This window comes from Streptomyces pinistramenti (genome assembly GCF_020564935.1).
GTDB lineage: Bacteria > Actinomycetota > Actinomycetes > Streptomycetales > Streptomycetaceae > Streptomyces > Streptomyces pinistramenti.
Genome location: NZ_JAJCXB010000024.1, coordinates 57,672 through 103,631, shown reverse-complemented (window position 1 = coordinate 103,631; position 45,960 = coordinate 57,672). Strand labels below are relative to the sequence as shown.

The following is a 45,960-nucleotide window of genomic DNA, read 5'->3' as shown; positions in this document are numbered from 1 at the left end:
CCTCCCGCCCCCGTCTTCCTCATTCCCCTCCACCGTTGCCGCTTGCCGCAAGGGGCGCGCAGGGCGCCGCAAGCCGCGAGCTGGCGTCGTCCCGCGGGTTACGGCTCGCCCCGCCGTATCTGCTTCCGCGTTGCCCCCGACTCCCTCGTCGGCCTGCCCCGTCCCTCCCGAGGGCTCGGTCCCGTCGCCCGGTAACTCAGCCTTCTCGGCGCGGGTTCTGCACGTCTCCTCCCGCCGCCGCTGTGGGTATCTCGCTCCCGAGGGGCGAGGGGTGCTCACCCGTTCCTTCCCCGTGTGGCGTGGCGGCCCGTTGGCCCGCGGGAGCTATGCGAGGGAGGTTCGGCACGTACCGGCGCAAGGTTTTTCGGTGTTGTGGGGCGGCGGGCGAGTTGGGTGGGCCGCGGTACCTGGGGGAACGCCGACCGTGGGGCAGGCGGCCGGTTGCCCACAGGGTGGCGAGGGTGAGGGCCAGGGCCAAGGCCAGGGAAAGCGTCGTTGTGGTTGGTGTGGAGGAGGCCGTACGGCTTGTGCGGGGCGGTGAGATGGGGGCGACGGCGGTGCTGTGCGAGGGCGGTGGAATCGGGATACCGAAGACCGGCAGGAGGCGTGACGGGCCGCTGTGCAGTATCGAAGGGGGGAACAGCGACAGGGGATCGAGATAGGTCTTTCCTCTGAGCAGGCCCCAGTGCAGGCAGGGCTCGTGGCAGTGGAACGGGCCGGGTTGGAGGACGGCGACCGGATGGCCCGCGGTCACTTCGTCGCCTTTCCGGACCGTGGCGCGTACGGGTTCGTACGTGGTGTGTAGTGGCGGTCGTCCCGAGTCGGACAGTTCGATGGTCAGCACGCCTCGGCCGGCGACGTTCCCGGCGAAGGTCACCCGGCCTGCGGCGGCGGCCCGCACCGTTGCTCCGGCCGGTGCTGCCAGGTCGACGCCCCGGTGCCCCGCAGCCCAGGGGGACGGCGGCGGCTCCCAGCCGCGTAACACCGTGGGATGCAGGCCGTGTTGACCGTCCACCGGCCAGGAGCGATCGGTCGGCAGAGGGTGCTGAAGTGGTGATCGGGGCCGGACGTGCGGGGCCCCAGCTCCCTTGGCTGACGCTGCGGCCGGTGGTGGTGGACCGGCCATCGCGTCGGCGGCAGGGAGGATGCAGAGCAGGGCAGTCAGCGCGACGGTCCAAGCGGCCGTGGCAGGTGGGGAGGGCCGTCGCGGCGGAGGCGGACGGTGGCCTGGTGGGCGGGGGAGTTGTGCGGATCTGCGGAGGAACCCGCGTTCCGTGGCCGTTGCGGCAGGAGTTGTCGGCGGGTGACTTGCGGTGGCCCGTTGGCACATGGCCGAGCGCTCTTTCCTGGGCAGCGGAGCGGGAACCACGTCATTCCTCCTCCCCTCGTAGGGCCCGGCGGCATCTCCGAACCGCGGGAAGCGCCGTGCGAGCCGCCACCCCCAAGTCGTTCCCCGAACCGACCGGCACCCCTCGATAAGCCGCACCTTCATCGCCCACCGCTCCTGCTCTCTGGTCTTGCGCTTCCGGAACTCGTATGGGTCGACGGTGACGTAATCGGCGGGTGCGTGGGGATCTTGGTCTGTGGCTGTGGGTAACCGGCTGGGTGGGGATATCGGTGTCACCCGATCCGGTGAGTGGCAGGCGGGGAGGAGGGATCTGGTGTAGTTGGTGGGTGTGGTGGACGGGTTTCGTGGGGACGGAAGTCGTCGGACGGTGGCCTGCGGGGGTGGCTCATGGAGCGTGTCGCCCGGGGCATCGGCCGTCCCGTACACTTCATGTGGCGATCCGGGTCACCGGGTCGACTTCGCACGCCCCGCCATCAGTGCACCAGTCCCCTTCGGGCAGCACGGTGGCCGCGCTCCTCGGTCCTCGGACGGTTCCGCAAGGTTCCGTCCTCGGCAGGCGCGTCGGGGCGTCAGGCACCGCGGCCGACCGGTCGCAGTGGAACCGAGAACAACGAGGAGTACGGCCATGGCCGTCGTCACGATGCGGGAGCTGCTGGAGAGCGGCGTCCACTTCGGGCACCAGACCCGCCGCTGGAACCCGAAGATGAAGCGTTTCATCTTCACCGAGCGCAACGGCATCTACATCATCGACCTGCTCCAGTCGCTGTCGTACATCGACCGCGCCTACGAGTTCGTCAAGGAGACCGTTGCCCACGGCGGCTCGGTCATGTTCGTCGGCACGAAGAAGCAGGCCCAGGAGGCCATTGCCGAGCAGGCGACCCGCGTGGGCATGCCCTACGTGAACCAGCGCTGGCTCGGCGGCATGCTGACCAACTTCTCGACCGTCTACAAGCGCCTGCAGCGCCTGAAGGAGCTTGAGCAGATCGACTTCGAGGATGTGGCCGCGTCCGGCCTCACCAAGAAGGAGCTGCTCGTCCTCTCCCGCGAGAAGGCCAAGCTGGAGAAGACCCTCGGCGGTATCCGCGAGATGCAGAAGGTGCCCAGCGCCGTCTGGATCGTGGACACCAAGAAGGAGCACATCGCGGTTGGTGAGGCCCGGAAGCTCAACATTCCGGTCGTCGCGATCCTCGACACCAACTGCGACCCCGACGAGGTCGACTACAAGATCCCGGGCAACGACGACGCGATCCGCTCCGTCACCCTGCTCACCCGTGTGATCGCCGACGCCGTCGCCGAGGGCCTCATCGCCCGTTCCGGCGTCGCCACCGGCGACCAGAAGCCCGGCGAGAAGGCTGCCGCCGAGCCGCTGGCCGAGTGGGAGCGCGACCTGCTCGAGGGCGAGAAGAAGGCTGACGAGGCCCCCGCGGCCGAGGACAAGCCCGCCGAGGCCCCCGTGGCCGAGGAGAAGCCGGCCGAGGCTCCGGCCGCCGAGGCCGAGAAGCCGGCCACGGACGCCGAGCAGGGCTGACCTCAGAACCGGTTGATGACGGCGGGGGTCGGTGCCACAAGCGCCGCCCCCGCCGTTCACCCGTAGATCTTTCGACTTTCGAGAAGAGATTCACAGATCATGGCGAACTACACCGCCGCTGACGTCAAGAAGCTCCGCGAGCTCACCGGCGCCGGCATGATGGACTGCAAGAAGGCGCTGGACGAGGCCGACGGCAGCGTCGACAAGGCCGTCGAGATCCTGCGCGTCAAGGGCCAGAAGGGCGTCGCCAAGCGCGAGGGCCGCTCCGCCGAGAACGGCGCAGTCGTCTCCCTCATCGCCGACGACAAGACCTCCGGCGTGCTGCTGGAGCTCAAGTGCGAGACCGACTTCGTCGCCAAGGGCGAGAAGTTCCTGGCCGTCGCCAACGCGCTCGCCGCGCACGTCGCCAAGACCTCCCCGGCCGATATCGAGGCGCTGCTCGCCTCCGAGATCGAGTCCGGCAAGACCGTCCAGGCGTACGTCGACGAGGCCAACGCCACCCTGGGCGAGAAGATCGTCCTGGACCGCTTCGCGCAGTTCTCCGGTGGCTACGTGGCCGCTTACATGCACCGCACCATGCCCGACCTCCCGCCGCAGGTCGGCGTCCTGGTCGAGCTGGACAAGGAGAACGCCGAGGTCGCGAAGGACGTCGCGCAGCACGTCGCCGCCTTCTCGCCGAAGTTCCTCTCCCGTGAGGACATTCCGGCCGACGTCGTCGAGAACGAGCGTCGCGTCGCCGAGGCCACCGCGAAGGAGGAGGGCAAGCCCGAGGCTGCCCTTCCGAAGATCGTCGAGGGTCGCGTCAACGGCTTCTTCAAGGAGAACGCGCTGCTGGACCAGGCGTTCGCCAAGGACAACAAGAAGACCGTCCAGAAGGTTCTGGACGAGGCCGGTGTCTCGCTGAAGCGCTTCGCGCGCATCCGCGTCGGCGCCTGAGCCTGCCGCGAAGGCAGCGAATGACCTACGACCCCGCTAGGGTCGTACGCAGTCGGCCGCTCACCGGCCGGCCGCAGATGTGACGAGGAGGCCATTGCCGTACGGGGATCTGAATCGGACCCACGGCAATGGCCTTCTTCGTATGTGTACGAGGAGAGCTCAATGAATCACGGTGCCGACGGCTCGGATAAAGCCGACAATCCCGACAGTGGTGGGAAGGGGCGCTTCCTGCTGAAGCTGTCAGGCGAAGCGTTCGCCGGCGGCGGCGGCCTGGGTGTCGACCCCGATGTCGTGCACGCCGTGGCACGCGAGATCGCCGCCGTGGTGCGCGACGGCTACGAGATCGCCATCGTGATCGGCGGCGGCAACTTCTTCCGCGGCGCCGAACTCCAGCAGCGCGGCATGGACCGGGCCCGTTCCGACTACATGGGCATGCTCGGCACGGTCATGAACTGCCTCGCCCTCCAGGACTTCCTGGAGAAGGAAGGCATCGAGACCCGCGTGCAGACCGCCATCACCATGGGCCAGGTCGCGGAGCCGTACATTCCGCTGCGCGCGGTCCGCCACCTGGAGAAGGGCCGGGTCGTCATCTTCGGCGCCGGTATGGGCATGCCGTACTTCTCCACGGACACCACCGCGGCCCAGCGCGCCCTGGAGATCGACGCCGAGGCCATGCTGATGGGCAAGAACGGCGTGGACGGTGTCTATGACGCCGACCCCAAGAAGAACCCCGACGCGGTGAAGTTCGACGCGCTCGAATACGGCGAGGTCATCACCCGCGACCTGAAGGTCGCCGATGCCACCGCCATCACACTGTGCCGCGACAACAAGCTCCCGATCCTCGTCTTCGAACTGCTCGCCGAGGGCAACATCGCGCGCGCGGTGAAGGGTGAGAAGATCGGCACGCTCGTCAGCGATCAGGGCACCCGGGCCTGACGGCCCCAACTGCCGCGACGGCGTACGGGCAGCGGCCGGTACCCGCGGCAGCTCCCGTGCCGGGCAGGCCCCGGCACGGGGATGGACAACCGCCTGCCGGTCGGACACCGTGCAGGAGTAGACGCGCGGCAGGGGCGAGGCTCTGCTTCTTACCGAAGAGACCAGGAGCAAGTGGTGATCGAAGAGATCCTCCTCGAGGCCGAGGAGAAGATGGAGAAGGCCGTCGTGGTCGCCAAGGAGGACTTCGCCGCGATCCGCACCGGGCGTGCGCACCCGGCGATGTTCAACAAGATCGTGGCGGACTACTACGGTGCCTTGACGCCGATCAACCAGCTGGCGTCGTTCTCGGTCCCGGAACCGCGGATGGCCGTGGTGACCCCGTTCGACAAGAGCGCGATGCGCAACATCGAGCAGGCGATCCGCGACTCCGACCTCGGCGTCAACCCGAGCAACGACGGCAACATCATCCGAGTGACGTTCCCGGAGCTGACCGAGGAGCGCCGCAGGGACTACATCAAGGTCGCCAAGACCAAGGGCGAGGACGCGAAGATCTCCATTCGCAGCGTCCGCCGCAAGGCGAAGGAAAACCTCGACAAGCTCGTCAAGGACAAGGAGTCCGGCGAGGACGAGGTCCGGCGCGCGGAGAAGGAGCTCGACGACACCACCGCGAAGTACGTCGCGCAGGTGGACGAGCTCCTCAAGCACAAGGAATCCGAGCTCCTAGAGGTCTGATGAACGAGTCATCCTGGGGGGCCCCGCCCGGCGCCGGTCACTGGGGACCGCCCGACCATGGACCGGCCGCCGCGCCGAGCGGGGTGGCGCCGCCCGCTGTGGCGGGATATGCGCGCGACGGGGGAGCGGCGGGGCAGACCCGTCCGCTGCCCGTCGTGCCCGACGCCGGCGGATACCAGGACGACAGCCGGGACCACCGGGACATCAGGGACGACCGGAACCACCGGGACGACCGGGGGGCCACTCGGCTGAGCGGCCCCCTGTTCCGCGACGAAAAGCCGCAGGAGCCCATGGCCACTCCTTTCCCCGGTTCCCCCGGGCCCACGGGCCCGCAGGACCCAGAGAAGCCGAAGAAGAAGAGCGCGGGACGCAATCTGCCCGCCGCGATAGGAGTCGGCGTCGGTCTCGGCGTGGTCATCCTCGCCTCCCTCTTCTTCTACAAGCCCGTCTTCCTCGGCGTGATAGCGGTCGCCGTCGTCGTGGGCCTGTGGGAGTTGACCTCGCGGCTCGCCGAGCGCAAGGACATCCGGGTGCCGCTGGTACCGCTGGCCGTCGGCGGCACCGCCATGGTGATCGCCGGCTACCTGCGCGGGGCCGAGGGTTCCTGGGCGGCGATGGCGCTCACCACGCTCGCCGTCCTCGTGTGGCGGATGACCGGGAAACCCGAGAACTACCTGCGGGACGTCACCGCTGGTGTCTTCGCGGCGTTCTACGTGCCGTTCCTCGCGACGTTCGTCGCCCTGATGCTCGCCGCCGACGCCGACGGGCCGCAGCGGGTGCTGACCTTCCTGCTGCTGACGGTCGTCAGCGACACCGGGGCGTACGCCGTCGGCTGGCGCTTCGGCAAGCACAAGCTGGCGCCCCGCATCAGCCCCGGCAAGACCCGTGAGGGCCTGGTCGGTGCCGTGCTGTTCGCGATGGTCGCCGGTGCGCTGTGCATGGAGTTCCTGATCACGGACGGTTCCTGGTGGCAGGGGCTGCTGCTCGGCTTGGCCGTCGCCGCCAGCGCCACCCTCGGCGACCTCGGCGAATCCATGATCAAGCGGGACCTCGGCATCAAGGACATGGGCACCCTGCTGCCCGGCCACGGCGGCATCATGGACCGGCTGGACTCCCTGCTGCCGACCGCCCCGGTCGTCTGGCTGCTGTTCGTGATCTTCGTCGGCAGCGGCTGAATCGCCCAGGTAGTCTGGAAAGGCCCGCTGTCCGACAGCGGGCCTTTTTCCGTCCTCGCGACCGCGGGGACAGTTCCCGTGAGTCCCCCGGGTTCCGGCACCGTCCCGCCGTTGGCTCCGCACCGTGGAGATCGTCCGGCACCGTCGCATTGAGGAGTTCCGCCCATGGCACCGCCCGAGCCCGGTGAGCTGACATTCGTCGCCCCCCGCGGGGCCAAGAAGCCCCCGCGGCACCTCGCAGACCTCAGCCCCGCCGAGCGCCGTGAAGCCGTGGCCGCGATCGGCGAGAAGCCGTTCCGCGCCAAGCAGCTGTCGCAGCACTACTTCACGCGGTACGCACACGAGCCGGCGCAGTGGACCGACATTCCGGCCGCGGCGCGCGAGAAGCTGGCGGCGGAGCTGCTGCCCGAGCTGATGAGCGTGGTGCGGCACATCTCGTGCGACGACGACACCACCCGCAAGACCCTGTGGAAGCTGCACGACGGCACGCTCGTCGAATCGGTGCTGATGCGCTACCCGGACCGGGTGACGATGTGCATCTCCTCACAGGCCGGCTGCGGCATGAACTGCCCGTTCTGCGCCACCGGCCAGGCGGGCCTGGACCGCAACCTCTCCACCGCCGAGATCGTGCACCAGATCGTCGACGGGATGCGCGCCCTGCGCGACGGCGAGGTGCCCGGCGGCCCGGCGCGGCTGTCGAACATCGTCTTCATGGGCATGGGCGAGCCGCTCGCCAACTACAAGCGGGTGGTCGGCGCCATCCGCCGGCTCACCGACCCCGAGCCGGACGGCCTGGGCCTGTCGCAGCGCGGCATCACGGTCTCCACGGTCGGGCTGGTGCCGGCCATGCTGCGGTTCGCCGACGAGGGCTTCAAATGCCGGCTCGCGGTCTCGCTGCACGCGCCGGACGACGAACTGCGCGACACCCTGGTGCCCGTCAACACCCGCTGGAAGGTGCGCGAGGTCCTGGACGCGGCCTGGGAGTACGCCGAGAAGTCCGGCCGCCGGATCTCCATCGAGTACGCCCTGATCCGTGACATCAACGACCAGGCATGGCGCGGTGACCTGCTGGGACGGCTGCTCAAGGGCAAGCGCGTGCACGTGAACCTCATCCCGCTGAACCCGACACCAGGCTCGAAGTGGACCGCCTCGCGCCCCGAGGACGAGCGGGCGTTCGTCCGGGCCATCGAGGCGCACGGCGTGCCGGTGACCGTCCGCGACACCCGCGGCCAGGAGATTGACGGCGCCTGCGGGCAGCTCGCGGCCTCGGAACGCTGACCACCCGCTGGTAGCGTGTGATCGAACAAATGCACATTCCGACAGGGGAGCGCCACAGCGCTGAGAGTGCGGGGACGTCGTAGGGATACGGCGCCCGCAGACCCTTGAACCTCGCCCGGGTCATTCCGGGTAGGAAGTTCGGTCGTCACTCATGCTGTTGCGCCCCGCCCTGCGCCGCCCGGACCCCACCGGGCGGCGCAGCGCGGGGCCGCGTCTCTTCCTGGCCAGCCAGGAGGAATCAGTGAGCACCATCCGCAGCACCACCACCCGCAGAACCGCGGCGGTGACCGCCGCCGCGCTCGGCATGACCGTGCTCGCCGCCTGCGGCAGCCAGGGCGGCGGCAGCGCGGCGGACGCCAAGACCGTCACGCTCGTCAGCCACGACTCCTTCAACGCCTCGAAGTCGGTGCTCGCCGCGTTCGAGAAGCAGAGCGGCTACAAGGTCAGGGTGCTCAAGGGCGGCGACGCGGGCAAGGCCGTCAACCAGGCGATCCTCTCCAAGGACAATCCACAGGGCGACGTCTTCTTCGGCATCGACAACACCCTGCTCTCCCGGGGCCTGAAGGCCGGCCTCTTCACGCCGTACCGGGCCAAGGGGCTGGACAGCGTCCCGGCCGCCCTGCAACTGGACAAGGCCGGGCACCGCGTCACGCCCCTCGACTACGGCGACACCTGCGTCAACTACGACCGCGCCTACTTCGACCGGCACAAGCTCGCGCCGCCGAAGACCTTCGACGACCTGCTCAAGCCGCAGTACAAGGGGCTGCTCGTCACGGAGAACTCCGCCACCTCGTCGCCGGGGCTCGCCTTCCAGCTGGGCACCATCGCCACCCACGGCGAGAAGGGCTGGCAGGACTACTGGAAGAAGCTCAAGGCCAACGGCGTCGAGGTGGTCGACGGCTGGGAGCAGGCGTACAACGAGCGGTTCTCCGGCTCCGCGGCCGGCCGGGACAAGGGCGACAAGCCGCTGGTCGTCTCGTACGCCTCCAGCCCGCCCGTCGAAGTGCTCGGCAAGAAGCCGGCCCCGAAGCAGGCACCGACCGGTGTCGCCACCGGAACCTGCTTCCGGCAGATCGAGTTCGGCGGCCTCCTCAAGGGTGCCAGGAACGAGAAGGGCGGCAAGGAACTGCTGGACTTCCTGCTGAGCCGGAAGTTCCAGGAGGACATGCCGCTCCAGATGTTCGTCAACCCGGCGCGCAAGGACGCCACGGTGCCTGAGCTGTTCACCAAGTACGGCGCGACGATCGACAAGCCGGCGACCCTCGCGCCGGAGACGATCACCGAGAACCGCGAACAGTGGATCAAGCAGTGGTCCTCGCTCGTTCTGAAGTAGGCCGGGCCCGGCGCGGCAGAACCCGGCGCGCGACGGCGGTAAGGGCGGCGCTGATGGCGCTGCCGACCGCCTTCTTCGCGCTGTTCTTCGCCTACCCGGTCACCGCGATCGTCGGACGCGGACTGAAGGACGGCGGGCAGTGGCAGCTCGGCCGGATCGCCGACGTGCTCGGCGATCCGGACGTCCTGCACGTCCTGTGGTTCACCGTCTGGCAGGCCGCCGCGTCGACCGGCCTCACCCTGCTGATCGCGCTGCCCGGCGCGTACGTCTTCGCCCGGTTCGACTTCCCGGGCAAGCAACTGCTGCGGGCCGTGGTCGCGGTGCCGTTCGTGCTGCCGACCGTCGTCGTCGGCTCCGCCTTCCTGGCCCTGGTCGGCCGCGGCGGACTGCTCGACGACCTGTGGGGCGTGCGTCTTGACACCTCGGTGTGGGCGATCCTGCTCGCCCACGTCTTCTTCAACTACGCCGTGGTGGTACGGACCGTCGGCGGGCTGTGGGGGCAGCTCGACCCGCGGCAGGAGGAGGCGGCGCGGGTGCTCGGCGCCGGCCGCCTCGCGGCCTGGCGCCGGGTGACGCTGCCCGCGCTCGGCCCCGCCGTAGCCGCCGCCGCGCTGATGGTCTTCCTGTTCACCTTCACCTCCTTCGGAGTGGTGCAGATCCTCGGCGGGCCCACCTTCTCCACCCTGGAGGTGGAGATCTACCGGCAGACCGCCGACTTCCTCGACCTGCCGACGGCCGCCGTCCTCACCCTGATCCAGTTCGCGGCCGTCCTCGGCCTGCTGGCCGTGCACGCCTGGACGGTGCGCCGACGCGAGACGGCCCTCCGCCTCGTCGACGCCGCGCGGACCACGCGGCGGCCCCGCGGCCCCGGACAGTGGGCGCTGCTGTGGGGCACCCTCGTGATCATCGTCGTCCTCCTCGTCATGCCGCTCCTCGTGCTCGTCGAACGGTCCTTCGCCGGGCCCGACGGCTACGGCCCGGTCTTCTACGAAACGCTGCGGTCCGCCGCCTCCGCCGACAGCACCTTCGCCGTCGCCCCCCTGGAAGCGCTGTGGAACTCGCTCGCCTACGGGGTGGCAGCCACCGCGATTGCCCTGGTGGTGGGCGGGCTGGCGGCCGCCGCCCTGACCCGGCGCGGCGGCCGGCTCGTCCGCGGCTTCGACGCGCTGCTGATGCTGCCGCTCGGCGTGTCCGCGGTGACCGTCGGCTTCGGATTCCTGATCACCCTCGACCGGCCGCCGCTCGACCTGCGCTCCTCGTGGTGGCTGGTGCCGCTGGCCCAGGCGCTGGTCGGGGTGCCGTTCGTGGTGCGGATCATGCTGCCCGTGCTGCGTGCCGTCGACGGGCGGCTGCGGGAGGCGGCGGCCGTGCTGGGCGCTTCGCCGTGGCGGGTGTGGCGCGAGGTGGACCTGCCGATGGTGCGCCGCGCCCTGCTCATCGCCGCCGGGTTCGCGTTCGCCGTCTCGCTCGGCGAGTTCGGCGCGACGGTCTTCATCGCACGGCCCGACCAGCCGACCCTCCCGGTGGCCGTCGCCCGGCTGCTCGGCCGCGCCGGGGAACTCAACTACGGCCAGGCGATGGCCCTTTCCACCATCTTGATGGTGGTGTGCGCCGGGGCCCTGCTGGTCTTGGAGCGCCTCCGCACCGACCAGTCCGGGGAGTTCTAGATGACGGCTACGGCTCGGGCCGCGCACACCGAAGGACAGCAGCTGCTGCGGCTGAACGGCGTGACCGTACGCTTCGGCCCGTACGGCGAGGCCGCCGCGCTCGACGCGGTCGATCTGGACGTCGCCGCCCACGAGATCGTCTGCGTGCTGGGGCCCAGCGGCAGCGGAAAATCGACCCTGCTGCGGGTGGTGGCCGGGCTGCAACCGGCCGACACCGGGCAGGTCCTGCTGGAGGGACGCGACCAGACGCGGGTGCCCACCCACCGACGGGGCGTCGGCCTGATGTTCCAGGACCACCAGCTCTTCCCGCAGAAGGACGTCGCGGGCAACGTCGCCTTCGGCCTGCGGATGCGCCGGGCGCACCGCGCCGACCAGCGGCGCACCGTCGCCGAACTGCTCGGCCTCGTCGGGCTGCCGGACGCCGGACGCCGCGCCGTCGCCTCCCTCTCCGGAGGGGAGCAGCAGCGGGTCGCGCTGGCCCGCGCCCTCGCGCCGCGCCCCCGGCTGCTGATGCTCGACGAGCCGCTCGGGCAGCTCGACCGCGGGCTGCGGGAACGCCTCGTCGTCGAACTGCGGCGGCTCTTCGGCGAGTTGCGGACGACGGTGCTCGCCGTCACGCACGACCAGGGCGAGGCGTTCGCCCTTGCCGACCGGGTCGTTGTGATGCAGGACGGGCGGATCGCGCAGACCGGCACCCCGCTGGAGGTCTGGCAGCGGCCCGCCACCGAGTTCGTCGCCCGCTTCCTCGGCTTCGACAACGTCGTCGAGGCGACGGTGCAGGGCGCCGCCGCCGTGACGCCCTGGGGCAAGGTGCCGGTCCCCGAAGCGTCACCCGACGGGCCCCGCCGGCTGCTCGTCCGGCCGGCCGGCGTCCGGCTGGTGCCCGTGGCCGACGGCCTGCCGTGCACGGTCGCCGCCCGGACCTTCCGCGGCACCCACGTCGCCCTGCTGCTCCAGCCGTCCGAAGGACCGCAACTGGAGGCGGCCTGCGCGCTGCGGGACGCGCCGGAAACGGGGGAGCGGGTCGGCGTCCGCTTCGCCGCCGAGGACGTCGTGGTACTGGCGGACGCGGACGGTTAGGCGCAGAGGCGGCCCGGCCAGGAGCGGCAGGGCCGCCTTCCGGGACGGCTAACGGCGGCGCTCCGTGTCCCAGCCGTGTCCCACACCCGGTACGTCCGCGCCGGTCGGAGGGTGTTCCGCGTCCCGCGCGCGTCCCACGGGCGGGTTCCCGCCGACGGCAGGGACGTCCCGTGCGGGATCCGTCCCGTCGCCGTCCCCGTGGCCCGCTTCACCCGTCGGCTCGCCCTCATCGGAGCCGAACCAGGCGACGGCGACGGCACCGGCGACCGCCATGACGAAGCCGAGGATGGCAGCCCAGGCGAACCCGGGCCGGGACGCGTCGCCGAGCCACAGCACCCCCAGGATGCCGGGCACCACCGTCTCACCCACCACCAGCGCCGCGGTGGCACCGTTCACCGAACCGATCTGGAGCGCCACGGTGTGCAGGTACATGCCGCCGATGCCCGCGACCAGGATCGCGTAGAGCGCCGGGTCGGCGAGGAGGGCGGACAGGCTGAACGGCGCCACACCGTTCAGTATGCGGACGCCCACGCCGAGTGCGCCGAAGCCGAGACCGGAAAGGAGACCGGCGAGGATCGCGGCCCGTGCGCCCATCAGACGCACGATCAGACTGCCGACGGCGACCAGGAGGACGGACGCGGCGAGCAGCCACCAATGGGCGGCGGTCGGCGTATGACCGCTTCCTTCGTGTCCCGCCGCGGTGGCCAGCAGCACCAGCGCCGAGCAGACCACGGCGATCGACGTCCACTCGGGTTTGCTGAGCCGGATCCCGAGCAGCCTGATGCTCAGCAGCGCGGTGATCACGAGGTTGGCGCTGATCACCGTCTGCGAAAGGAACAGCGGCAGCAGCCTCGCGGCCAGCGCGCCCAGCCCGAAGCCCACGAAATCCAGTACGGAGCCGACCATGAACTCCCAGGTCACCGCGGCCTTCGCGGTCGACGCCAGGCTGGGGCCGCCGTGCTGGGTGACACCCGTGGTGGCGGCGCCCGCCGCCTCCCGGCGGGCGGATTTCCGCGATCCCACCGCCTGGAGAACGGAACCCGTGCCGTAGCAGACCGATGCCGCCACGGCCGTCAGAAGGCCGATGATCACCAAGAGCTCCGTTCACGCACCGCCGCCGCGCCGCGTCTGTCCCCGGCCGGCGGGTGTGCCTCTTCACCACTGCGTTACCCGGCCAGGCAGACGCGCATTTCGGGCCGCGGGTTGCCTCGTCGCACCGAGGTGCTGGGGCCGGCCACGCGCTGCCCCGCGGGCCCCGGGCCGTACGCGGCGGGTGTCCGGGCCCGCTCAGCCCACCAGAGGAAGGGTCGCCAGCTCCGCGACGGACCAGGTCACCGGGGCCAGCACGACCACCAGGGCCAGCGCGCGCAGCGTCGCCGCGCGGCGCAGCAGGGAGGCGGGGGCGCCGAGCCGGCGCAGCGCGGCCGTCGTGTCGGCGCGGGCCGCGCGGGATTCCACGGCGGCGGTCAGGAAGCTCGCGGTGACACAGATCAGGACGACGCCGGCGCCGACGGCGGTCAGCGGCCCGAACGTCCGGAGCGGCGCGGCGTGGAACACGTTCACCGCCGCGTAGGCACCGGATACCGCCGCGCACAGCACACCTACGGGACGGCCGATGCGGTGCGCCTCCTCCTGGAGCACCCGCCCGGCCAGCAGCCGGAGCGCACCGGGACGGCTCGCGCACAGCAGCCGGCCGCACAGATACACAAGACCGGGGCCGGCCAGCACCAGACCGAGGGCCGACAGCGCCCAGCCGGCCAGCACACCCGGCGGGCTGCCGATCAGCCGGCCGGGCAGCGGCAGCAGCCCGTCGGCCGTGGCCGCGCCCCGGGCGGCGTAGCTCTCGACGGCCAGTCCTGCGGCCGCCAGGGTGATGCCCCAGGGCAGCCCGGACGGCGTGGCCGGTGCGGCGGGCGGCGGCGTGTCCTCGGCTTCGGTGGACGCGGGGGCGGCCTGCGGCTCGCGCGGGCGCAGCGAGACGGCGGTCGCCGCGGCCGCGGTCAGCGGCACCGTCGACAGCAGGAGCAGGGTGCCGACGAGCGGAACCGGATGGCCGGCGCCGAGCAGATCCGTGCCGAGCCCGCGGGAGGGGGACGTGCCGAGGTCGCCGCGGAGACGGAAGAACGCCAGGAGCGCGAGGGCCGCGCCGAGCGCGCAGGACAGCGCCGTGGAGGCGGCGGCGAGCAGGATGAGCCGGACGGGTCCGAGGCCGGCCCCTGCCATGCCGCTCGGGAAGCGGGCCGCGGGGTCCGTACGTGCCACCGACACCGCGAACTGGGCGGTGGCGGCGAGCGGGGCGACGCACCACAGGAGGCGGACCAGGGAGTCGCCGACCGCCTCCGGATGGCCCGCGGCGTGGCCGAGCGTGGCCAGCAGGAGGAAGCCGGTGCCCGCGGCCGCCGCGGCCACGACGAGCCGGCGTACCAGGACGAGAGGATGCGTGCCGCGGGCTAGACGGAGAGCGAGCACGCTGCCCTGCTTTCCGCGTCGGGAGCGTCGGCGGCCGCGGACGACGCCCCGGCCCTGCGGCCGTCGACGAGGGCGAAGGTGCGGTCGGCGAGCGTGGCCACGTCCGGGTCGTGGGTGGCCAGGACGACGGTGATCTGGTGGGAGCGGGCGGCGGTGGTGAGGGTGCGCAGCACCTGCGTGCCGTCGGTGCGGTGCAGCGGCGCGGTCGGCTCGTCCGCGAACAGAACGTGCGGGACGGACGCGAGGGCGCGGGCGATGGCGACGCGCTGACGCTGCGACTGGTCGAGCCGGTCGGGGCGGCGGCGGGCGCAGCCGCCCACGTCGAGGCGGTCCAGCCATTCGGCTGCGGTGTGCCGGGCGGCACGGTGGCCCTCGCCGCGCAGCAGGAGCGGGAGCGCGGCGTTTTCCCAGGCGGTCAGCTCGGCGACGAGCTGCGGCTGGGTGTCGATCCACCCGAAGCGGTCCAGGCGCAGCCGCTCCCGGCTCCGCGCGGAGAGGGTGTGGACGGGGGAGCTGTTGAACCACACCTCGCCCTCGGACGGGGCGAGTTGGGCGGAGAGGCAGCGGAGGAGTGTGGTCTTGCCGCTGCCCCGCGGCCCGGTGACGGCGAGGATCTCGCCCTCCCGGACACCCAGGGAGATACCGGCAAGGGCCGGGCTGCCGCCATAGCTGTGGTGCAGGCCGCGGGCCCAGAGAACGTCGTTGTCAGGCGGGGCCACCATCTACGCACCTCTTGCTTGTTCGCGTCCGCTCGTTCCCCCGGCCGGGTGAACGACCATGGAGGGTATCTGTCACTGGAACGGTAAGGACTGCGGACCCCCGGCAATCGTCGCTCGGCATGCACAACGGCCCAGATTCACTCGTATGGCTTTAAACGAGTGAATCCGGGCCGTGAGATCTTCAGTTGTGGTGAGGGTGCGTCGGTCGGCCGGGACGGGTGCCCGGCGCGGCGGTCAGAGCTTGGCCCACGCCTCGGTCAGGACGCTGCGCAGGATCTGCTCGATCTCGTCGAAGAGCTTCTGGTCGGCGATCAGCGGCGGGGCGAGCTGGATGACCGGGTCGCCACGGTCGTCGGCGCGGCAGTAGAGGCCGTTGTCGTACAGCGCCTTGGAGAGGAAGCCGTACAGGACGCGCTCGGTCTCCTCGTCGTTGAAGGACTCCTTGGTGACCTTGTCCTTGACCAGCTCGATGCCGTAGAAGAAGCCGTTGCCGCGGACGTCGCCGACGATCGGCAGGTCGTGCAGCTTCTGGAGGGTGCCGAGGAAGTTGCCCTCGTTCGCCAGGACGTGCTTGTTGAGGCCCTCGCGCTCGAAGATGTCGAGGTTGGCGATGCCGACGGCGGCGGAGACCGGGTGGCCGCCGAAGGTGTAGCCGTGCAGGAAGGTGTTGTCGCCCTGGTAGAACGGCTCGGCCAGGCGGTCGGAGATGATGCAGGCGCCGATCGGGGAGTAGCCCGAGGTCATGCCCTTGGCGCAGGTGATCATGTCCGGGACGTAGCCGAACTTGTCGCAGCCGAACATCGTGCCGAGCCGGCCGAAGGCGCAGATGACCTCGTCGGAGACGAGCAGCACGTCGTACTGGTCGCAGATCTCGCGGACCCGCTGGAAGTAGCCGGCCGGCGGCGGGAAGCAGCCGCCGGCGTTCTGCACCGGCTCCAGGAAGACGGCCGCGACGGTCTCGGGGCCCTCGAAGAGGATCTGCTGCTCGATCTGGTCGGCGGCCCAGCGGCCGAACGCCTCGGGGTCGTCGCCGTGGATCGGGGCGCGGTAGATGTTGGTGTTCGGCACCTTGTGCGCGCCGGGTACCAGCGGCTCGAACGGGGCCTTCAGGGCCGGGAGTCCGGTGATGGACAGGGCGCCCTGCGGGGTGCCGTGGTAGGCCACCGCGCGGGAGATCACCTTGTGCTTCATCGGCTTGCCGGTGAGCTTGAAGTACTGCTTGGCCAGCTTCCAGGCGGTCTCGACCGCCTCGCCGCCGCCGGTGGTGAAGAAGACCTTGTTGAGGTCGCCGGGCGCGTAATCGGCCAGCCGCTCGGCCAGTTCGACGGCCTTGGGGTGGGCGTAGGACCACACCGGGAAGAAGGCCAGCTCCTGGGCCTGCTTGTAGGCGGTCTCGGCCAGCTCGACCCGGCCGTGTCCCGCATTGACCACGAAGAGGCCGGCCAGGCCGTCGATGTAGCGCTTGCCCTTGTCGTCGTAGATGTAGGTGCCCTCGCCGCGCACGATCGTCGGCACGGGGGCGTTCTCGTACGACGACATGCGGGTGAAGTGCATCCACAGGTGGTCGTATGCCGTCTTGGAGAGGTCGGCGCTCATGCGCAAGCCTCGCTCCGCTCGGCGGGCTGGCATTCGCGCAGCGCGCACCCTTCGATGATTCGCTCGCTGTGCTCGCTCATTGCTATCTCGTTCCCCATGTGTAGGTCTGCTTCCGGAGCTTGAGGTACACGAAGCTCTCGGTCGTCCGGACGCCGGGCAGCGTGCGGATTCGCTTGTTGATCATTTCCAGCAGGTGATCGTCGTCCTCGCAGACGATTTCGATCAGCAGGTCGAAGGAGCCTGCCGTCATGACGACGTACTCGACCTCTTCCATGGCTGTCAGGGCATCGGCCACGGGGTCGAGGTCTCCCTCGACGTTGATGCCGACCATTGCCTGCCGCCGGAAACCGACCGTGAGGGGGTCGGTGACCGCGACGATCTGCATCACGCCTTGGTCGAGCAGTTTCTGTACGCGTTGGCGTACCGCCGCTTCGGACAGGCCGACGGCCTTGCCGATCGCGGCGTACGGACGGCGCCCGTCCTCCTGGAGCTGCTCGATGATCGCCAGGGAGACGGAGTCGATCGACGGGGTGCCGGTTCTGTCACGAGTGGCCACGTCCTTCACTGTGCACGAGCCTCGTCTGTCCCGCAACCCCAGATCGATGAAATCAGTTGTGTATGGATCGAAACTTCACTGATTTCGTTGTTCGAGCATGGCGGGTATGTCGAAAGCGTTGACTTCATGGCTAGGGTGGGTGTCTCAACCACCGGACATCTGATTGAAGGGGGCGCCCAGTGACCACCGCACTGCGTCGTCTGCGCAACTACATCGACGGGGAGTTCCGGGACGCCGCCGACGGGCGGACCACGGAGGTGGTCAATCCGGCCACGGGAGAGCCGTACGCCACCGCCCCGCTGTCGGCGGCCGCCGATGTGGACGCGGCCATGGCTGCCGCCGAGGCCGCCTTCCCCGCCTGGCGCGACCTGATCCCGGCCGAGCGCCAGAAGGTCCTGCTCAAGATCGCCGACCGCTTCGAGGAGCGCGCCGACGAGCTGATCGCCGCCGAGTCCGAGAACTGCGGCAAGCCCCTCGCGCTCGTACGCTCCGAGGAAATCCCGCCGATGGTGGACCAGATCCGCTTCTTCGCGGGTGCCGCCCGGATGCTGGAGGGCCGCTCGGCCGGCGAGTACATGGACGGCTTCACCTCGATCATCCGCCGCGAGCCGATCGGTGTCTGCGCCCAGGTCGCGCCGTGGAACTACCCGATGATGATGGCCGTGTGGAAGTTCGCCCCGGCGCTCGCCGCGGGCAACACCGTCGTCATCAAGCCCTCCGACACCACCCCGGCGTCGACGGTCCTGATCGGCGAGATCATCGGCGGTGTGCTGGACGAACTCGGCCACTCCCGGGGCGTGTTCAACGTCGTCTGCGGTGACCGCGAGACCGGCCGGCTGATGGTCGAGCACGAGGTCCCCGCGATGGCATCGATCACCGGCTCGGTGCGGGCCGGTATGCAGGTCGCCGAGTCCGCTTCCAAGGACCTCAAGCGGGTCCACCTGGAGCTGGGCGGCAAGGCGCCGGTCGTGGTCTTCGAGGACACCGACATCGCCAAGGCCGTCGAGGACATCGCGGTCGCCGGCTACTTCAACGCGGGCCAGGACTGTACGGCCGCCACCCGCGTGCTCGTCCAGGAGTCCATCCACGACGAGTTCGTGGCCGCGCTCGCCAAGGCCGCATCGGAGACGAAGACCGGCGCGGTCGACGACGAGGACGTGCTCTACGGCCCGCTGAACAATGCCCACCAGCTCAAGCAGGTCAAGGGCTTCATCGAGCGGCTGCCCGCGCACGCCAAGATCGAGGCGGGCGGCGAACAGGTCGGCGAGAAGGGCTACTTCTTCGCCCCGACCGTCGTGTCCGGCCTCCAGCAGGATGACGAGATCATCCAGCACGAGGTCTTCGGTCCCGTCATCACCGTCCAGTCGTTCCGGGACGAGGAGCAGGCGCTGGAGTGGGCCAACGGCGTCGAGTACGCCCTGGCCTCATCGGTGTGGACCAAGGACCACGCCCGCGCCATGCGGATGTCCAAGAGCCTCGACTTCGGCTGCGTGTGGATCAACACCCACATCCCGCTGGTCGCCGAGATGCCGCACGGCGGATTCAAGAAGTCCGGTTACGGCAAGGACCTTTCGTCCTACGGCTTCGACGACTACACCCGCATCAAGCACGTGATGACCTCGCTGGGCGGCTGACCCGGCCGAACCACCGTCGCGCGGCACCGGCCGCTCGACACACCGTCGCGGGCGGAGGCCCGGCAGTGGACGCTCTGTCTCTTGCCGCCTCCGCCCGCGGCGCGTGAGAGTGCACGCCATGGCTGATCTTTCGCGGCGTTCGCTGCTTCGGGGTATGGGCACCATCGGCGTGACCGGGGCGCTGGCCGCCGCGGCCGGATGCGGGGTACCGCCCGCGTACGTCGAGGCGGCGGACCGCACGAGTCCCGACCGCTCGGCGCGCGACCACCGGCTCGTCTTCGCCAACTGGCCGCTCTACATCGACGTCGACGACCACGACAAGCAGCGCAGGCCCACCCTGGACGCGTTCCAGCGCCGCACCGGCATCTCCGTGACGTACACCGAGGAGATCAACGACAACGACGAGTTCTTCGGGAAGATCAGCCCCGCCCTGATGAACCACCAGCCCACCGGCCGCGACCTGATCGTCATCAGCGACTGGATGTGCGCCCGCTACGTCCGGCTCGGCTGGGTGCAGGAGATGGACCGGGCGGCCCAGCCGCACGTCGCGAAGTACCTCGATCCGCAGCTCGCCTCCCCGCCGTTCGACCCCGGCCGCAAGCACTCCGTGCCCTGGCAGTCCGGCATCACCGGCATCGCCTACAACCGCAGGAAACTCGGCCGGGAGATCCGGCACACGTCCGACCTGTGGAAGGACGATCTGCGCGGCCGGGTCACCCTGCTGTCCGGGCTCGACGAATCCTTCGCGATGCTGCTCCAGGGCGAGGGCGTCGACATCACCCGCTGGACGGCCGACGACTTCCACCGGATGGCCGACCGGATACGACGGCTCGTCGACCGCGGTCACATCCGCCGCTTCACCGGCAACGACTACATCAAGGACCTGGACTCCGGCGACGTGCTCGCCGCCCAGGCATACTCCGGCGACGTCATCCAACTCCGGGCCGACAACCCCGACATCGCGTTCGTGGTGCCCGAGGAGGGCGCCGAACTGTGGGCGGAGAGCCTGATGATCCCCAACCTCGCGGACCACAAGAGCAACGCCGAGAAACTCATCGACCACTACTACCGGCCCGAGGTCGCCGCCGACCTCGCCGCCTGGGTCAACTACGTCTGCCCCGTCCCCGCCGCCCGCGACGTCCTGGCCTCGTCCAAGGACAAGGAACGCGCCGCCCTCGCCGAAGACCCGCTGGTCTTCCCCGACGCGGCGATGCGCAAGCGGCTGGCCATCGCCCGGGACATCACGTCCAAGGAGCGCCCCGCGCTCGCGAAGGAGTGGAACGGCATCGTCGGGCTGTGAACGTGCTGGGCGCCGGGCGTCGGATCCCCGGCGGCCGGCGCCAACTGCCTGCGCTGGGGCCGCCGTTCATGCTCCCGCTGCCGTCACGCCTGCCAGGTGGCCGCGTAGGTGTCGATCTCGCGGGTCAGCCGGGCCTTGGCCGGTGCGTCCATGAACGAGGCGTCGACGGCGTTCCTGGCCAGCGCCGTCACCCCTGCGGCATCCAGCTCCAGCAGGCGGGCAGCGATGGCGTATTCGGTGTTCAGGTCCGTGCCGAACATCGGCGGGTCGTCGCTGTTGATCGTGACCAGCACCCCGGCGTCGACCATCTGCCGGACCGGGTGCTCCTCCAGGGTGCGGACCGCGCGGGTCGCGATGTTGGAGGTCGGGCAGACCTCCAGCGGGATCCGCCGCTCGGCGAGATGGGCCAGCAGCGCCGGGTCCTGGGGGGCGCTGGTGCCGTGGCCGATGCGGTCGGCGCGCAGCTCGGTCAGGGCGTCCCAGATGGTCCCCGGGCCCGTCGTCTCGCCCGCGTGCGGCACGGAGCGCAGGCCGGCCGCGATGGCGCGGTCGAAGTACGGCCTGAACTGCGGGCGCGGTACGCCGATTTCGGGGCCGCCGAGCCCGAACGACACCAGGCCCTCCGGCTGTAGGTCGCAGGCGATGCGCGCGGTTTCCTCGGCGGCCTCAAGACCGGCCTCGCCGGGGATGTCGAAGCACCAGCGCAGCGTTACACCCAGCTCGGACTCCGCGGACTTGCGCGCGTCCTCGATGGCCTCGACGTACGCGGCGTCCGGGATGCCGCGCTTGGTCGAGCTGAAGGGGGTGAGGGTCAGCTCGGCGTACCGGACGTTCTGCCGCGCCATGTCCCTGGCGACCTCGTACGTCAGCAGGCGCACGTCCTCGGCGTTCCGTACGAGGTCCACGACGGAGAGATAGACCTCGATGAAGTGCGCGAAATCGCGGAAGGTGAAGAAGTCGGCGAGCGCCTCGGGGTCGGTGGGGACGGGGGAGTCCGGGTGCCGGGCGGCCAGCTCCGCGACGATCCGCGGCGAGGCCGATCCGACGTGGTGGACATGCAGCTCCGCCTTGGGCAGGCCCGCGATGAAGGCGTCGAGATCGGACAACGGTTCCTCCTGGTCAATGAGGGTGGGGAGCGCGCAGACGCCCGGTCATCGTATGCGGCGCCCGGACGCGGACGAGGGGCCGGTCCGGCGAGGGCGGTACCGCGGGGGAGCGTGGCCGGTTGCGGCGCCGTCGGGCCGGGAGCGGGCGTCGGCCGCAGGGGCGCGGCGGCCGGTCCGCGCCGCCGTCAGCCGGCCGCCCGTGGGCTTCCATGAGGGACCACGAGACCGAAGCGGTGCTCCTGCCGGACGGCGTCGTCGAAGCCGCGCACCGTAGGTCCGGCGGCCTTCGCCTGCCGGGGGTGGCCGGCAGCTATGGCGCGCCGCTCCGCCTCCTCGTCCCCGAACAGCCGGGCCTTGGCCGCCATCATCACCGGCTGAAGCAGCTCGGGCCCAAGGCGCCGCCCCCGCGCGGGGAACGGCCCCAGAAGCGGACGTACGCGACGCGCTCGCCAGCGGCCTCGGCGGCGAGCAGTTCCGGCACCGAGCGCGGCCCGCCGGCGGCGCTGGTGCGAGATCCCCGTGGTGTTGTGCATCATGCCGGGATTCTGTCAGCGGGCACTGACAACCTGTCGGGAGGCCGGTCTACGGAAATCGCAGAATCCGTCGCGTAACCAAAAGGCAACAACGGAATCCCTTGTTGGACCCCTACTGCTCTGCCAAGATCGGCCATCAATTCCAGAAATAGCTACGCCCGGCCCTTCCGCGGAGCGGACCCGAGCCAGGCGGAGGAGAGCACCATGGAACAGCGTTTCGATGTGACCGAGCGATATGCCGAGGGCGCGCAATTCCTTGCTGGGCGGCTGCGCGGTGGTACGTCGGGCCGCACCCAGGCCGTGGTGGATCCGGCGACCGGTGACGAGGTGTACCGCTACGAACTGGCCGGTCCCGCCGAGGTGGACGCGGCGGTCGAGGCCGCCGGGCGGGCCTTTCCCGAGTGGGCCGGCGCGACCCCGGGAGAGCGCTCCGACACGCTGCACCGCTTCGCCGCCGTCCTCGCCGAAGACGCCGGTGAACTGGCCTTCGCCGAATCGCTCAACTGCGGAAAACCGCTCAAGCTCAGCAAGGAGTTCGACGTACCGGGTTCGGTCGACAACGCCGCCTTCTTCGCCGGCGCCGCCCGCCACCTGGAAGGCAAGGCGGCCGGCGAGTACAGCCCGGACCACACCTCCGCCGTCCGCCGCGAGCCGATCGGTGTCGTCGGCTCCATCGCGCCCTGGAACTACCCGCTCCAGATGGCCGCGTGGAAGGTGCTGCCGGCCATCGCCGCGGGCAACACCGTCGTCCTGAAGCCCGCCGAGATCACCCCGCTCACCTCGCTGATGTTCGCGCAGGCCGCGACCCGTGCCGGACTGCCCGACGGCGTGCTCAACATCGTCTCGGGCGCGGGCCGGGACGCCGGTGAACACCTCGTCGGCCACCCCGGTGTCGCGATGACGTCCTTCACCGGATCGACCGGCGTGGGCAAGCGCGTCGCGGAGATCGCCACCGGCACCGTCAAGCGCCTGCACCTCGAACTGGGCGGCAAGGCCCCGTTCGTGGTCTTCGACGACGCCGACCTGGAAGCCGCCGTGCACGGCGCGGTGGCCGGCGCGCTCATCAACTCCGGCCAGGACTGCACCGCCGCCACCCGCGCCTACGTCCAGCGCCCCCTCCACGACGCGTTCGTCGCCGGCGTCGCCGACCTGATGGCGACCGTACGGCTCGGCGACCCCTTCGACCCGTCGACGGATCTGGGACCGCTGATCTCGCACACCCAGCGCGACCGCGTCGCCGGATTCGTCGAGCGGGCCCGCGGCTACGCGAGGGTCGTCACCGGTGGCGAGGCCCCGCAGGGCGACCTGGCCAAGGGTGCCTACTACCGGCCCACGCTCATCGCCGGCGCAGCCCAGGACAGCGAGATCGTGCAGGCCGAAATCTTCGGCCCGGTCCTGGCCGTGCTGCCCTTCGACAGCGACGACGAGGGCATCGCGCTCGCCAACGACACCCTCTACGGGCTCGCCGCCTCCGCCTGGAGCCGCGACGTCTACCGCACCGGCCGCGCCACCCGCGAGATCAAGGCCGGCTGCGTCTGGGTCAACGACCACATCCCGATCATCAGCGAGATGCCGCACGGCGGCGCCAAGGCGTCCGGCTACGGCAAGGACATGTCCGCCTACTCCTTCGAGGAGTACACGCAGGTCAAGCACGTGATGTACGACATCACCGGGACCGCGAGGAAGGACTGGCACCGGACGGTCTTCGGGGACCGCGCCTAGACCGGTCCGGCCGGGGCGGGGTGTTCCGGCACCCGCCCCGCCCCGCGGGCTCCTCCGCTCAGCGGCCGGCGCCGCGCGGCACCGTCACCACCGGCCGAGCGCCGGGCTCACCCTGAAAGGGCACCGCGCATGGAGCACGACGAGCAGCCCGAACCCTTCTCGCCGCCCGAACTCGCCGCCGTACGCCGCAGCGTGAGGAGCGGACGGCTGGCCATGACCCGCCGCTCGCTGCTGCGCGCGAGCGCCCTCGCGGCAGCCGCCGCCGTCGGCCCCGCCGCCCTGACCGCGTGCGGCATCCCGCCCGCAGGACGCACCGAAGCGGCCCGCACCGCCGACCACTCGGCCGAGGAGAAGCGCCTCGCCTTCTCCAACTGGACCGAGTACATGGACGTCAGCGACGACGGCAAGCACCGGCCGACGCTGGAGACCTTCACCCGGCGCACCGGCATCGCGGTCACCTACACCGAGGACATCAACGACAACGACGAGTTCTTCGGCAAGATCCAGGCGCAGCTCGCGGCCGGCCAGGACACCGGACGCGACCTGATCGTGCTCACCGACTGGATGTGCGCGCGGATGATCTCCCTCGGCTGGGTCGGGAAACTGGACCCCTCCCAGCTCCCGCACGCCCGCACCCGCCTCGCCGCGCAGTACCGCAACCCCGCCTGGGATCCCGGCCGCGTCCACTCCTACCCGTGGCAGGGCATCCCCGCGCTCATCGCGTACAACAAGAAGGCCACCGGCGGCCGGAAGGTCGAATCGGTCGGCCAGCTGCTGGACGACCCCGCGCTCAAGGGCCGGGTCGGTTTCCTCTCCGAGATGCGCGACAGCGTCGGACTGACCCTGCTGGACATGGGCAAACGGCCCGAGGACGTCACCGCCGACGACTTCGACGCGGCCATCGCCCGCCTCCAGAAGGGCGTCGACTCCCACCAGATCCGCCGCTTCACCGGCAACGACTACACCAACGACCTCAGCAAGGGCGACCTCGCCGCCTGCGTCGCCTGGGCCGGCGACATCGTCCAGCTCCAGCGCGACAACCCGGACATCGCCTACGCCGTACCCGCCGCCGGCTACATGACGTCCACCGACAACCTCATGATCCCGAACACGGCGCGCCACAAGCGGAACGCCGAGCGGCTCATCGACTACTACTACGAGCCGAAGGCGGCCGCCCGGCTCGCCGCGTACATCAACTACGCCTGCCCGGTCGACGGCGTACGCGACGAGCTGGCCAGGATCGACCAGGACCTGGCGGACAACCCGCTGATCCTCCCCGGCAAGGAGATGGCCGCGAGGTCCCACTCCTTCCGTGCGCTGAACGCCAGGGAGAGCAAGGAGTTCACGCAGAAGTTCTCCGACCTCACCGGCTCCTGAGCACCACCGGCCGCTCAGGTCCCGGCGCGCCGCTCTCAGGGCCTGTCGTTCGGATCAGGTCGGGCTCGCGACCTGGCCCGCACGACAGGCCCCAGACCTCCGAGACACGGGACGTACGACATGACCAGAACCGCGCCCCCCCACCGCAGCGGCGGCGACGTCCGCCTTGAGGGGATCAGCAAGACCTACGGCTCCTTCACCGCCGTCCACCCGCTCGACCTCACCGTCCCCGCGGGCTCCTTCTTCGCCCTGCTGGGCGCGTCGGGCTGCGGCAAGACCACCACCCTGCGCATGATCGCGGGCCTTGAGGACCCGACCACCGGGACCGTCGCGCTGTCCGGCCAGGATGTCACCGCCCTGCCGCCCTACAAGCGCCAGGTCAACACCGTCTTCCAGAACTACGCGCTCTTCCCGCACCTGGACATCCACGAGAACGTCGCCTTCGGGCTGCGCCGCCGCGGCATCAAGTCCGTCAAGAAGCCGGTCGAGGAGATGCTCGACCTCGTCCAGCTCGGACCCATGGCACGCCGCAGGCCGCAGCAGCTCTCCGGCGGCCAGCAGCAGCGCGTCGCGGTCGCCCGCGCGCTGATCAACAAGCCCGAAGTCCTGCTGCTCGACGAGCCGTTGGGCGCCCTCGACCTCAAACTGCGCCGCCAGATGCAGCTGGAGCTCAAGCGCATCCAGACCGAGGTCGGCATCACCTTCGTGCACGTCACCCACGACCAGGAGGAAGCCATGACGATGGCCGACACCGTGGCCGTGATGAACGGCGGCCGGGTCGAACAGCTCGGCGCCCCCGCCGACCTCTACGAGAACCCCGCCTCCACCTTCGTCGCCAACTTCCTCGGCACTTCCAACCTCATCGAGGCCGAGGTCGTCACCGCGGACGGCGAGGAGCTGCTGCTCAAGGCGGGCGACGCCGCACTGCGGCTGCCCGCCCGCCGGTGCAGCGCCCCGGCCCGTCCCGGCGGCAAGGTGCTGGCCGGCGTGCGGCCCGAGAAGGTGACCCTGGCGCACGCCGACGACGCCGGATCGCTCCCCGGCGGCCGCAACCTGCTGCCCGCGCGCATCAAGGACGCCGGCTTCATCGGCGTCTCCACCCAGTACGTCGTCACCGTGCCCGGCCTGGGCGAACTCGCCGTCTACGAGCAGAACATCGAGCGCGACGGCCGGCTGATACCCGGCGCAGACGTCGTGCTGCACTGGAGCCCGGCGCACACCTTCGGCCTTGACGCGGCCCAGGACATCGGGGCCGGCGCGGACCTCGACGAGGAGGCCGCATGATTGCGTACCGCACGGCCGCACGGCGCCTGTCCCGCGGGTGTACGGAGGTGCCGGCGTGACCGCCACCGAAGCGCCACCCGGCGCGCCCGCACCCAAGGCCGAGCCGCTCGCCGTCCGCACGCCGCCCGCCCGCAAACGCCTCGTCCCGTACTGGCTGCTGCTGCCCGGCCTCCTGTGGCTGCTCGTCTTCTTCGCCGCCCCGCTCGTCTACCAGGCGTCCACGTCGATCCAGACCGGCTCCCTCGAAGAGGGCTTCAAGGTCACCTGGCACCTCGCCACCTACTGGGACGCGCTCGGCGCGTACTGGCCGCAGTTCGTCCGCTCCGTCTCCTACGCCGCCGTGGCCACCGTGCTCTGCCTGCTGCTCGGCTACCCGCTGGCCTACCTCATCGCCTTCAAGGCCGGCCGCTGGCGCAACCTCGTGATGATCCTCGTCATCGCCCCGTTCTTCACCAGCTTCCTGATCCGCACGCTCGCCTGGAAGACGATCCTCGCCGACGGCGGCCCGGTCGTCGGCGCCCTCAACGCTCTGCACGTCCTGGACGTCACCAACTGGCTGGGCCTCACCGAAGGACACCGGGTGCTCGCCACCCCGCTCGCCGTGGTGTGCGGACTGACCTACAACTTCCTGCCGTTCATGGTCCTGCCGCTCTACACCTCGCTGGAGCGGATCGACCCGCGGCTGCACGAGGCCGCGGGCGACCTCTACGCGCGGCCCCGCACCACTTTCCGCCGGGTGACCTTTCCGCTGTCCATGCCCGGCGTCGTCGCCGGCACCCTGCTCACCTTCATCCCGGCCGCCGGTGACTACATCAACGCCGAACTCCTCGGCTCCACCGACCAGAAGATGATCGGCAACGTCATCCAGTCGCAGTTCCTGCGGGTCCTGGACTACCCGACGGCGGCCGCGCTCTCCTTCATCCTGATGGCGGCCATCCTCACCATGGTCACCCTCTACATCCGCAAGTCCGGGACGGAGGACCTGGTCTGATGGCCGTCCGCGACACCACCGCACCACCGGCCGCCCGCGCCCCGCACCGGGGCCTGCGATGGCTGCGCCGCCACCTCGTCACGCTCGCAGGACTCGCCACGCTCGGCTACCTGATCCTGCCCAACGTCGTCGTGCTGGTTTTCTCCTTCAACAAGCCCAACGGCCGCTTCAACTACAGCTGGCAGCGCTTCTCCCTGGACGCCTGGCGCGATCCGTGCGGCGTCGCCGACCTGTGCGGCTCGCTGGGCCTCAGCCTCCGGATCGCGGTCTGGGCCACCCTCGGGGCCACCGTCCTCGGCACCATGATCGCCTTCGCACTGGCCCGTTACCGCTTCCGCGCCCGGTCCTCCGTGAACACCCTGATCTTCCTGCCGATGGCGATGCCCGAGGTCGTCATGGCCGCCTCACTGGCCACCCTCTTCCTCAACATGGGCATCCAGTTCGGCTTCTGGACGATCCTCATCGCGCACATCATGTTCTGCCTGAGCTTCGTCGTCACCGCCGTCAAGGCCCGCGTGATGAGCATGGACCCGCGCCTCGAACAGGCCGCCCAGGACCTCTACGCCTCGCCCGTGCAGACCTTCCTGCGCGTCACCCTGCCGATCGCCGCCCCCGGCATCGCCTCCGGCGCGCTGCTGTCCTTCGCGCTGTCCTTCGACGACTTCATCATCACCAACTTCAACGCCGGCTCCACCGTGACCTTTCCCATGTTCGTCTGGGGATCGGCGCAACGGGGCACACCCGTTCAAATCAATGTCATCGGATCGGCGATGTTCCTGATCGCCGTGTTGTGCGTGGTCGCCGGCCAACTGGCCGGTGCCCGCCGTAAGAGGAGCTGAGATACATGGCACGAGCTGCCATGACCCCCGTCCGCGCGCTCGCCGACGCCGTCCCCACCCCCTTCTGGCTGGACGACCCCGACCGCCCCGCCGCCCTGCCCGCCCTGGTCGGCGACGAACAGTGCGATCTGCTCGTCGTCGGCGGCGGCTACTCCGGCCTGTGGACCGCGCTGCTCGCCAAGGAACGCGACCCGCAGCGCGACGTCGTCCTCATCGAAGGCGCCGAGATCGGCTGGGCCGCGTCCGGGCGCAACGGCGGCTTCTGCGCCGCCTCCCTCACCCACGGCCTCGGCAACGGCCTGGCCCGCTGGCCCGGCGAACTCGCGCGCCTCGAAGAACTCGGCATCCGCAACCTCGACGCCATCGAGGACGCCGTCACCCGCTACGGCATCGACTGCGCCTTCGAGCGCACCGGCGAGATCGACATCGCCACCGCGCCCCACCAGATCGCGGAGCTGAAGGAGGCGGCCGACGACGCCGCCCGGCTCGGCCCAGGCCGGCACACCTTCCTCGACCGGGACGAACTCCGCGCCGAGGTCGACTCGCCGACCTTCCTCGCCGGTCTGTGGGACCGCGACGGCGTCGCCATGCTCAACCCGGCCCGCCTCGCCTGGGGCCTGAAGCGGGCCTGCCTCGGCCTCGGCGTCCGCATCTACGAACGCACCCGCGGCACCGCACTCGCATCCGACGGTCCGGGCATGGCCGTCCGCACCCCCTACGGACGGGTCTTCGCCCGCCATGTCGCCCTCGGCACCAACGCGTTCCCCTCCCTCGTCAAACGCGTCCGCCCGTACATCGTCCCGGTCTACGACCACGCCCTGATGACCGAGCCGCTCACCGACGACCAGCTCGCCGCCATCGGCTGGCACCACCGCCAGGGCCTCTCCGACAGCAACAACCACTTCCACTACTTCCGCATCACCGCCGACCACCGCATCCTGTGGGGCGGCTACGACATCGTCTACCGCTACGGCGGCGGCGTGCGCGCCGAATACGACCACCACCCGGCCACCTACGAGAAGCTCGCCCGGCACTTCTTCCGCTGCTTCCCGCAGCTGGAGGGCCTGCGCTTCAGCCACACCTGGGGCGGCGCCATCGACACCTGCGCCCGCTTCTCCGCCTTCTTCGGCACCGCGCACGCCGGCCGGGTCGCGTACGCCGCCGGCTACACCGGCCTCGGCGTCGGCGCCACCCGCTTCGGCGCCGAGGTCATGCTCGACCTGCTCGCCGGTGAACGCACCGAACGCACGGAGCTGGAGATGGTCCGCAGCAAGCCGCTGCCGTTCCCGCCCGAGCCGCTGCGCTGGGCCGGGATCGGCATCACCCAGTGGTCGATGACCCGGGCCGACACCCGCGGCGGCCGCCGCAATCTGTGGCTGCGGGCGATGGACAAGGCAGGGCTCGGCTTCGACAGCTGAGAGCCGGCGTCCGGCCTCCCGCCGCGCCCGGGTGCCGCCGGAGTGTCCGGCGCCGAAAAAGACCCCGTCGACCTGTGTAAGGATGCCGCCCCCGCGCGCTCTCCCCGTCATACCCGGCCCGAACGGGCCAGGAGAACGAGGAGAGACATGGACGCCGCGGGGGCGAAGAAAGCAGTGGACTGGCTGGTAGCAGTGGCACCCGATCCCGACGCCTGCCGCGGGGAGTGGGAGGGCAACCCGCTGGGGGTCGTGCTCCTTCCCGCCGGCAGACGCTGGGACGTCCTGATCATCGAGGGCGGACTCGGCTACCCCACCCTCGACGTCCTGAGCCGGGTGATCGACCGGCCGGGCCCCGTCCTGTCCGACTTCGGCGACTCCCGGATGGGCTTCTTCGTCCCCCCGGGGACCGCAAGCCGCTGGCTGGGCACCGGCGTTCGCGCCGCGGGCGCCGGAACCTGGATCGTGATCCCCTACCCGGGCCGCGCCACCGGCGGTGTCCGCTGGATCGTCCCGCCGGACGGCACCGGCACCCTCACCGACCCGGCACTGCTCGAACTCGCCCTGCACGAAGCGGTGGCGCTCAGGTCCGACCCGTAGTCCGGCGGTCGCACACCGCGCACCAGAGCGCGAGCAGCATCCCGGAAAGGCACCAGCTCGCGAGCACGTCGAGCGGCCAGTGGTAGCCCTGGCACACCAGGCCCACGCCGACGCAGACGTTCAGCAGCGCGGCGGCCCAGGCGGGTCCGGCGGCGACCGGGCCCGCCGCAGGCCGGCCGGGCCGCCGGTGCGCGCGGATCAGCAGCAGCGCCGTCAGGCCGTAGGCGACCGCGGCCGTGGCGGCGTGCCCCGACGGGTAGAAGCCGTCGTGCACGCCGCTCATCCGCGCCGGGCCCGGCCGGCCGAGCCACAGCTTGAGGGGGACGACGAGGGCGGGCAGCACGGCCAAGGCGCACAGTGCGGCGAGCGGCGGCAGCCACCCGCGCCGGGCCGCCGCGCCGTCCGGCTCCCGGCCGCGCCAGTACGCCCACCCCGCCGCCGCCAGCAGCAGCGGCAGGGCGACGACGGTGTTGCCGAGATCGGCGAAGAACTCCGCGAGCGGGCCTGGCACCGCACTCGCGGCGAGCGCGCGTCCGGCCCGTTCGTCGAGGGTGCGCAGCGGGCCGTGGGCCGCCACCTGCCAGGTGAGCAACGCGAACATCAGCGCACAGGCGAGGGCTACCACGGTTGGGGAGAGGCGGGGCCTGCCGGGCCCGGACAGAGAAATCGGCCGCCTCGGAACAGGGGGGGTGGTTCCGAGGCGGCCGCGCGGACCGGGGTGCCGCTCGCCCCGGGGGGTGTGGAGCGGGCGGCCGTCCGATCGGTGAGGATTCCCGGAGTCCCTGTTGCCAGGGGTTCCGGTGCCGTGCGCGAGGGCACGGCCTGGTCGAAGCCGGGGAAGCGCCGACCTGGCGTCGCCCGCGGTCCCCTGCGGGCGGGGTGTTTCTCTCATCTGCAGAAACCGTACGGCACCCGGCCCGCGCCGGACAGACGGATCACCCTGCCGCCATCGGGCCCGCACATCTTCTTCACGCCACGGCACCGGCACCTACGGTGCGTGCACCACGTGAACCGGCCCGGAGCGCGGCGTGTGCCGCACCACGGGCCGGGTGTTCCACGGGCTCGCGTCGAAGGTCAGAGCGTGGCGAGCGCCGACTCCACGATGTCCAGGCCCTCGCCCAGCAGGTCCTCGCCGATCACCAGCGGCGGCAGGAACCGCACCACATTGCTGTACGTACCGGTCGTCAGGATCAGCAGGCCCTCCTGGTGGCACGCCTTGGCGAGCGCGGCGGTGGCCTCCGGGTTCGGCTCCTTCGAACCGGACTGCACCAGCTCGATCGCGATCATCGCGCCGCGGCCGCGGACCTCGCCGATGATGTCGTACTTCTCCGCCATCGCCTCCAGGCGCGGCTTCATGACCTCACCGATCCGGCGGGCCTTGCCGTTCAGGTCCTGCTCGCGCATCGTCTCGATCGAGCCGATCGCCGCGGCGCAGGCCACCGGGTTGCCGCCGTAGGTGCCGCCGAGGCCGCCCGCGTGCGCGGCGTCCATCATCTCGGCGCGGCCGGTGACCGCGGCCAGCGGCAGGCCGCCCGCGATGCCCTTCGCCGTCGTGATCAGGTCGGGGACGATGTTCTCGTCCTCGCACGCGAACCACTGGCCGGTACGGCAGAAGCCGGACTGGATCTCGTCCGCGACGAAGACGATGCCGTTCTCCTTCGCGAACTGCGCGAGGGCGGGCAGGAATCCCTTGGCCGGCTCGATGAACCCGCCCTCGCCGAGCACCGGCTCGATGATGATCGCCGCGACGTTCTCCGCGCCGATCTGCTTGGTGATCTGCGAGATGGCCTGGTCGGCGGCCTCCTGCGCGCAGTTCTCCGGGCCGGTCAGCCAGCGGTAGGGGTAGGCGAGCGGCACCCGGTAGACCTCGGGCGCGAACGGGCCGAAGCCCTGCTTGTACGGCATGTTCTTGGCGGTCAGCGCCATCGTGAGGTTCGTCCGGCCGTGGTAGCCGTGGTCGAACACGACGACCGCCTGGCGCTTGGTGTAGGAACGGGCGATCTTCACCGCGTTCTCCACCGCCTCCGCACCCGAGTTGAACAGCGCGGACTTCTTCGCGTGGTCGCCCGGCGTCAGTTCGGCGAGCTGCTCACAGACCTCGATGTACGGCTCGTACGGCGCGACCATGGCACAGGTGTGGGTGAACGCGGCCAACTGCGCGGTGGCGCGGCGGACCACGGCCTCGGCGCTGTTGCCGACCGAGGTCACCGCGATACCGGAGCCGAAGTCGATGAGGGAGTTGCCGTCCACGTCCTCCAGGACGCCGCCGCCGGCGCGCTTGACGAAGACGGGCAGCACCGCACCGACGCCGCCCGCCACGGTGGCCTGCTTACGGGCCCACAGCTCCTGCGACTTGGGGCCGGGGATCGCGGTGACGACGCGACGCTCCTGGGGGAGGGCGGGGCCTCCGGACAGTTCGGTCATGGCAGTCTCCTGGGGGTGAAAGGCGACGTACGGAAGGTCTGTTCTCGCAGGCTAGGGGCGGGTGGCCGGGTCTGGCATGTTCCGTTCGGGAGAAGTGTGCGTGTTGCGTTGTCCGCACCGGACATAGCGAGGGCGCGCGGCCAGTAGATTGAGCGGCGGCGGGCCGCACCCCGGCGGACACACGCCGTCAACGACGCAGGTCATATAGGGGGACAAGGGGCACCGGATGGACACCGAGGGCACGCACGACGCACCGCACACCGCTTCGCCGCCACCGCACGGAGCGCACCGAGCCGAACCGACCGTGCCGCGCCCCGCGGCACCCCCCGCGGCACCCGCCGGGCCCCCCGCGATCCCCCCGCCCCCCGCGGCCCCGCCGGCCGCAGGACCCGCCGCCGGAGGGCCGGAGACCGCCGAGCCACCGGTGCTGCGCTGGCTGCGCACCCCCCGCCCGGCCGCGGCCCCCGGCATCTGGACGTACGGCCACCGACCGAAGGCCGCCGTCGACCCCGAACGCGCCCCGCTGCGACAGCTGGTCAGCGGCGCGGTGATCTCGCTCCTGTGCGGCTGGCTGCTCTGGTCGCTGCTCTGGAACAACTACCTCGGCAGCTACTGGCTGTGGCCGCTGCTGCTGCTCACCCCGGACTCCTGGCGGACGGCCGGCGGCGACACCGTCGCGTTCGCCTGGGCCACCTACCTGTACTACGGCCTGTTCCTGGCCCTCATGGTGTTTGTCTTCGGCCGTCTCGGCCGCTGGCGGGAGCTGGCCCGCAGGCTGGGCGGCCCGCTCGTCGCCCGCCTGCGCGAGCGCGCCCCGGCCGCTGCGCCCGAACCGGCCGCCGACCGCGCCCAATGGCCCGAACTGCGCGCTGCCGGCGCCCCGGACGCCGCCGACAAGCTGGCCGCCGAGGCCCGCGCGGGCCGGATGAACGACGTCGACGTCGCCCGGATCGAGCGTGCCTGGCGCTCGGTGCGGTCCGGCACCAACCCGCTCGCCTCCTTCACCGACACCGTCCTGCGGCACGGCGGCGCCGCCTGCGCGCACCCCTCGGGACGCCGCGACCTGCCCGGCAGGACCGCGCACCACGACCTCCTGGCCCACCAGGTACGGATCGGCGTCGCACCCGACCACCCGCGCAACCCGCCGCAGCACCGCGGCGCCGGACTCGCCCTGGAACCCCGCCTGTTGGGCACCTCGCTGCTGGCCGTCGGCCCGTCCGGCAGCGGCAAGACCAGCCGGGTGCTCAAGCCCGTCGTGGAGTCGATGTGCCTCCAGGCGCTCGCCGGACAGTGCGCCGTCGTCGCCGTGGGCCCGGCCGGCGCCGACCTCGGCCCGGACGACGCCTTCGACGTGGTGGTACGGATCGGCCGCACCGGCCAGGACAGCGACCTCGACCTGTACGGCGGCACCACCGACCCGGACGAAGCGGCCGGCATACTGGCCGAGGCCCTGGTCGGCGACCTGCCCGACCACCAGCGGCGCGGCGCCACCGCACTGGGGCAGCTCCTCGGCCCCTTCCGCACCGCCCACGACCGTTTCCCCTCCGTCCCGGAACTGCGCGAACTCCTGGACGGCGCACCGGAGCCGACGGCCGCCCTGCGCGCCGCCCTGGAGGCCGCGGGCGCGTCGGCGCTGCTGCGCGAACTGGACGCCCGCACCCGGCAGTCGGAGCGGGCGGGCGATGTCGGCGTGCTGCTCGCCGACCGGATCGCGCTGCTGGACCGGCCCGCCTTCGCCGGGTTCTTCGACCCCACGGGACGCACCCGCCAGGTCTCGCTGCGCGCCGTCGACCACCCGCTGCGGGTCCGGATCGAACTGCCCGAGCGCGGCCACGCCGAGGCGTCGGGGATCCTCGCCCGGCTGATCCTCGCCCAGTTCACCGAGTGCGCCGTGGCCCGTGCCGACCGATCGCTCTTCGCCTGCCTGGTGCTCGACGAGGCCGCCCACACCATCACCACCGAGGCGCTGCGCGGCCTCCAGCGGCTGCGTTCGGCCAACGCCGGTGTGGTGCTGACCCTGCGCGCGCTGGACGACGTGCCGGAGGGGCTGCGCAGCGCGCTGCTCGGCGCGGTCGGCTGCCGGATGGCCTTCGCCGGTGTGACGACCTGGGACGGCGCCAGGTTCGCCGAGGTGTGGGGCAAGGAGTGGGTGGAGACCCGTGATGTGACCGACCGTCAGATCATTGCGGTCAGCGCCGCGGGCAAGGCGTTCCACATGTTCCGGCAGCTGGTCACGGGCAAGGCCGCCACCGCCAAGGCCGTCACCGTCCGCACCGTCGAACGCGAACGCTGGTCCGCGTCCGATCTCGCCAACGCGGTCCCGCCCGGCCATGCGGTGCTGTCGGTGACGTCGGTACGGGGCGAGCACGCGCCGCCGGTGCTGGTGGACCTCGGGAAGTGACCGGCGGGCGCGGTCCGGCCCGCGCCGCGGCCGCACCTCAGTGCGCCGCCGGCGGTGTCCCGGCCGCATCGGACGGCGCGTACTGCGCCACCCCGTGGCCGAACGACCAGTCGGCCGACGCGTTCTCGGTCACGGTGACGAGCACGTTCCGCGGCTCCGTTCCCGCGTAGGTGTGGGCGAGTTCGGCGATCCGCCGGTACAGCGCCCGCTTCTGTGCGGGCGGGCGGCCGGAGCGCATCGTGATCGCGACGAACACGATGCCGTCGTCCCGGTGGATGCCGAGGTGGTCGTCGTAGCGCAGCGTGCTGTGGGTGCCGTCGTGGCCGGTCAGGACCTGGAAGAGGTCGTCGGGCGGGAAGCGCATCGTCTCGGTCAGGGCCTGGTGCACGGCGCGGCCGAGCGCGTCGAGCCGGTCCCGGCCCGTTCCCAGGGCGTCGATACGGACGAAGGGCATGTCGGTGCTCCTCCTTGCGGGGTGGTGGCATCAGGGGCGTGCTGCAGTGGCATGTGCCGTGATCGTACATACCAGTAGGTACAGGCGCTTGGCGTTCCTCCCCCGAGGGCCGTCCGGCGCGGGCCCGGGGCCGGTCGTCAACGTCCGTTCCACGACTGCCGCCGAATCCGCCGCTGAGGCAGAATCGACAGCAGCCGTTCCTACGGGACGGCGCAGCATCCCGACGGCGACCGCCGCGCCCCTGCACCGACGCCGCAACCGAAGGTCCCATGCCGCACACCCTCGCCTCCCTGGTCAACCACACCGCGCTCAAGCTGACCGTGCTCGCCGGTGAGGAGTCCCTCGACGTGCCGGTGCGCTGGGCGCACGCCAGCGAACTGATCGACCCGGTGCCCTACATGGAGGGCGGCGAACTGCTGCTGATCACCGCGCTCAAACTGGACGCCGAGGACGAGGCGACCGCCCGCAGCTACGTACGGCGGGTCGCGCAGGCCGGGGTGATCGGTCTGGGCTTCGCCGTCGGCGTCAACTACGAGGACGTGCCCCCGGCGCTCGTAGCGGCGGCGCGGGCGGCCGGGCTGCCGCTGCTCGGCGTGCCCCGCAGGACGCCGTTCATCGCGATCAGCAAGGCGGTGTCGGCAGCCGTCGCCGCCGACCAGTACCGCGCGGTGACCGCCGGATTCGCGGCGCAGCGGGAGCTGACCCGGGCCGCGCTGAGCGCCGAAGGGCCCGCCGAGCTGCTGGCCAGGCTCGCCGCCCACCTCGACGGCTGGGCCGCCCTCTACGACGCGTCGGGCGCCGTACTGGCCGCCGCCCCCGACTGGGCCGCCCGCCGCGCCGCCCGGCTCACGGGCGACGTCGCCCGGCTGCGCGAGCGGCCCGCCCCCGCCAGCGCCGTGGTCAGCGCCGCCGACGGAGACGACCGCGTCGAACTCCAGTCGCTGGGCACCGGACGGCGGGCCCGCGGCGTCCTCGCCGTCGGCACCGGCGCACCCCTGGGCACCGCCGAGCGCTACGCCGTGCACTCCGCCGTCGCCCTGCTCACCCTCACCACCGAACGGTCCCGCGCCCTCCAGGACGCCGAGGCGCGGCTCGGGTCCGCGGTACTCAAGATGCTGCTGGCCGGCGAGCCCGACCACGCGCGGGCGGTCGCCGGGCGCCTCTACGGAGGGCTGCTGGACGCGCCGTTCCGGGTCGTGGTGGCCGAGGCCGTCGCCGCGGACGACGCCCCTGCGCTGCCGGGACGGGCGCCCTCCGTCCTCCTGGAAGGACTCGCCGACGCCATGGACTCGGCCGCCGCCCGCACCGGCGAAGCCGTCCTCGCCGTCCCCGAGGACGACCGGCTGACGGCCCTGGTCACCGACGGCGGCGCGGCGGCCGCGGCCTGCGCCCGCTACGCGGCGGCCACCGACGACCGGCTGGCACAGCGGCCGAAGACCCGCGGCGGCCCCCCGGCGCGCACCGCGGCGGCCCGGGGCGGCGAGGGTCTGGCCATCGGGCTCTCCGCGCCGACCGGACCCGCGGCCACCGCCACCGCGCACCGCCAGGCCGAACAGGCCCAGTCCGTCGCCCGCCGCCGCGGCCGCGCGCTGATCGAGCACGAGGACGTGGCCGCCGGATCCGTCCTGCCGCTGCTCGCCGACGACGCGGTGCGCGCCTTCGCCGACGGGCTGCTGCGCGCCCTGCGCGAGCACGACGCGACCGGCCGCGGCGACCTGGTGGCCTCGCTCCGCGCCTGGCTGTCCCGGCACGGCCAGTGGGACGCGGCCGCCGCCGACCTCGGCGTGCACCGGCACACGCTGCGCTACCGGATGCGGCGGGTGGAGGAGATCCTGGGCCGCTCACTGGACGACGCGGACGTCCGGATGGAACTGTGGCTGGCCCTCAAGGCGACCGCGGGCCCCTCCGGCGGCTGAGCGGTCCACTCCGTCGGCCGCCGCCCGCGCCCCCGGACTCGCGCCCCGTCCACCGCGGAGGGACACGCGAGGCGATTTCGCCGCTTCGGACAAACGCCACAGCGGCCCTGCGCCCCTACGGTGGGCAGAGTCGACAACGCGGAGCCGCTCCACGAGCCGCGCGCGCCACCCCACCACTTCGGAAGGGCCGGGATCCACTGTGCCGAACAATGCTGCAGCCCCCACCGCCTTTTGGGTCGCCGGCCGGCAGGCCACCGGCGACACCACCTTCGACGTCACCTCCCCCTGGGACGGACGTCTCGTCGGCACGGTGAGCGTCCCCACCGAGGCCCAGGTGGAGGAGGCCGTCGCCGCCTCCGTCGCCGTTCAGGACGAGTTCGCCGCCACCCCCGCGCACGTCCGTGCCGCCGCCCTCGCGCACGTCGAGCGGCGGCTGGTGGAGCGCACCGAGGAGATCGCCCGGCTGATCTCCGCAGAGAACGGCAAGCCCATGAAGTGGGCCCGCGGCGAGGTCGGCCGGGCGGTCTCGGTCTTCCGCTTCGCGGCCGAGGAGGCCCGCCGCTTCAACGGCGGCGAGGCGCAGCGCCTGGACACCGACGCGGGCGGCGCCGGCCGCCTCGCCCTGACCCGCCGCTTCCCGCGCGGCACGGTCCTGGGCATCGCCCCGTTCAACTTCCCGCTGAACCTCTGCGCCCACAAGATCGCCCCGGCCCTCGCCGCCGGCGTCCCGATCTTCCTCAAGCCGGCCCCGGCCACCCCGCTCTCCGGCCTGATCCTCGGCGAACTCCTCGCCGAGACCGACCTGCCCGCAGGGTCCTGGTCGATCCTCCCGGTGCCCAACGACAAGATGGCGGCGCTGGTCCAGGACGAGCGGCTGCCGGTCATCTCCTTCACCGGATCCGAGAAGGTCGGCTACGGCATCCTGGACTCGGTGCCGCGCAAGCACTGCACCCTGGAGCTGGGCGGCAACGGCGCGGCCGTCGTCCTGCGGGACTTCGCATCCGACGCCGACCTGGACTGGGCGGCGCAGCGCATCGCAACCTTCTCCAACTACCAGGGCGGCCAGTCCTGCATCTCGGTGCAGCGGGTCATCGCCGACGCCCACGTCTACGACCGCCTGGTGCCCAAGATCGTGGCGGCCGTCGAGGCGCAGGTCACCGGCGACCCGTCCGACGACGCGACCGAGGTCGGCCCGCTGGTCAGCGAGGCCGCCGCGCAGCGCGTGGAGAGCTGGGTCGACGAGGCCGTGCAGGCCGGCGCCGAGCTGCTCACCGGCGGCAAGCGCGACGGCGCCTCGTACACGCCGACCGTGCTCGCCGAACTGCCCGCCGACACCACGCTCGCCTGCGAAGAGGTCTTCGGACCGGTGCTCTCGATCACCAGGGCCGACGGCGAGGAGGCCGCCTTCGCCGCCGTGAACGACTCCAAGTACGGCCTCCAGGCAGGGGTGTTCACCCGCGACGTGCAGGCCGCGTTCCGCGCGCACCGTGCGCTGGAGGTGGGCGGCGTGATCATCGGCGACGTGCCGTCCTACCGCGCCGACCAGATGCCGTACGGCGGCGCCAAGCTCTCCGGCGTGGGCCGCGAGGGCGTCCGCTACGCGATGGACGACTACACCTACGAGCGGGTCCTGGTCCTGACCGGCCTGGACCTGTGAGACACCCGGGCCGCTGACACCGCGGCCCGCCGCGTACGTCCGCGCGTACGCCCGGACCGGCCTGGACCGGTGGACAGCACAGCGGCCGCCCCCGAGGCCGTCACCTCCAGGCCCGCCGGTCCGTCCCGGGACCGGCCCCGGCCGCGGCGCGCTCCGGCACCCTGTTCCGGAGCGCGCCGCGGCCCCCTGGCGTCGGTGGCCCCCCGTGGCCCCGCCAGATCTCGACCGTACGGCCGCCCGCGCACCGCTTCGTCGTAGCTGAGGCGGACCCGCGCCCCTGCCCGCAAGGAGGAGGCGCACATGCGTGTACAACCCGCGTGGTAGGCGGGGAGGGGACGGACCGGCCGTACGGCACCCAAACCGGACGCCCGGCGTCCCGCGCCCGCCGTCTCACCGGCGCAACGCCCCCCGTTCCCTTGCCGCACCGGCCTCACCGGGACCGCAGCCCTTCCGGGACGGTCCCGGCGTCCCGCCAGCACTGGTGCAACCCATGCAATTGGGGTAACCCTCACAAGTAGCACTGTCCGGCGGCCGACCGGCCCGCCGGGTCGGCCGACATCCCCGCGGCGAGGTGAGCTTGTGATGACCGCTCCGACCACCCGCAACGCCTCCGAGCGTGAGGCACGCCAGGTCGCGGAGGCGGCCCGTGAGCAGGACTGGCGCAAGCCCAGCTTCGCCAAGGAACTGTTCCTGGGACGCTTCCGGCTCGACCTGATCCACCCGCACCCCAGCCCCGCAGCCGAGGACGTACGGCGCGGCGAGACCTTCCTGGCCGCCCTGCGCACGTTCTGCGAGACCCGGATCGACGGAGCGCGGATCGAACGCGAGGGCCGGATCCCCGACGAGACCGTCAACGGCCTCAAGGAAATCGGCGCGCTCGGCATGAAGATCGACACGAAATACGGCGGCCTCGGCCTCACCCAGGTCTACTACAACAAGGCCCTCTCCCTGATCGGCTCCGCCAGCCCCGCCGTCGGCGCGCTGCTCTCCGCACACCAGTCGATCGGCGTCCCGCAGCCCCTGAAGATCTTCGGCTCCCAGGAGCAGAAGGACACCTTCCTGCCGCGCTGCGCCCGCACCGACATCTCCGCGTTCCTGCTCACCGAGCCGGACGTCGGCTCGGACCCGGCCCGCCTGGCGACCACCGCCGTCCCCGACGGCGACGGATACGTCCTGGACGGCGTGAAGCTGTGGACCACCAACGGCGTGGTCGCCGACCTCCTGGTGGTGATGGCGCGGGTACCGGCGACTTCCGGCCACAAGGGCGGCATCACCGCCTTCGTCGTCGAGGCCACCTCGCCCGGCATCACCGTCGAGCAGCGCAACGCCTTCATGGGCCTGCGCGGCCTGGAGAACGGCGTCACCCGTTTCCACGGGGTGCGGGTGCCGGCCGCGCAGCGCATCGGCCCCGAAGGCGCAGGCCTCAAGATCGCGCTGACCACGCTCAACACCGGACGGCTCTCGCTGCCCGCGATGTGCGTGGGCTCCGGCAAGTGGTGCCTGAAAATCGCCCGGGAGTGGTCGGCCGCCCGCGAGCAGTGGGGCAGGCCGATCGCCGAGCACGAGGCCGTCGGCGCCAAGATCTCCTTCATCGCCGCCACCACCTTCGCCCTCGAAGCGGTGGTCGACCTCTCCGCCCAGATGGCCGACGAGAACCGCAACGACATCCGCATCGAGGCGGCGCTCGCCAAGCTCTACGGCTCCGAGATGGGCTGGCGGATGGCCGACGAGCTGGTGCAGATCCGCGGCGGCCGCGGCTTCGAGACCGCCGCCTCGCTGGCCGCCCGCGGCGAACGCGCGGTCCCCGCCGAGCAGTTGCTGCGTGACCTGCGCATCAACCGCATCTTCGAGGGCTCCACCGAGATCATGCACCTGCTGATCGCCCGCGAGGCCGTCGACGCACACCTCTCCGTCGCCGGCGACCTCATCGACCCCGAGAAGAGCCTCGGCGACAAGGGCAGGGCCGCGGCGAACGCCGGCCGCTTCTACGCCCGCTGGCTACCCCGCCTCGTCGCAGGTCCCGGCCAACTCCCGTACGCCTATGAGGAGTTCGGTGCCCTCGCCGGGCATCTGCGGTACGTCGAGCGGTCCTGCCGGAAGCTGGCACGCGCCACCTTCTACGCCATGTCGCGCTGGCAGGGCCGGATGGAGACCAAGCAGGGCTTCCTGGGCCGGGTCGTCGACATCGGCGCGGAACTCTTCGCCATGAGCGCCGCCTGCGTACGCGCCGAGCACCTGCGCCTGGCCGGCGGCCACGGCCGCGAGGCCCACCAACTGGCCGACACCTTCTGCCGCCAGGCCAGGATCCGCGTCGACGAACTGTTCGGGCGGCTCTGGGACAACACCGACGCACCCGACCGCAGACTCGTCTCCGGCGTCCTCGCCGGCCGGTACCGCTGGCTGGAGGAGGGAGTCGTCGACCCCAGCGGCGACGGCCCGTGGATCGCGGACGCCACCCCGGGCCCGAGCACCAAGGAAAACGTCCACCGCACCATCCGCGGGCCCGGAACCACGTAGCCGCGCCCCGCGCCGTACGGGGCGGCCCGCCCGCCCCGTACGGGCGCCCAGGACACCCGCCGTACGGGACGCCCACGGCCCGTCCCGGAGCGCCCGGAGCCGCTGCGCGCCGGTCCGTGCGCCGCTTGCGTGCACCCGCTCGCCGACGCGGTGCCCACGACGCCCCGGCGACCGGCCACAATGGACCGCATGACGGACTCCCTCGCCCACCCGCACCTGCGTTTCACACCGGCTCCCGCCGACCCCGGAACGCAGCAGGGCCCCCGCGACATCGTGATCCTCGGCTCGACCGGCTCCATCGGCACCCAGGCGATCGACATCGTGCAGCGCAATCCCGACCGCTTCCGGGTGACCGCGCTCTCCGCGGCCGGCGGCCGGGTGGAACTGCTCGCCGAGCAGGCGCACCAGCTGCGGGTACGCGCCGTCGCCGTGGCCCGGCAGGAAACCGTGCCCGCGCTGCGCGAGGCGCTCGCGGCGCACTACGGCGCCGGGGAGCCGCTGCCCGAAATCCTCGCCGGCCCCGACGCGGCCACCGACCTCGCCGCCTCCCCCTGCCACACCGTCCTCAACGGCATCACCGGCTCCATCGGCCTCGCCCCCACGCTCGCCGCCCTCCACGCCGGCCGGGTGCTCGCCCTCGCCAACAAGGAGTCGCTGATCGCCGGCGGCCCGCTGGTCAAGGCCGCCGCCGCGCCCGGCCAGATCGTCCCCGTCGACTCCGAGCACTCCGCGCTGTTCCAGGCCCTGACCGGCGGCGCCCGCGAGGAGGTCCGCAAGCTCGTCGTCACCGCGTCCGGCGGCCCGTTCCGCGGCCGCACCAGGAGCGAACTCGCCGACGTCACACCCGAACAGGCCCTGGCCCACCCCACCTGGTCCATGGGACCTGTTGTCACGATCAACTCGTCGACCCTCGTCAACAAGGGCCTCGAAGTCATCGAGGCGCATCTGCTGTTCGACGTCCCGTTCGACCGCATCGAGGTCGTCGTCCATCCCCAGTCCTTCATCCACTCGATGGTGGAATTCACCGACGGCTCCACCCTCGCCCAGGCCGGCCCGCCCGACATGCGGATGCCGATCGCGCTGGGCATCGGCTGGCCGCAGCGCGTCCCCGACGCCGCACCGGGCGTGGACTGGACGAAGGCCGCGACCTGGGAGTTCTTCCCGCTCGACGAGAAGGCGTTCCCCTCCGTCCCGCTGGCCTGCCACGTCGGCGGCCTCGGCGGCACCGCACCGGCCGTCTTCAACGCCGCGAACGAGGAATGCGTCGACGCCTTCCTCCACGGCGGGCTGCCGTTCACAGGGATTGTGGATACGGTCGCCGAAGTGGTCGCCGAGCACGCGACGCCCGAACGGGGAACTTCCCTGACGGTCGCGGACGTCCTGGAGGCGGAGACCTGGGCGCGCGCCCGCGCCCGCGAACTGGCCGCCCGTGCGGCCCGTACACCTTCGGAGGCTCGCGCATGACGACCTGGATGACCATCCTCGGCATAGTCGTCTTCGTCGTCGGCCTGCTGTTCTCCATCGCCTGGCACGAACTCGGCCACCTCTCCACGGCCAAGATGTTCGGCATCCGCGTGCCGCAGTACATGGTGGGCTTCGGGCCGACGATCTTCTCCCGCCGGAAGGGCGACACCGAGTACGGCATCAAGGCCGTCCCGCTCGGCGGCTACATCCGCATGATCGGCATGTTCCCGCCGGGTGACGACGGCAAGCTCCAGGCCCGCTCCACCTCACCCTGGCGCGGCATGATCGAGGACGCCAGGTCCGCCGCCTTCGAAGAGCTCCAGGAGGGCGACGAGAAGCGGCTGTTCTACACGCGCAAGCCGTGGAAGCGCGTCATCGTGATGTTCGCCGGACCGTTCATGAACCTCGTCCTCGCGGTCGTGATCTTCATGAGCGTGCTGATGGGCTTCGGTATCAACACCGTGACCACCCAGGTCGGCACGGTGCAGGACTGCGTCGTTTCGGCCTCGGCGAAGACCGACAAGTGCCCCGCCAAGGCCAAGGACTCCCCGGCCAAGGCCGCGGGTCTGCGGGCCGGCGACCGCATCGTCACCTTCAACGGCCACGCCATCCCCGACTGGGACACCCTCCAGGAGCAGATCCGCGTCACCACCGGACCCGCCACCCTCGTCGTCGAGCGGCACGGCGCCCGCCGCACCCTGCACGCCGACCTCATCAAGAACAAGGTCGCCAAGACCGACGGCCGCGGCGGCTACGTCGCCGGCGAGTACGTCACCGCCGGATTCCTCGGCTTCACCCCGGCCAGCGGCGTGGTCCAGCAGTCCTTCGGACAGTCCGTCGACCGCATGGGCAGCATGGTCGAGCAGGGCGTCGAATCCCTCGTCAACCTGCCCGCCAAGGTCCCGGACCTGTGGAACGCGGCGTTCAACGGCGCCGAGCGCAAGCAGGACTCCCCGATGGGCGTCGTCGGCGCCGCACGCGTCGGCGGCGAGGTCTTCTCGCTCAACATCCCCCCGGAGCAGCGCGTCGCCACGATGCTCTTCCTGGTCGCGGGCTTCAACCTCTCGCTGTTCCTGTTCAACATGCTCCCGCTGCTCCCCCTGGACGGCGGGCACATCGCGGGCGCCCTGTGGGAGTCGATCCGCCGGGCCTTCGCCAAGGTCGTCCGCCGGCCGGACCCCGGGCCGTTCGACGTCGCCAAGCTGATGCCGGTCGCCTACGTCGTCGCAGGTGTGTTCATCTGCTTCACGCTGCTGGTCCTCGTCGCCGACGTCGTCAACCCCGTCACTCTCACCGGATAACGCAAAGCAGCAGGTCGGGCCAGGGACGGCCGGATGCACCGCGGACCGTGGCGGGGGCATCCGGCCGCCGACATGCCCCGTGACGCAGGGGCACGATGTGCCTCGGGGAACCCCGGTGCCGTAATCTCGGAGGCCGGAGCCCGCCGAATTCGGGACCTAGATCCACACCTTGGGGTTGCTCGCCAGATGACTGCCATTTCACTGGGAATGCCGGACGTACCGACCAAGCTTGCCGACCGCAGGGTCAGCCGCAAGATCCAGGTCGGCACGGTCGCCGTGGGCGGAGACGCACCGGTCTCGGTGCAGTCGATGACCACCACGCGGACCTCCGACATCGGCGCGACGCTGCAGCAGATCGCCGAGCTGACCGCCTCCGGCTGCCAGATCGTCCGCGTCGCCTGCCCGACCCAGGACGACGCCGACGCGCTGCCCGTGATCGCCCGGAAGTCCCAGATCCCGGTGATCGCGGACATCCACTTCCAGCCCAAGTACGTCTTCGCCGCGATCGACGCCGGCTGCGCCGCGGTCCGGGTCAACCCCGGCAACATCAAGCAGTTCGACGACAAGGTCAAGGAGATCGCCAAGGCGGCCTCCGCGGCCGGTACGCCCATCCGGATCGGCGTCAACGCCGGCTCGCTGGACGCGCGGCTGCTCGCCAAGTACGGCAAGGCCACCCCCGAGGCGCTGGTCGAGTCCGCGCTGTGGGAAGCCTCGCTCTTCGAGGAGCACGGCTTCCGCGACATCAAGATCTCGGTCAAGCACAACGACCCGGTCGTGATGGTCAACGCCTACCGCCAGCTCGCCGCCCAGAGCGACTACCCGCTGCACCTCGGCGTCACGGAGGCGGGCCCCGCCTTCCAGGGCACCATCAAGTCCGCGGTCGCCTTCGGCGCACTGCTCTCCGAGGGCATCGGCGACACCATCCGCGTCTCGCTCTCCGCGCCGCCCGCCGAAGAGGTCAAGGTCGGCCTCCAGATCCTGGAGTCCCTCAACCTCAAGCCCCGCCGCCTGGAGATCGTCTCCTGCCCGTCCTGCGGCCGCGCCCAGGTGGACGTCTACAAGCTCGCCGACGAGGTCACCGCGGGCCTTGAGGGCATGGAGGTGCCGCTGCGCGTCGCCGTCATGGGCTGCGTCGTCAACGGTCCGGGCGAGGCCCGCGAGGCCGACCTCGGTGTCGCGTCCGGCAACGGCAAGGGCCAGATCTTCGTCAAGGGCGAGGTCATCAAGACCGTCCCCGAGTCGAAGATCGTCGAGACCCTCATCGAAGAGGCGCTGAAGATCGCCGAGCAGATGGAGAAGGACGGCGTGATGTCCGGCGAGCCCGTCGTCACCGCCGCCGGCTGACCCGCGGCACCCGCACCGCACGGCGCCCACCGCGCCCGAGCCCCGTCACCCCGCACCGGGTGGCGGGGCTCATGTGCAGCCCCATAGGAACCTCCCCGTGGCGGGAGGTAAAGTGCCAAGACCTGCTCTTGCCTGGCCTCCCAGGCCCGCACCGGTGAGGCTTTCCGACACGTGCTGACGACCACCACCATCAAGGTTCTGGAGCCCGGGGAGCTCGATGACGCCCTCGCGGTCCTGGACCGCGACCCGGTCGCCAACGCCTTCGTCGCCGCCCGCGTCCAGGTCGCCGGGCTCGACCCCTGGCGGCTCGGCGGCGAGATGTGGGGCT

37 protein-coding genes (1 of these 37 cut by a window edge) are annotated in these 45,960 nt (G+C 71.5%); 26 read left to right on the top strand and 11 right to left on the bottom strand.

Going from position 1 to position 45,960, the window contains the following annotated elements; translation table 11 throughout:
• Positions 1-196: 196 nt before the first annotated feature.
• Positions 197-1,126: a peptidoglycan DD-metalloendopeptidase family protein gene (locus LIU39_RS35620; protein WP_372463955.1), complete on the bottom strand. Its 930-nt coding sequence runs from the start codon at positions 1,124-1,126 to the stop codon at positions 197-199.
• Between the two features lie 847 nt (positions 1,127-1,973).
• Here LIU39_RS35620 and rpsB point away from each other — a divergent pair.
• From rpsB to LIU39_RS18560, 9 genes are all read left to right on the top strand, one after another.
• Positions 1,974-2,876, top strand: coding sequence for a 30S ribosomal protein S2 (rpsB, locus tag LIU39_RS18600; RefSeq protein ID WP_227047881.1), 903 nt, complete (start codon positions 1,974-1,976; stop codon positions 2,874-2,876).
• Between the two features lie 99 nt (positions 2,877-2,975).
• Entirely contained in the window at positions 2,976-3,812 is an 837-nt protein-coding gene (gene tsf, locus LIU39_RS18595; RefSeq protein WP_227047880.1) for a translation elongation factor Ts, read from the top strand.
• A gap of 162 nt (positions 3,813-3,974) precedes the next feature.
• Positions 3,975-4,748 carry a UMP kinase gene (gene pyrH, locus LIU39_RS18590; protein WP_227047879.1) on the top strand — a complete coding sequence of 258 codons (774 nt, stop codon included), beginning with the start codon at positions 3,975-3,977 and terminating at the stop codon, positions 4,746-4,748.
• Positions 4,749-4,922: 174 nt separating this feature from the next.
• Positions 4,923-5,480 (top strand): ribosome recycling factor, encoded by a 558-nt coding sequence (frr, locus tag LIU39_RS18585; protein WP_227047878.1) that lies wholly within the window; start codon positions 4,923-4,925, stop codon positions 5,478-5,480.
• Complete coding sequence (locus LIU39_RS18580; protein ID WP_227047877.1) at positions 5,480-6,655, top strand: phosphatidate cytidylyltransferase; 1,176 nt, start codon at positions 5,480-5,482, stop codon at positions 6,653-6,655. The genes frr and LIU39_RS18580 overlap by 1 nt, the downstream gene beginning before the upstream one ends.
• 165 nt (positions 6,656-6,820) lie before the next feature.
• Positions 6,821-7,933: a dual-specificity RNA methyltransferase RlmN gene (rlmN, locus tag LIU39_RS18575; protein ID WP_227047876.1), complete on the top strand. Its 1,113-nt coding sequence runs from the start codon at positions 6,821-6,823 to the stop codon at positions 7,931-7,933.
• A 304-nt stretch (positions 7,934-8,237) separates the two neighbouring features.
• The gene (locus LIU39_RS18570) at positions 8,238-9,266 is read left to right on the top strand and encodes a thiamine ABC transporter substrate-binding protein (protein ID WP_227047885.1); all 1,029 of its coding nucleotides are present in this window, start codon (positions 8,238-8,240) and stop codon (positions 9,264-9,266) included.
• On the top strand, positions 9,242-10,933 hold the full coding sequence (locus LIU39_RS18565) for an ABC transporter permease (protein WP_372463956.1): 1,692 nt from the start codon (positions 9,242-9,244) through the stop codon (positions 10,931-10,933). Before LIU39_RS18570 ends, LIU39_RS18565 begins: the two co-directional genes overlap by 25 nt.
• A complete protein-coding gene (locus LIU39_RS18560) occupies positions 10,934-12,013 on the top strand; it encodes an ABC transporter ATP-binding protein (protein WP_227047874.1) in 1,080 nt (359 codons plus the stop codon).
• 48 nt (positions 12,014-12,061) lie between these two features.
• Here the strand turns inward: LIU39_RS18560 and LIU39_RS18555 are convergent, their stop codons facing one another.
• From LIU39_RS18555 to LIU39_RS18535, 5 genes are all read right to left on the bottom strand, one after another.
• Positions 12,062-13,105, bottom strand: a complete 1,044-nt coding sequence (locus tag LIU39_RS18555; RefSeq protein ID WP_227047873.1) for a DMT family protein — start codon at positions 13,103-13,105, stop codon at positions 12,062-12,064.
• A gap of 195 nt (positions 13,106-13,300) precedes the next feature.
• Complete coding sequence (locus LIU39_RS18550; RefSeq protein WP_227047872.1) at positions 13,301-14,482, bottom strand: hypothetical protein; 1,182 nt, start codon at positions 14,480-14,482, stop codon at positions 13,301-13,303.
• Positions 14,464-15,204, bottom strand: a complete 741-nt coding sequence (locus tag LIU39_RS18545) for an ABC transporter ATP-binding protein (RefSeq protein WP_227047871.1) — start codon at positions 15,202-15,204, stop codon at positions 14,464-14,466. Before LIU39_RS18545 ends, LIU39_RS18550 begins: the two co-directional genes overlap by 19 nt.
• Before the next feature lie 231 nt (positions 15,205-15,435).
• On the bottom strand, positions 15,436-16,797 hold the full coding sequence (locus tag LIU39_RS18540) for an aspartate aminotransferase family protein (protein WP_227047870.1): 1,362 nt from the start codon (positions 16,795-16,797) through the stop codon (positions 15,436-15,438).
• Between the two features lie 82 nt (positions 16,798-16,879).
• Positions 16,880-17,353 (bottom strand): Lrp/AsnC family transcriptional regulator, encoded by a 474-nt coding sequence (locus LIU39_RS18535; RefSeq protein ID WP_227047869.1) that lies wholly within the window; start codon positions 17,351-17,353, stop codon positions 16,880-16,882.
• Between the two features lie 179 nt (positions 17,354-17,532).
• Here LIU39_RS18535 and LIU39_RS18530 point away from each other — a divergent pair, with 179 nt between their 5' ends.
• Both LIU39_RS18530 and LIU39_RS18525 read left to right on the top strand, forming a co-directional pair.
• Entirely contained in the window at positions 17,533-18,987 is a 1,455-nt protein-coding gene (locus LIU39_RS18530) for a gamma-aminobutyraldehyde dehydrogenase (RefSeq protein ID WP_227047868.1), read from the top strand.
• A 118-nt stretch (positions 18,988-19,105) separates the two neighbouring features.
• On the top strand, positions 19,106-20,287 hold the full coding sequence (locus LIU39_RS18525; RefSeq protein WP_227047867.1) for a polyamine ABC transporter substrate-binding protein: 1,182 nt from the start codon (positions 19,106-19,108) through the stop codon (positions 20,285-20,287).
• Positions 20,288-20,370: 83 nt separating this feature from the next.
• Here LIU39_RS18525 and LIU39_RS18520 read toward each other — a convergent pair whose 3' ends face one another.
• Positions 20,371-21,393 carry an adenosine deaminase gene (locus LIU39_RS18520; RefSeq protein WP_227047866.1) on the bottom strand — a complete coding sequence of 341 codons (1,023 nt, stop codon included), beginning with the start codon at positions 21,391-21,393 and terminating at the stop codon, positions 20,371-20,373.
• A 185-nt stretch (positions 21,394-21,578) separates the two neighbouring features.
• Entirely contained in the window at positions 21,579-21,929 is a 351-nt protein-coding gene (locus tag LIU39_RS18515) for a hypothetical protein (protein ID WP_308409396.1), read from the bottom strand.
• 201 nt (positions 21,930-22,130) lie between these two features.
• Between LIU39_RS18515 and LIU39_RS18510 the strand changes: the two genes are divergently transcribed.
• From LIU39_RS18510 to LIU39_RS18480, 7 genes are all read left to right on the top strand, one after another.
• Complete coding sequence (locus LIU39_RS18510; protein ID WP_227047865.1) at positions 22,131-23,648, top strand: gamma-aminobutyraldehyde dehydrogenase; 1,518 nt, start codon at positions 22,131-22,133, stop codon at positions 23,646-23,648.
• A 129-nt stretch (positions 23,649-23,777) separates the two neighbouring features.
• Positions 23,778-25,025 carry a polyamine ABC transporter substrate-binding protein gene (locus LIU39_RS18505; RefSeq protein ID WP_227047864.1) on the top strand — a complete coding sequence of 416 codons (1,248 nt, stop codon included), beginning with the start codon at positions 23,778-23,780 and terminating at the stop codon, positions 25,023-25,025.
• Positions 25,026-25,145: 120 nt separating this feature from the next.
• Complete coding sequence (locus LIU39_RS18500) at positions 25,146-26,309, top strand: ABC transporter ATP-binding protein (protein WP_227047863.1); 1,164 nt, start codon at positions 25,146-25,148, stop codon at positions 26,307-26,309.
• Between the two features lie 55 nt (positions 26,310-26,364).
• Positions 26,365-27,300: an ABC transporter permease gene (locus tag LIU39_RS18495; RefSeq protein ID WP_227047862.1), complete on the top strand. Its 936-nt coding sequence runs from the start codon at positions 26,365-26,367 to the stop codon at positions 27,298-27,300.
• On the top strand, positions 27,300-28,139 hold the full coding sequence (locus LIU39_RS18490; RefSeq protein WP_227047861.1) for an ABC transporter permease: 840 nt from the start codon (positions 27,300-27,302) through the stop codon (positions 28,137-28,139). The genes LIU39_RS18495 and LIU39_RS18490 overlap by 1 nt, the downstream gene beginning before the upstream one ends.
• A gap of 5 nt (positions 28,140-28,144) precedes the next feature.
• Positions 28,145-29,557: an NAD(P)/FAD-dependent oxidoreductase gene (locus LIU39_RS18485; protein WP_227047860.1), complete on the top strand. Its 1,413-nt coding sequence runs from the start codon at positions 28,145-28,147 to the stop codon at positions 29,555-29,557.
• A gap of 147 nt (positions 29,558-29,704) precedes the next feature.
• Complete coding sequence (locus LIU39_RS18480; RefSeq protein ID WP_227047859.1) at positions 29,705-30,154, top strand: hypothetical protein; 450 nt, start codon at positions 29,705-29,707, stop codon at positions 30,152-30,154.
• Here the strand turns inward: LIU39_RS18480 and LIU39_RS18475 are convergent.
• Positions 30,138-30,755 carry a phosphatase PAP2 family protein gene (locus tag LIU39_RS18475; RefSeq protein ID WP_308409395.1) on the bottom strand — a complete coding sequence of 206 codons (618 nt, stop codon included), beginning with the start codon at positions 30,753-30,755 and terminating at the stop codon, positions 30,138-30,140. The genes LIU39_RS18480 and LIU39_RS18475 overlap by 17 nt on opposite strands.
• 473 nt (positions 30,756-31,228) lie before the next feature.
• On the bottom strand, positions 31,229-32,578 hold the full coding sequence (gene gabT, locus LIU39_RS18470) for a 4-aminobutyrate--2-oxoglutarate transaminase (protein WP_227047857.1): 1,350 nt from the start codon (positions 32,576-32,578) through the stop codon (positions 31,229-31,231).
• A 226-nt stretch (positions 32,579-32,804) separates the two neighbouring features.
• Between gabT and LIU39_RS18465 the strand changes: the two genes are divergently transcribed.
• Positions 32,805-34,979, top strand: a complete 2,175-nt coding sequence (locus LIU39_RS18465) for an ATP-binding protein (protein ID WP_227047856.1) — start codon at positions 32,805-32,807, stop codon at positions 34,977-34,979.
• Between the two features lie 37 nt (positions 34,980-35,016).
• On the opposite strand, the gene LIU39_RS18460 is transcribed toward LIU39_RS18465, so the two are convergent.
• Complete coding sequence (locus LIU39_RS18460) at positions 35,017-35,433, bottom strand: tautomerase family protein (protein ID WP_227047855.1); 417 nt, start codon at positions 35,431-35,433, stop codon at positions 35,017-35,019.
• Positions 35,434-35,702: 269 nt separating this feature from the next.
• Here LIU39_RS18460 and LIU39_RS18455 point away from each other — a divergent pair, with 269 nt between their 5' ends.
• The 7 genes from LIU39_RS18455 to LIU39_RS18425 all read left to right on the top strand — a co-directional run.
• On the top strand, positions 35,703-37,349 hold the full coding sequence (locus LIU39_RS18455) for a PucR family transcriptional regulator (protein WP_227047854.1): 1,647 nt from the start codon (positions 35,703-35,705) through the stop codon (positions 37,347-37,349).
• Positions 37,350-37,548: 199 nt separating this feature from the next.
• Positions 37,549-39,006 (top strand): aldehyde dehydrogenase family protein, encoded by a 1,458-nt coding sequence (locus LIU39_RS18450; RefSeq protein ID WP_227047853.1) that lies wholly within the window; start codon positions 37,549-37,551, stop codon positions 39,004-39,006.
• A 582-nt stretch (positions 39,007-39,588) separates the two neighbouring features.
• Complete coding sequence (locus LIU39_RS18445) at positions 39,589-41,523, top strand: acyl-CoA dehydrogenase family protein (RefSeq protein ID WP_227047852.1); 1,935 nt, start codon at positions 39,589-39,591, stop codon at positions 41,521-41,523.
• Positions 41,524-41,712: 189 nt separating this feature from the next.
• Entirely contained in the window at positions 41,713-42,987 is a 1,275-nt protein-coding gene (dxr, locus tag LIU39_RS18440; RefSeq protein WP_227047851.1) for a 1-deoxy-D-xylulose-5-phosphate reductoisomerase, read from the top strand.
• The gene (locus LIU39_RS18435) at positions 42,984-44,288 is read left to right on the top strand and encodes a M50 family metallopeptidase (RefSeq protein ID WP_227047850.1); all 1,305 of its coding nucleotides are present in this window, start codon (positions 42,984-42,986) and stop codon (positions 44,286-44,288) included. The genes dxr and LIU39_RS18435 overlap by 4 nt, the downstream gene beginning before the upstream one ends.
• A gap of 186 nt (positions 44,289-44,474) precedes the next feature.
• Positions 44,475-45,632 (top strand): flavodoxin-dependent (E)-4-hydroxy-3-methylbut-2-enyl-diphosphate synthase, encoded by a 1,158-nt coding sequence (ispG, locus tag LIU39_RS18430; protein ID WP_227047849.1) that lies wholly within the window; start codon positions 44,475-44,477, stop codon positions 45,630-45,632.
• Between the two features lie 171 nt (positions 45,633-45,803).
• Positions 45,804-45,960, top strand: partial view of a GNAT family N-acetyltransferase gene (locus LIU39_RS18425; RefSeq protein ID WP_227047848.1) — the beginning only. 689 nt of this gene lie beyond the right edge of the window; 157 of the gene's 846 nt are visible here — the first part of the coding sequence; the start codon lies at positions 45,804-45,806; its stop codon lies off the right edge, out of view.

What these genes read in the sequence shown, in the direction of transcription:
- LIU39_RS18480 (WP_227047859.1), top strand. Translation starts at nt 29,705, where the DNA reads ATGGACGCCGCGGGGGCGAAGAAAGCAGTGGACTGGCTGGTAGCAGTG.
- LIU39_RS18445 (WP_227047852.1), top strand. Translation starts at nt 39,589, where the DNA reads ATGACCGCTCCGACCACCCGCAACGCCTCCGAGCGTGAGGCACGCCAG.
- LIU39_RS18460 (WP_227047855.1), bottom strand. Translation starts at nt 35,433, where the DNA reads ATGCCCTTCGTCCGTATCGACGCCCTGGGAACGGGCCGGGACCGGCTC.
- LIU39_RS18525 (WP_227047867.1), top strand. Translation starts at nt 19,106, where the DNA reads ATGGCTGATCTTTCGCGGCGTTCGCTGCTTCGGGGTATGGGCACCATC.
- LIU39_RS18570 (WP_227047885.1), top strand. Translation starts at nt 8,238, where the DNA reads ATGACCGTGCTCGCCGCCTGCGGCAGCCAGGGCGGCGGCAGCGCGGCG.
- LIU39_RS18545 (WP_227047871.1), bottom strand. Translation starts at nt 15,204, where the DNA reads ATGGTGGCCCCGCCTGACAACGACGTTCTCTGGGCCCGCGGCCTGCAC.
- LIU39_RS18510 (WP_227047865.1), top strand. Translation starts at nt 22,131, where the DNA reads ATGGAACAGCGTTTCGATGTGACCGAGCGATATGCCGAGGGCGCGCAA.
- gabT (WP_227047857.1), bottom strand. Translation starts at nt 32,578, where the DNA reads ATGACCGAACTGTCCGGAGGCCCCGCCCTCCCCCAGGAGCGTCGCGTC.
- pyrH (WP_227047879.1), top strand. Translation starts at nt 3,975, where the DNA reads ATGAATCACGGTGCCGACGGCTCGGATAAAGCCGACAATCCCGACAGT.
- LIU39_RS18435 (WP_227047850.1), top strand. Translation starts at nt 42,984, where the DNA reads ATGACGACCTGGATGACCATCCTCGGCATAGTCGTCTTCGTCGTCGGC.
- rpsB (WP_227047881.1), top strand. Translation starts at nt 1,974, where the DNA reads ATGGCCGTCGTCACGATGCGGGAGCTGCTGGAGAGCGGCGTCCACTTC.
- rlmN (WP_227047876.1), top strand. Translation starts at nt 6,821, where the DNA reads ATGGCACCGCCCGAGCCCGGTGAGCTGACATTCGTCGCCCCCCGCGGG.
- dxr (WP_227047851.1), top strand. Translation starts at nt 41,713, where the DNA reads ATGACGGACTCCCTCGCCCACCCGCACCTGCGTTTCACACCGGCTCCC.
- LIU39_RS18505 (WP_227047864.1), top strand. Translation starts at nt 23,778, where the DNA reads ATGGAGCACGACGAGCAGCCCGAACCCTTCTCGCCGCCCGAACTCGCC.
- LIU39_RS18500 (WP_227047863.1), top strand. Translation starts at nt 25,146, where the DNA reads ATGACCAGAACCGCGCCCCCCCACCGCAGCGGCGGCGACGTCCGCCTT.
- ispG (WP_227047849.1), top strand. Translation starts at nt 44,475, where the DNA reads ATGACTGCCATTTCACTGGGAATGCCGGACGTACCGACCAAGCTTGCC.
- LIU39_RS18515 (WP_308409396.1), bottom strand. Translation starts at nt 21,929, where the DNA reads ATGATGCACAACACCACGGGGATCTCGCACCAGCGCCGCCGGCGGGCC.
- LIU39_RS35620 (WP_372463955.1), bottom strand. Translation starts at nt 1,126, where the DNA reads ATGGCCGGTCCACCACCACCGGCCGCAGCGTCAGCCAAGGGAGCTGGG.
- LIU39_RS18465 (WP_227047856.1), top strand. Translation starts at nt 32,805, where the DNA reads ATGGACACCGAGGGCACGCACGACGCACCGCACACCGCTTCGCCGCCA.
- tsf (WP_227047880.1), top strand. Translation starts at nt 2,976, where the DNA reads ATGGCGAACTACACCGCCGCTGACGTCAAGAAGCTCCGCGAGCTCACC.
- LIU39_RS18540 (WP_227047870.1), bottom strand. Translation starts at nt 16,797, where the DNA reads ATGAGCGCCGACCTCTCCAAGACGGCATACGACCACCTGTGGATGCAC.
- LIU39_RS18560 (WP_227047874.1), top strand. Translation starts at nt 10,934, where the DNA reads ATGACGGCTACGGCTCGGGCCGCGCACACCGAAGGACAGCAGCTGCTG.
- LIU39_RS18455 (WP_227047854.1), top strand. Translation starts at nt 35,703, where the DNA reads ATGCCGCACACCCTCGCCTCCCTGGTCAACCACACCGCGCTCAAGCTG.
- LIU39_RS18485 (WP_227047860.1), top strand. Translation starts at nt 28,145, where the DNA reads ATGGCACGAGCTGCCATGACCCCCGTCCGCGCGCTCGCCGACGCCGTC.
- LIU39_RS18580 (WP_227047877.1), top strand. Translation starts at nt 5,480, where the DNA reads ATGAACGAGTCATCCTGGGGGGCCCCGCCCGGCGCCGGTCACTGGGGA.
- LIU39_RS18475 (WP_308409395.1), bottom strand. Translation starts at nt 30,755, where the DNA reads ATGTTCGCGTTGCTCACCTGGCAGGTGGCGGCCCACGGCCCGCTGCGC.
- LIU39_RS18490 (WP_227047861.1), top strand. Translation starts at nt 27,300, where the DNA reads ATGGCCGTCCGCGACACCACCGCACCACCGGCCGCCCGCGCCCCGCAC.